54 protein-coding genes (2 of these 54 only partly in view) are annotated in these 54,927 nt (G+C 69.2%); 23 read left to right on the forward strand and 31 right to left on the reverse strand.

All coding sequences use genetic code 11. The features are described from left to right. Positions 1–333, forward strand: the 3' portion of a protein-coding gene (locus FN976_RS08910) for a nuclear transport factor 2 family protein (RefSeq protein ID WP_145892661.1). Its footprint begins 138 nt before the window's first position; the window shows 333 of its 471 coding nt (coding positions 139–471); the start codon falls outside the window, past its left edge; its stop codon occupies positions 331–333. Between the two features lie 165 nt (positions 334–498). On the opposite strand, the gene FN976_RS08915 is transcribed toward FN976_RS08910, so the two are convergent. Continuing rightward, the gene (locus tag FN976_RS08915) at positions 499–1,518 is read right to left on the reverse strand and encodes an Ldh family oxidoreductase (protein ID WP_349291356.1); all 1,020 of its coding nucleotides are present in this window, start codon (positions 1,516–1,518) and stop codon (positions 499–501) included. Positions 1,519–1,663: 145 nt separating this feature from the next. On the opposite strand from FN976_RS08915, the gene FN976_RS08920 reads away from it, so the two are divergent. Continuing rightward, positions 1,664–1,885 carry a DUF3606 domain-containing protein gene (locus FN976_RS08920; RefSeq protein ID WP_145892663.1) on the forward strand — a complete coding sequence of 74 codons (222 nt, stop codon included), beginning with the start codon at positions 1,664–1,666 and terminating at the stop codon, positions 1,883–1,885. Here the strand turns inward: FN976_RS08920 and FN976_RS08925 are convergent. Genes FN976_RS08925 through FN976_RS08935 form a run of 3 tightly spaced genes read right to left on the reverse strand, consistent with a single transcriptional unit; the run spans position 1,882 to position 4,139 of the window. Further along, positions 1,882–2,421, reverse strand: a complete 540-nt coding sequence (locus FN976_RS08925; RefSeq protein ID WP_145892664.1) for an NYN domain-containing protein — start codon at positions 2,419–2,421, stop codon at positions 1,882–1,884. The two genes, FN976_RS08920 and FN976_RS08925, sit on opposite strands and share 4 nt — an antisense overlap. Beyond that, positions 2,418–3,263: an ABC transporter substrate-binding protein gene (locus tag FN976_RS08930; RefSeq protein ID WP_145892665.1), complete on the reverse strand. Its 846-nt coding sequence runs from the start codon at positions 3,261–3,263 to the stop codon at positions 2,418–2,420. The genes FN976_RS08925 and FN976_RS08930 overlap by 4 nt, the downstream gene beginning before the upstream one ends. 9 nt (positions 3,264–3,272) lie before the next feature. Continuing rightward, a complete protein-coding gene (locus FN976_RS08935) occupies positions 3,273–4,139 on the reverse strand; it encodes a phytanoyl-CoA dioxygenase family protein (protein ID WP_145892666.1) in 867 nt (288 codons plus the stop codon). Between the two features lie 62 nt (positions 4,140–4,201). On the opposite strand from FN976_RS08935, the gene FN976_RS08940 reads away from it, so the two are divergent. Together FN976_RS08940 and FN976_RS08945 are read left to right on the forward strand one after the other, a co-directional pair. After that, a complete protein-coding gene (locus FN976_RS08940) occupies positions 4,202–5,476 on the forward strand; it encodes a DEAD/DEAH box helicase (RefSeq protein WP_186510797.1) in 1,275 nt (424 codons plus the stop codon). Beyond that, a complete protein-coding gene (locus FN976_RS08945) occupies positions 5,473–6,924 on the forward strand; it encodes an RNB domain-containing ribonuclease (RefSeq protein ID WP_145892668.1) in 1,452 nt (483 codons plus the stop codon). The genes FN976_RS08940 and FN976_RS08945 overlap by 4 nt, the downstream gene beginning before the upstream one ends. Here the strand turns inward: FN976_RS08945 and FN976_RS08950 are convergent. Further along, positions 6,902–8,686 (reverse strand): HD domain-containing phosphohydrolase, encoded by a 1,785-nt coding sequence (locus tag FN976_RS08950; RefSeq protein ID WP_145892669.1) that lies wholly within the window; start codon positions 8,684–8,686, stop codon positions 6,902–6,904. The two genes, FN976_RS08945 and FN976_RS08950, sit on opposite strands and share 23 nt — an antisense overlap. Positions 8,687–8,777: 91 nt before the next feature. Then, on the reverse strand, positions 8,778–8,990 hold the full coding sequence (locus tag FN976_RS08955; protein ID WP_145892670.1) for a DUF3820 family protein: 213 nt from the start codon (positions 8,988–8,990) through the stop codon (positions 8,778–8,780). 57 nt (positions 8,991–9,047) lie between these two features. On the opposite strand from FN976_RS08955, the gene FN976_RS08960 reads away from it, so the two are divergent. The 4 genes from FN976_RS08960 (at position 9,048) to FN976_RS08975 (ending at position 12,014) form a co-directional block, all read left to right on the forward strand. Further along, complete coding sequence (locus FN976_RS08960) at positions 9,048–9,923, forward strand: RNA polymerase sigma-70 factor (protein ID WP_145892671.1); 876 nt, start codon at positions 9,048–9,050, stop codon at positions 9,921–9,923. 142 nt (positions 9,924–10,065) lie between these two features. Continuing rightward, a complete protein-coding gene (locus FN976_RS08965) occupies positions 10,066–10,524 on the forward strand; it encodes a carboxymuconolactone decarboxylase family protein (RefSeq protein WP_145892672.1) in 459 nt (152 codons plus the stop codon). Between the two features lie 58 nt (positions 10,525–10,582). After that, the gene (locus FN976_RS08970) at positions 10,583–11,590 is read left to right on the forward strand and encodes an NAD(P)H-dependent flavin oxidoreductase (protein WP_145892673.1); all 1,008 of its coding nucleotides are present in this window, start codon (positions 10,583–10,585) and stop codon (positions 11,588–11,590) included. Next, positions 11,550–12,014 (forward strand): hypothetical protein, encoded by a 465-nt coding sequence (locus FN976_RS08975; RefSeq protein ID WP_145892674.1) that lies wholly within the window; start codon positions 11,550–11,552, stop codon positions 12,012–12,014. The genes FN976_RS08970 and FN976_RS08975 overlap by 41 nt, the downstream gene beginning before the upstream one ends. Positions 12,015–12,038: 24 nt before the next feature. Here FN976_RS08975 and FN976_RS08980 read toward each other — a convergent pair whose 3' ends face one another. Genes FN976_RS08980 through FN976_RS08990 form a run of 3 tightly spaced genes read right to left on the reverse strand, consistent with a single transcriptional unit; the run spans position 12,039 to position 14,335 of the window. Then, entirely contained in the window at positions 12,039–13,625 is a 1,587-nt protein-coding gene (locus tag FN976_RS08980; RefSeq protein WP_145892675.1) for an MFS transporter, read from the reverse strand. After that, on the reverse strand, positions 13,622–14,053 hold the full coding sequence (locus FN976_RS08985; RefSeq protein ID WP_145892676.1) for a putative toxin-antitoxin system toxin component, PIN family: 432 nt from the start codon (positions 14,051–14,053) through the stop codon (positions 13,622–13,624). The genes FN976_RS08980 and FN976_RS08985 overlap by 4 nt, the downstream gene beginning before the upstream one ends. Positions 14,054–14,059: 6 nt before the next feature. Beyond that, on the reverse strand, positions 14,060–14,335 hold the full coding sequence (locus FN976_RS08990; protein WP_145892677.1) for a type II toxin-antitoxin system Phd/YefM family antitoxin: 276 nt from the start codon (positions 14,333–14,335) through the stop codon (positions 14,060–14,062). A 108-nt stretch (positions 14,336–14,443) separates the two neighbouring features. Between FN976_RS08990 and FN976_RS08995 the strand changes: the two genes are divergently transcribed. After that, on the forward strand, positions 14,444–14,788 hold the full coding sequence (locus FN976_RS08995; protein WP_145892678.1) for a RidA family protein: 345 nt from the start codon (positions 14,444–14,446) through the stop codon (positions 14,786–14,788). 173 nt (positions 14,789–14,961) lie between these two features. Here FN976_RS08995 and FN976_RS09000 read toward each other — a convergent pair whose 3' ends face one another. Continuing rightward, positions 14,962–15,384 carry a hypothetical protein gene (locus FN976_RS09000; RefSeq protein WP_145892679.1) on the reverse strand — a complete coding sequence of 141 codons (423 nt, stop codon included), beginning with the start codon at positions 15,382–15,384 and terminating at the stop codon, positions 14,962–14,964. A gap of 81 nt (positions 15,385–15,465) precedes the next feature. Here FN976_RS09000 and FN976_RS09005 point away from each other — a divergent pair, with 81 nt between their 5' ends. Further along, the gene (locus FN976_RS09005; RefSeq protein WP_145892680.1) at positions 15,466–17,070 is read left to right on the forward strand and encodes an alkaline phosphatase D family protein; all 1,605 of its coding nucleotides are present in this window, start codon (positions 15,466–15,468) and stop codon (positions 17,068–17,070) included. Positions 17,071–17,088: 18 nt separating this feature from the next. Here FN976_RS09005 and FN976_RS09010 read toward each other — a convergent pair whose 3' ends face one another. After that, a complete protein-coding gene (locus FN976_RS09010) occupies positions 17,089–17,964 on the reverse strand; it encodes a LysR family transcriptional regulator (RefSeq protein ID WP_145892681.1) in 876 nt (291 codons plus the stop codon). A 108-nt stretch (positions 17,965–18,072) separates the two neighbouring features. Here FN976_RS09010 and FN976_RS09015 point away from each other — a divergent pair, with 108 nt between their 5' ends. After that, positions 18,073–18,963 carry an NAD(P)H-binding protein gene (locus tag FN976_RS09015; protein ID WP_186510798.1) on the forward strand — a complete coding sequence of 297 codons (891 nt, stop codon included), beginning with the start codon at positions 18,073–18,075 and terminating at the stop codon, positions 18,961–18,963. Between the two features lie 246 nt (positions 18,964–19,209). On the opposite strand, the gene FN976_RS09020 is transcribed toward FN976_RS09015, so the two are convergent. The 3 genes from FN976_RS09020 to FN976_RS29765 all read right to left on the reverse strand — a co-directional run bounded on the left by FN976_RS09020 (position 19,210) and on the right by FN976_RS29765 (position 23,944). Beyond that, positions 19,210–20,253 carry a serine hydrolase domain-containing protein gene (locus FN976_RS09020; protein ID WP_145892683.1) on the reverse strand — a complete coding sequence of 348 codons (1,044 nt, stop codon included), beginning with the start codon at positions 20,251–20,253 and terminating at the stop codon, positions 19,210–19,212. Positions 20,254–20,335: 82 nt separating this feature from the next. Continuing rightward, positions 20,336–23,212: an ATP-binding protein gene (locus FN976_RS09025; protein WP_145892684.1), complete on the reverse strand. Its 2,877-nt coding sequence runs from the start codon at positions 23,210–23,212 to the stop codon at positions 20,336–20,338. Positions 23,213–23,293: 81 nt separating this feature from the next. Further along, the gene (locus FN976_RS29765; protein WP_145892685.1) at positions 23,294–23,944 is read right to left on the reverse strand and encodes a putative quinol monooxygenase; all 651 of its coding nucleotides are present in this window, start codon (positions 23,942–23,944) and stop codon (positions 23,294–23,296) included. A gap of 214 nt (positions 23,945–24,158) precedes the next feature. On the opposite strand from FN976_RS29765, the gene FN976_RS09035 reads away from it, so the two are divergent. Then, the gene (locus tag FN976_RS09035) at positions 24,159–25,502 is read left to right on the forward strand and encodes an erythromycin esterase family protein (protein WP_145892686.1); all 1,344 of its coding nucleotides are present in this window, start codon (positions 24,159–24,161) and stop codon (positions 25,500–25,502) included. 45 nt (positions 25,503–25,547) lie between these two features. Here FN976_RS09035 and FN976_RS09040 read toward each other — a convergent pair whose 3' ends face one another. Genes FN976_RS09040 through FN976_RS09075 form a run of 8 tightly spaced genes read right to left on the reverse strand, consistent with a single transcriptional unit; the run spans position 25,548 to position 34,518 of the window. Then, positions 25,548–26,999 carry an N-acyl-D-amino-acid deacylase family protein gene (locus tag FN976_RS09040; RefSeq protein WP_145892687.1) on the reverse strand — a complete coding sequence of 484 codons (1,452 nt, stop codon included), beginning with the start codon at positions 26,997–26,999 and terminating at the stop codon, positions 25,548–25,550. After that, entirely contained in the window at positions 26,996–27,907 is a 912-nt protein-coding gene (locus FN976_RS09045) for a MurR/RpiR family transcriptional regulator (RefSeq protein WP_145892688.1), read from the reverse strand. The genes FN976_RS09040 and FN976_RS09045 overlap by 4 nt, the downstream gene beginning before the upstream one ends. Positions 27,908–27,921: 14 nt before the next feature. Then, positions 27,922–29,205, reverse strand: coding sequence for an amino acid deaminase (locus FN976_RS09050; protein WP_145892689.1), 1,284 nt, complete (start codon positions 29,203–29,205; stop codon positions 27,922–27,924). Further along, the gene (locus FN976_RS09055) at positions 29,202–30,179 is read right to left on the reverse strand and encodes an ABC transporter ATP-binding protein (RefSeq protein ID WP_145892690.1); all 978 of its coding nucleotides are present in this window, start codon (positions 30,177–30,179) and stop codon (positions 29,202–29,204) included. The genes FN976_RS09050 and FN976_RS09055 overlap by 4 nt, the downstream gene beginning before the upstream one ends. After that, positions 30,176–31,183, reverse strand: coding sequence for an ABC transporter ATP-binding protein (locus FN976_RS09060; RefSeq protein ID WP_145892691.1), 1,008 nt, complete (start codon positions 31,181–31,183; stop codon positions 30,176–30,178). The genes FN976_RS09055 and FN976_RS09060 overlap by 4 nt, the downstream gene beginning before the upstream one ends. Next, positions 31,180–32,019, reverse strand: coding sequence for an ABC transporter permease (locus FN976_RS09065; RefSeq protein ID WP_145892692.1), 840 nt, complete (start codon positions 32,017–32,019; stop codon positions 31,180–31,182). The genes FN976_RS09060 and FN976_RS09065 overlap by 4 nt, the downstream gene beginning before the upstream one ends. Positions 32,020–32,023: 4 nt before the next feature. Continuing rightward, positions 32,024–32,965, reverse strand: a complete 942-nt coding sequence (locus tag FN976_RS09070) for an ABC transporter permease (RefSeq protein WP_145892693.1) — start codon at positions 32,963–32,965, stop codon at positions 32,024–32,026. Then, positions 32,962–34,518 (reverse strand): ABC transporter substrate-binding protein, encoded by a 1,557-nt coding sequence (locus FN976_RS09075; RefSeq protein WP_145892694.1) that lies wholly within the window; start codon positions 34,516–34,518, stop codon positions 32,962–32,964. Before FN976_RS09075 ends, FN976_RS09070 begins: the two co-directional genes overlap by 4 nt. Positions 34,519–34,667: 149 nt before the next feature. Here FN976_RS09075 and FN976_RS09080 point away from each other — a divergent pair, with 149 nt between their 5' ends. Next, positions 34,668–35,057 (forward strand): RidA family protein, encoded by a 390-nt coding sequence (locus FN976_RS09080; protein WP_145892695.1) that lies wholly within the window; start codon positions 34,668–34,670, stop codon positions 35,055–35,057. A gap of 12 nt (positions 35,058–35,069) precedes the next feature. Here FN976_RS09080 and FN976_RS09085 read toward each other — a convergent pair whose 3' ends face one another. Together FN976_RS09085 and FN976_RS09090 are read right to left on the reverse strand one after the other, a co-directional pair. Further along, entirely contained in the window at positions 35,070–35,711 is a 642-nt protein-coding gene (locus FN976_RS09085) for a DUF1109 domain-containing protein (protein ID WP_145892696.1), read from the reverse strand. Next, complete coding sequence (locus tag FN976_RS09090) at positions 35,708–36,271, reverse strand: sigma-70 family RNA polymerase sigma factor (RefSeq protein ID WP_145892697.1); 564 nt, start codon at positions 36,269–36,271, stop codon at positions 35,708–35,710. The genes FN976_RS09085 and FN976_RS09090 overlap by 4 nt, the downstream gene beginning before the upstream one ends. A gap of 116 nt (positions 36,272–36,387) precedes the next feature. Here FN976_RS09090 and FN976_RS09095 point away from each other — a divergent pair, with 116 nt between their 5' ends. From FN976_RS09095 to FN976_RS09105, 3 genes are read left to right on the forward strand one after another with little or no spacing between them, the layout of a single operon-like run. Then, the gene (locus FN976_RS09095) at positions 36,388–37,602 is read left to right on the forward strand and encodes an ABC transporter substrate-binding protein (RefSeq protein ID WP_145892698.1); all 1,215 of its coding nucleotides are present in this window, start codon (positions 36,388–36,390) and stop codon (positions 37,600–37,602) included. An 8-nt stretch (positions 37,603–37,610) separates the two neighbouring features. Continuing rightward, the gene (locus FN976_RS09100) at positions 37,611–39,239 is read left to right on the forward strand and encodes an ABC transporter permease (protein WP_255440253.1); all 1,629 of its coding nucleotides are present in this window, start codon (positions 37,611–37,613) and stop codon (positions 39,237–39,239) included. Then, positions 39,236–39,892, forward strand: coding sequence for an ATP-binding cassette domain-containing protein (locus tag FN976_RS09105; RefSeq protein ID WP_145892699.1), 657 nt, complete (start codon positions 39,236–39,238; stop codon positions 39,890–39,892). Before FN976_RS09100 ends, FN976_RS09105 begins: the two co-directional genes overlap by 4 nt. On the opposite strand, the gene FN976_RS09110 is transcribed toward FN976_RS09105, so the two are convergent. The 3 genes from FN976_RS09110 to FN976_RS09125 are packed head-to-tail and all read right to left on the reverse strand — an operon-like array spanning position 39,804 to position 43,203. Beyond that, complete coding sequence (locus tag FN976_RS09110) at positions 39,804–40,847, reverse strand: nucleoside hydrolase (protein ID WP_145892700.1); 1,044 nt, start codon at positions 40,845–40,847, stop codon at positions 39,804–39,806. The genes FN976_RS09105 and FN976_RS09110 overlap by 89 nt on opposite strands. Next, positions 40,844–42,172 (reverse strand): TIGR04283 family arsenosugar biosynthesis glycosyltransferase, encoded by a 1,329-nt coding sequence (locus FN976_RS29400; protein ID WP_255440254.1) that lies wholly within the window; start codon positions 42,170–42,172, stop codon positions 40,844–40,846. Before FN976_RS29400 ends, FN976_RS09110 begins: the two co-directional genes overlap by 4 nt. Beyond that, on the reverse strand, positions 42,160–43,203 hold the full coding sequence (locus FN976_RS09125; protein WP_145892701.1) for an aminoglycoside phosphotransferase family protein: 1,044 nt from the start codon (positions 43,201–43,203) through the stop codon (positions 42,160–42,162). The genes FN976_RS29400 and FN976_RS09125 overlap by 13 nt, the downstream gene beginning before the upstream one ends. Positions 43,204–43,310: 107 nt before the next feature. Between FN976_RS09125 and FN976_RS09130 the strand changes: the two genes are divergently transcribed. Genes FN976_RS09130 through FN976_RS09140 form a run of 3 tightly spaced genes read left to right on the forward strand, consistent with a single transcriptional unit; the run spans position 43,311 to position 47,342 of the window. Beyond that, entirely contained in the window at positions 43,311–45,473 is a 2,163-nt protein-coding gene (locus tag FN976_RS09130; protein ID WP_145892702.1) for a dihydrolipoyl dehydrogenase family protein, read from the forward strand. A 10-nt stretch (positions 45,474–45,483) separates the two neighbouring features. Further along, entirely contained in the window at positions 45,484–46,221 is a 738-nt protein-coding gene (locus tag FN976_RS09135) for a DUF3047 domain-containing protein (RefSeq protein WP_432417857.1), read from the forward strand. Beyond that, positions 46,218–47,342, forward strand: a complete 1,125-nt coding sequence (locus FN976_RS09140; RefSeq protein WP_145892704.1) for an FAD-dependent oxidoreductase — start codon at positions 46,218–46,220, stop codon at positions 47,340–47,342. The genes FN976_RS09135 and FN976_RS09140 overlap by 4 nt, the downstream gene beginning before the upstream one ends. Before the next feature lie 27 nt (positions 47,343–47,369). Here the strand turns inward: FN976_RS09140 and FN976_RS09145 are convergent, their stop codons facing one another. Beyond that, positions 47,370–48,911 carry an acetolactate synthase large subunit gene (locus FN976_RS09145; protein WP_145892705.1) on the reverse strand — a complete coding sequence of 514 codons (1,542 nt, stop codon included), beginning with the start codon at positions 48,909–48,911 and terminating at the stop codon, positions 47,370–47,372. 154 nt (positions 48,912–49,065) lie between these two features. Here FN976_RS09145 and FN976_RS09150 point away from each other — a divergent pair, with 154 nt between their 5' ends. Beyond that, positions 49,066–49,557 (forward strand): hypothetical protein, encoded by a 492-nt coding sequence (locus FN976_RS09150; protein ID WP_145892706.1) that lies wholly within the window; start codon positions 49,066–49,068, stop codon positions 49,555–49,557. Positions 49,558–49,559: 2 nt separating this feature from the next. Here FN976_RS09150 and FN976_RS09155 read toward each other — a convergent pair whose 3' ends face one another. Beyond that, positions 49,560–50,009, reverse strand: coding sequence for a hypothetical protein (locus FN976_RS09155; protein ID WP_145892707.1), 450 nt, complete (start codon positions 50,007–50,009; stop codon positions 49,560–49,562). Positions 50,010–50,104: 95 nt separating this feature from the next. Here FN976_RS09155 and FN976_RS09160 point away from each other — a divergent pair, with 95 nt between their 5' ends. From FN976_RS09160 to msrA, 3 genes are all read left to right on the forward strand, one after another. After that, complete coding sequence (locus FN976_RS09160) at positions 50,105–51,211, forward strand: S-(hydroxymethyl)glutathione dehydrogenase/class III alcohol dehydrogenase (protein ID WP_145892708.1); 1,107 nt, start codon at positions 50,105–50,107, stop codon at positions 51,209–51,211. Between the two features lie 72 nt (positions 51,212–51,283). Continuing rightward, a complete protein-coding gene (locus FN976_RS09165; protein WP_145892709.1) occupies positions 51,284–52,861 on the forward strand; it encodes a toll/interleukin-1 receptor domain-containing protein in 1,578 nt (525 codons plus the stop codon). A 71-nt stretch (positions 52,862–52,932) separates the two neighbouring features. Next, entirely contained in the window at positions 52,933–53,628 is a 696-nt protein-coding gene (gene msrA / locus FN976_RS09170) for a peptide-methionine (S)-S-oxide reductase MsrA (RefSeq protein WP_145892710.1), read from the forward strand. A 57-nt stretch (positions 53,629–53,685) separates the two neighbouring features. Here the strand turns inward: msrA and FN976_RS09175 are convergent, their stop codons facing one another. Next, a complete protein-coding gene (locus FN976_RS09175; RefSeq protein ID WP_145892711.1) occupies positions 53,686–54,009 on the reverse strand; it encodes a thrombospondin type 3 repeat-containing protein in 324 nt (107 codons plus the stop codon). 113 nt (positions 54,010–54,122) lie between these two features. Then, positions 54,123–54,927, reverse strand: partial view of an aminotransferase-like domain-containing protein gene (locus FN976_RS09180; RefSeq protein ID WP_145892712.1) — the 3' portion only. 392 nt of this gene lie beyond the right edge of the window; 805 of the gene's 1,197 nt are visible here — the last part of the coding sequence; its start codon lies off the right edge, out of view; the stop codon is at positions 54,123–54,125.

The following is a 54,927-nucleotide window of genomic DNA, read 5'->3' on the forward strand; positions in this document are numbered from 1 at the left end:
CCAGGCGGCGTGCACATCGACCGGCAGGCGTACTTGAGGTCGTGGAGGACTGGCTTCGATCCGGCCGCCATTCCGTACTGGGACATGCGCGACCAACGCATCACGGTGGCGGGGGACACCGCGCTGGTGGGTGCGACCAACAAGTGGATTCGCGTACGTGACGGCATCGAATCGACCGGCATGACGTGCTACACCGATACCTACATCCGCACGCCGCATGGCTGGCTGTGCGTGCTCGCGCAGCTCACCCCCGTGACACCGGAGAACCACCCGGGTGACGACACCATCGTCGTCAAATACTTGCGAGGCGTCCTCCAGGACGCATCAGCCTAGGAGCCTGGGCGGCAGAGAAACGGGCCTGCGCCGGCACCTGAATCAGCGCCAGGCCAGGCGCGGCTGACGCGGTGTGCTTCCGCACATCAGGAGGCCGTAACGACGCCTGGCGCCGATTCAGGTACCGGCCCGGAGGGTTGGGCCGTTTCTCTGCCGCCCAGGCTCCTAGCCAGGCAATGCCACGTCCAGCTTCTCCGCCCACGGCTTGAGCGCGGGCAGGATGCTCGCATGCAGCACCACGCCCTGCTCGCGCTGCTCCCGCGCCAGCGCATCGCCCTTCTCGCCCGGCAGGCGCACCGCCTGGCCGGTACGTGCGGGCCGCGAGGCATGACACAGGTCGACCACGGCCCCCGTCTGCCGTTCGAAAGCAGCCAGCCCCGCGAAGCGCGCCGGGTCGATGACCTGGAGGAACACGGTCGCGCCCCAGCCCTCGCGTGCATCGGCGCGGCCATGGCCGGTGAGCCCGCCGGTCAACGCCTCCACCAGCAACGACAGCCCATAGCCCTTGTGGCCGGAGTCCAGCCCGCCCAGCGGCAGGATGGTGCCCTTGGGATCGGCGAACAGCACCGCCGGATCGTCCGAGGGCTGGCCATGGCCGTCGATCACCCAGGGCGCCGGCAAGCGGCCCTTCTCCTGGTGCACGCGGTTCGTCAGGCCGTTGGTGGTGGCGGAGGTGGAGATGTCCACGACCACCGGCGCCGCGCCCGTGGGCCAGCCCGCCGAGATGGGGTTGGGCGTGAACACCGGGTCCAGCCCGCCGAAGGGGGCGACGCTGGCGTTGTTGGGATCGGAGCAGGCCAGCAACAGCACCAGGCCTTCGCGGGCGGCGCGGGCGTGATAGCTCGCGAGGCTGGCGATGTGGTGGCTGCGCCGGATCACCACCGTGCCGGTGCCGAGAGTTCGCGCTCGTTCCGTGGCCGCGGCCATGGCCTGCAGCACCAGCCACGGGCCCGGCAGGCGCCGGCCGTCCCAGGTCAGCGCCGCGGGCGCATCGTTGACGACTTCGGGATCGCCTTCGACCCGCATGGAGCCGGACTCGATCTCCTTCAGGTAGCCCGGCAGCTGCGCCAGCCCGTGGGTGGTGTGGCCTTGCAGGTCCCCTTCGACGAGGATGTCGGCGACAGCAGCGGCCTTGTCCGCGGGCATCCGGGCCGCCACCAGCAACTGCTGGGCGAAATCGATCAAGGAGGCTGCGGAATGGCGAGGCGGCTGTGTCATGGCCGCAATATATGACACCCGGCACCGCTCAGGATTTCGGGTTCAGGCCTACACACGGCTGTCGCAGCGCGCCCTACCCTTGCTGATCCAACAGCAGCATGGAGAGACAAGCATGGCCCAACCCTCTCAGGACCAACCCGACCGCATCGATACGAACGACAAGGCGAAGTGCGAATCGTGGGCGCGCAAGCTCAACGTGACGCAGGAACAGCTGCGCGAAGCGATCGGCGCGGTGGGCGACAACGCCAGCGACGTCGAGCTGCATCTCAAGGGCACGCGCAGCACCACCAACGACGACAAGATGGAGAAGGCGACCGGCTCGAAGGAACGCTAATCGGCCGCGGGTTCGGCGGCCGCGCTGCCGAGCAGGCTCTCGTAGTACCGGAACTCGTGGCAGCTCTTCGCCCAGTGCCGGTTGGTCGACTTGCGCGTGCCGACACCGACCAGCATGCGGCCGGCGGCCCGGATCTTGTGCGCCACCGGCATGAAGTCGCTGTCCCCCGCGACGATGACGACCGTGGCGATGTGGGGATGCCGCGCGATGTCCTCGGCGGCGTCGAGCGCGAGCCGGATGTCGGCGCCGTTCTTGGCGGCGGCTCCCGGTGGGAACAGCTGGAGCAGCTCCATGCTGTTCTGCAGCAGGGCGTCGCGGTAGCGCCCGAAGAACTGCCAGTTGCAATACGCCCGGTTGATGGCGATGGACCCGAAGGTGGCCGCCAGGTCGACGATGGCCTGCACGTCGACCAGCGGCTCCTGCAGCTTGAAGCGGCGGTCCGCCAGCCCGTACGAGCCCGGCTCCTTCTCCTCGCAGAGCGCGGCGTGCAGGTTCTCGAAGTCCCAATAGACGGCGACGGTTCCGGCCACCGTCACGGCTTCCCCGCCTTCGGATAGAAGAGCTGGTTGCCGGCCACCCGGTGCGCCGCGATCGCGGCCTGGGCCGGCGCGCTGAGCAACCACTGGGTGAATTTCTGCAGGTCGCGTGCGCGCTGGGCCTCTTCGGCCTTTTGCGCGTCGGTCTTCGCGCGAGTCGACTTGGGCAGCGTGACCGGCACCACGGAAAACCCGACGACCAGTTGCGGATCCCCCTCGACCAGCGGCACCAGCTCGCCCCGGCTGCGGAAAGCGGCCCAGGTGGCCTTGTCGGTCAAGGTGTAGCCGAAGGCCGTGGCGGCGATGTCGAGCGCGCGAGTCATACCGCAGCCGCAGTCGCGGTGGCTGCCGCCCTTGGGCCGCTTCATGCCGGCGCGCAGCCACAGGCGCTGCTCGAACAGGTGGGTGAGGCTCTGGTCGCCGCGCGAGATGAAGAGCGCGCCCGCCGTGTCCAGCTTCTTGAAGCCGGCCACGGCGTCCTTGCCACGCGCGCCCGTGGCGTCCGACTTCGGCCCGACCAGCAGGAACTCGCTGAACATCAGCGGGACGCGCTTGCCCGCAGTGCCTTGCGCGTTCAGCTTGTCCAGTTCCGGCCAGTCGTCTTCGACGAGCAGCATGTCCGCTTCGCCGCGCCGGGCCAGGTCCAGCACTTGGGCGGCCGTGCCCGCCGCGATCTGCACGTCGATCCCGCTGGCCTGCTTGAACCGGGGCAGCAGCTGGGCGAGCACGCCCGAGTTCTCGATGGCCGCCGTGGTTGCCAGGTGGATGACCCGGGCGGACGCCGGCGCGGCCAGCACCAGGGCCAGCAGCCCGGCGGCCAGGACGCGCAATGCGATGCTCATGCCCGCATCTTAGGCCCGCGGGCCGCTGCCGACCACGTTCACGTAGCCCTCGCGCAGCACCTTGGTCGGGTGCGACGCCGTCACATGGCCCATGAAGGGCGGCATGATCTCGTAGCCCAGCAGGGTCTGCAGCCGCGGCGACATCTGCCGAACGATCGCCGGCGGCACGCCGTGGTAGAAATTCTCCTGGGTCCGGGCCCAGGGCTCGCAGTACTGGTTGGAGAAGGCCAGCCGGGGCGCCTGGCTGCGGTTGGCGCCCCCGCGGTGCATCAGCGTGCCGTGGAAGACGATGCAGGCGCCGGCCGGCATGATCACCGGCTGCAATTGGCTTTCCAGCTCACGCGGCATGTCGGCATCATGGTCGCGGCCGTCGTATCCGCCGGCGATGCGCTCGTCGCTCCAGCGGTGGCTGCCGGGGATCACTTCCGTGCAGCCGTTCTCGGCAGTGAAGGCATCCACCGCCACGATGGTGCTGATGCTGATCGAGGGCCGCGGACGCGGGATGGGATAGAACGAGTCGTCGTAGTGGATGGGCTGCGGCGTCTCCCCAGGATGGATGCAGATGGCCTGGCTGGCAGTCAGCAGGTAGCCAGGGCGCAGCAGCGTGTCGAGGATGGCCATGACCCGCGCGTCCTCGGCGATCTCCTCGAACACCCGGCCCCGCCCCACCAGCGTGTAGACGCGCTCGGTCTTGAAGCCCTCGAAGTTGTTGCGGCCGGCATGCGTGTCCAGGTGCGGCGCCAGGCCCGCGCGCACGCGGGCCAGCATGGACGCATCGAGGAAGTCCGGAATGATGGCGTAGCCATCCGCCTCCAGCGCCTGGAGGTAGGGGGCCACGCCGGGAGCCGCCGGCTTGGCTGCGGTGTCTGCTTGCATGGCGCGAGTTTACGCAGCCTGCGCAGCCATGGCACATGGCTGCGCGTGCTAGCCTCCCGCTCGTGCCATTCACCCGTCTCGGACTTTCCCCCCCGCTTGCGCTCGCCGCGCAGCAGCTCGGCTTTGCCGCCCCCACCCCGGTGCAGCAGGAAGCCATCCCGCCCATCCTGCGTGGCGCCGACCTGCTGGGCGAGGCGCCCACCGGTTCCGGCAAGACGGCCGCCTACGCCCTCCCCCTGCTGCAGCGGCTGCAGGAAGGCCGTCAGTTCACACCGCGCCGGGTGCGCGCGCTGCTGCTCGTGCCCACCCGCGAACTCGCCGCCCAGGTGGGTGAAGTGCTGCGCAGCCTGGCGGAAGGCCTGCACCCATCGCTGAAGACGGCCATCGTCTTCGGTGGCGTCTCCATCAACCCGCAGATGCTGGCGCTGCGCGGCGGCGCCGACGTGGTGGTGGCCACGCCCGGCCGGCTGCTCGACCTGGTGGACAGCAACGCGCTGCGCCTGGGCGCTGTGGCCACGCTGGTGCTGGACGAAGCCGACCGCCTGCTCGACCTGGGTTTCGCCGACGAGCTGCGCCGTGTGCTGGCATTGCTGCCCGCGGAGCGCCAGAACCTGTTCTTCTCCGCCACCTTCCCGCCGGATGTCCAGGCGCTGGCCGACACCCTGCTGCGGGACCCGGTGCGCGTCCAGATCGCCGCCGCAGAAGGGAACGCGCCCGTCATCGCGCAACAGGCCATCGCCGTCGATCCGGCCCGGCGCACCGAGCTCCTGCGTCACCTGATCAAGACGAACGGCTGGCGCCAGACGCTGGTGTTCGTGGCCACGCAGTACGCGGCCGAACACGTGGCCGAAAAGCTCTACAAGAAGGGGCTCTACGCCACCGCGTTCCACGGCGACCTGAGTCAGGGCGCGCGCAAGACCGTGCTGGCCGAATTCAAGGCGAAGCGCTGGGACGTGCTGGTCACCACCGACCTGGCCGCCCGCGGCATCGACATCCCGCAGATGCCGGTGGTGGTGAACTACGACCTGCCCCGCTCCGCCGTCCAGTACGTGCACCGCATCGGCCGCACCGGCCGCGCCGGTGCCAGCGGGGTGGCCGTGAGTTTCGTGAGCGCGGAGACGGAGGCGCATTTCCGGCTGATCGAGAAGCGGCAGGGGCTCAGCCTGCCGCGCGAGGAAGTGCCCGGCTTCGAACCCGCGCAGCGCCCGGAAGGCGAAGCGCTTCGCACGCCGCCCGGAGCGACCGACGGCAGCGGCGGCATCAAGGGCAAGCGGCCAAGCAAGAAGGACAAGCTGCGGGCGGCCGCGGCGCGCAACGCCACTGGTGCCAAGCCATGACCGCCGACGAGCTGTACCTGTATGCGGTGGAGGCGATGCGAACGCGCGGCCTGCTGCCCGTGTTCGCGCCGCCCGCGCTGCAGGAGGCCGAAGCCGCGCGGCACGCGGGGCTGGAGCGCGGCCCCGCGATCCGCGACCTGCGTCACCTCGCCTGGTTCTCCATCGACAACGACGACACGCAGGACCTCGACCAGTTGAGCGTGGCCGAGACGCTGCCCGGCGGCGCGGCCCGGCTGATGGTGGCCGTTGCCGATGTCGACGCGAAGGTCCGCACTGGCGGTGCCGTGGACGCGCACGCGGGGACCAACACAACTTCGGTGTACACCGCGGCCGGCGTGTTTCCGATGCTGCCGGAGACCCTGTCCACCGACGCCACATCGCTGCACGAGGGGCAGGAGCGCCTGGCGGTCGTGGTCGACATGCGGGTGCAGGCCGACGGCACGGTCTCCGAATCGGAGGTGTACCGCGCCACCGTGCTTAATCGCGCCAAGCTCACCTACGCCGCCGTCGCCGCCTGGCTGGACGGCGCCGGCACGGCCCCGCCCCAACTCACCGCCGTGGCCGGCCTCGAAGACCAGCTGCGCCTGCACGACCTGCTGGCCGGCCGCCTGCGCCAATGGCGCAACGGCCGCGGCGCGCTGAACGTGCAAACCGTCTCGGCGCGGCCGGTCTTCCAGGACGGGCAACTGGTCGACCTGCGCTCCGACACGAAGAACCGCGCCAAGGACCTGATCGCCGACCTGATGATCGCGGCGAACGGCGCGACGGCGCGCTACCTGGTGCAGCAGGGCTTTCCGTCGCTGCGCCGCTTCCTGCAGGCGCCGCGCCGCTGGGACCGGATCGTCGCGCTGGCGGCGAGCCACCGCGTCCAACTCCCCGCAGCGCCCGACGCGCTGGCGCTCGACCGCTTCCTGCGCGAACGGCGGCAAGCTGACCCCTCGGGCTTCGCCGACCTGTCGCTCGCGGTCGTGAAGATGCTGGGCGCAGGCGAGTACTCGGCTGCAGCCGCCGGCGCGTCGGGCCTGCCGCACTTCGGGCTGGCCGTGAACGACTACGCCCACTCCACGGCACCGAACCGGCGTTTCCCGGACCTCGTCACGCAGCGCCTGCTGAAGGCGGCCATCGCCGGCAACGCAGCACCCTATTCCGCCGAAGAGCTGACTGCGATCGCGAAGCACTGCACGCTGCAGGAAGACAACGCCAACAAGGTCGAGCGCCAGGTGCTGAAAGCGGCCGGCGCCTACCTGCTGCACCACCGCATCGGCGAGCGGTTCGACGCGCTGGTCACCGGGGCCGCGCCCAAGGGCACCTTCGTCCGCATTCACAGCCCTTTGCTGGAAGGACGCGTCGTGCGCGGTTTCGAGGGCCTGGATGTGGGGGACGCGGTCAACGTGCGCCTGGTGGCTGTCGACGCCGCCCAGGGCTTCATCGACTTCGAGCGGGCCTGAGCGCCTCGGCTTCGACGTCTACCTCGTCGATCTGTTCCGGCTTGAGGTGCTGGGCGGCGTATTCCTTGTACACGCCCGACTCCAGGAACAGCTTGAAGAGATCCGGGTCGATGTGGTTGTCCTTGACCATGAACTGCATGATCCGGATCGATTCCGACAAAGTCTTGGGCGGCTTGTAGGGCCGGTCGGCCGCCGTCAGCGCCTCGAAGATGTCGGCGATGGCCATCACGCGCGCCGGCACCGACATCTCTTCGCGCTTCAGCCCGCGCGGGTAGCCGGTGCCATCCATCTTCTCGTGGTGCCCGCCTGCGTATTCGGGCACGCGGCGCAGGTGGCGCGGCCAGGGCAGCGATTCCAGCATCACGATGGTCTGCGCCATGTGCTCGTTGATCTTGTAGCGGTCCTCCTCGGTCAGCGTGCCGCGGCCGATCGACAGGTTGTAGACCTCGCCCAGGTTGAACTCGCGCTCCGGCGCCTTCAGGTTGAAGCCCCACAGGTTGCCTGGCGCGGAGAGCCGCAGGCCCTCGCGCGGGCTCACGTGGTCGTAGCGGTCTTCCAGCAGCTTTTCTTCCACCGGCAGCGGCCGCTCGGGAATCTCGTCGCGCCGCCTCTGCTCGGCGTACGAGATGCCGATGCGGTTGGACAGCGTTCGCGTCCAGGTGCGCTCGGCGATCTGCTGGAGCCGCTCGATCTTGGCCGGCGCCATGAACTCTCCGCCGACGTTGCACTCCCCGACGAAAGCGAACTCCTCGTCGAGCGTCGCGATCTCGGCTTCGTAGGCCGCCTGCAGTTCGGCCGAGTCGCCGCCCGCCAGCTTGCCCTTCAGCAGCTTGATCTCCGCGTCGCGCTTGAGCACCTCGAAACGCATCCGCACCTCATGGATGCGGTCGTAGATGGCCTCCAGCTTGGTCGCCTTGTCGACGATGTGCTCGGGCGTGGTGATCTTGCCGCAGTCGTGCAACCAGCACGCCACGCGCAATTCGTACCACTCGGCCTCGGTGAGGTTGAAGTCCTTGAACGGCCCGTCCTCGGCCTCGCACGCTGCGCGCACCAGCATCTCGGTGAGCAAAGGCACGCGCTGGCAGTGGCCGCCGGTGTAGGGGGACTTGGTGTCGATCGCCGCGGCGATCAGCGAGATGAAGGAATCGAGCAGCAGCTTCAGCTCTTCGATCAGCAGCCGGTTGTCGATGGACACGGCGGCTTGCGAGGCCAACGCCTGCACCATCGGCAGGATGCCTGCGGCGAACGGCACCACGTGGCCGGAGGCATCCTTGGCGTTGATCAACTGCAGCACGCCGATGACGAAGCCGTTGTGGTTCATCAGCGGTACCGTCAGGAACGAGCGGCAGCGGTAGCCGGTACGCCGGTCGAATTCCTGCGTGCCCGAGAAGTCGAATTCGTCCGTTTCCGAATAGGCGTCGGCAACGTTGATCAATTCGCCGGTATGCGCGCAGTGCGAGGCCACGTTGCGCATGTTCGGCTCGCCCTTCTCGGTGAAGAGCTGCACCGGCGGAAAGCTGATCTCCACGCCGCTGGTGCCTCCCATCGCCAGGCCCAGCGTGTCGTTGCGCAGGATCTGGAACTGCAGTTCCTTGCCCTTGCTCTTCAGGTAGAGCGTGCCCGCGTCGGCGTTGGTGAACGCCTTGGCTTCGAGCAGGATGCGCTCGCGCAGGCGAGCCGGGTCGCGCTCGGCCGACAAGGCGATGCCGATGTCGATCAGCTGCCGGTAGGCGTCGGCGGGCCGGTCCTGCGCAGTCTCCATGCGTTCATGCTACCTCTGCCGGACGCCGAGCGGGCCCGCGTGTAACGGCCGAGTCGGCACAGACGGGCTGAGCCGCGATGACAGGCGATGGTCAACGCTGCCGCAAGGGCTCCAACAGGTGCTTCAACCCGTTGTGGTCGATCTCCAGCATCAAGGCCAGCAACTGGCCCAGTTCACCACGCGGAAAGCCTTCCCGCGCGAACCAGGCCAGGTAGTTGCCCGGCAGGTCCGCCAGCACGCGGCCCTTGTACTTGCCATACGGCATCTCACGGGTGACGAGCAGTTGCAGGAGCTGGGGGTCCATGGCGAAATCTTCCCCTATTCTGGTCACAAACCCCCGGCCTCGCCCGTCTAGTCATTCATGAGCCCGATCGCCGCCCCCACCGAGCCCTTCCGCAGTCTCCGCCCGCGCCTGTTCGGCATCGCCTACCGCATGCTGGGCGTGCGCGCCGATGCCGAGGACGTGCTGCAGGACGCCTGGCTGCGCTGGAGCGCGGCCGAACACGCCGCCTTGCAGTCCGCCGAAGCCTGGCTGGTCACGGTGGTGACGCGGCTGGCGATCGACCGGCTGCGCGCCGCCAAGACCGAGCGCGAGGCCTACATCGGCTGGTGGCTGCCCGAGCCGATCGTCGAGGTGGACGAGCGCACGCCGGAAACGGCGGCCGAGCTGGCCAGCGACCTCTCGGTCGCCTTCCTGCACATGCTGGAGCGCCTGGGGCCGGAGGAGCGCGCGGCCTTCCTGCTGCGCCAGGTGTTCGACTATGACTATGGCGAGATCGCCGCCATCATGGACAAGAGCGAAGCCGCGGTGCGGCAAATGGTGCACCGGGCGCAGGAACGCGTGCGCGCGGAGCGGCCGCGCTTCGAAGTCCCGCGCGAGACGCACCGGCAGTTGCTGGAGAAGTTCATGCGCGCCGCGCAGAGCGGTCAGCGGGAAGCGATTCGAGCCCTGCTCGCCGAGAATGCCGAGGCCATCGGCGATGGCGGAGGCAAGGTGGCCTCGGTGCTCACCGGCCTGCACGGCGCGGAGCGCGTGACCAACCTGTATTGGGCGAATCACCTGAACCTGGGCGACCGCCTCACCTACCGCATGGCGACCATCAACGGCGAGCCGGGCTTGCTGCGCTATGTGGATGGCCAGCTCGAGTCCGCGCAAACCATGGTGACGGATGGGGAGCGCATCGTGAGCATCTACGTGGTCAGGAATCCGGACAAGCTGGCGAATATCGGCACGTAGTCGTCATCCCCGCGAAGGCGGGGATCCAGGGCGCCCTGGATTGCCGCCTTCGCGGGAATGACAAACCAGCTGTCACAAACGCGCCAGCTGCCCCGTCTTGAAGAGGAAGAATCCCCCACTCCTCAAGAAAAGGAAATTTGCCGTGAGCCAGAAGCCCCGCCTCAACTACCACGCCCTCGCCCCCAAGGCCTCCAAGGCCCTGGCCCAGCTCTCCTACGCCACGACCATCGACCGGCGCCTGAAGGAACTGGTGAACCTGCGCATCAGCCAGATCAACGGCTGCGCCTTCTGCATCGACATGCACTGGGCCGACCTGGTCAAGCAGGGCATGGACCCGCGGCACCTGAACGCCATCGCAGGCTGGCGCGAGGCGCACCGCTTCTTCGGCGAGAAGGAACGCGCCGCGCTGAACTGGGCCGAGGCCGTCAACGCCCTGCCGCACCGCGTGCCTAGCGATGCCGACTTCGAAGAGATGCAGAAGCACTTCAGCGACACCGAGATCGCCGAGATCACCTTCATCGTGGGCGCGATCCGCGCCTGGAACATGCTGAACGCCAGCTTCCACATGCCCGTGCCCGAGGCGCCGTTCTCGGCGGGCTGACCCGCCCCAGGGAAAAAGCCCTGGACAGCGCCGGGGAGTTGCGACCCAATCGGGCCGAATGACGCAACCGGTGATTCCCAGCCGCCTGTCCGACCTGTTCGGCCTGCAGGTCCCCATCATCCTGGCGCCCATGGCCTACGTGGCGGGCGGCGCCCTGGTGTCCGCCTGCGCCCGCGCCGGCGCGCTCGGCCTGGTGGGCGGCGGCTACGGCGAGCTCGACTGGCTGCGGCGCGAGTTCGCCCTGGCCACTGCCGCCGGGCCGCGCGAGCGCATCGGCTGCGGCTTCATCACCTGGAAGCTGGCCGACGACGCCTCCGCGCTCGATTGGGTGCTGGAGCACCGCCCTGCGGCGGTGATGCTCTCGTTCGGCGACCCCGCGCCCTACGCGCAACGCATCCGCGCCGCCAAGGTCCCTCTCATCTGCCAGGTGCAGCGGCTGGAACAGGTGCCCATGTGCCTGGAAGCCGGCGCCCGGGTGATCGTGGCGCAAGGCAGCGAAGCCGGCGGCCACGGCATGAACACGCTGCATGGCCGCGCGTCGATGGCTTTCGTGCCCGAACTCAGTGACTGGTTGCGCCAGCACGCGCCCGACACCGTGCTGGTGGCCGCCGGTGGCATTGCCGATGGCCGCACCATGCTGGCCGCGCGGGTACTCGGCGCCGACGGAGTGCTCATGGGCTCGCGCTTCTGGGCCACGCAGGAATGCCTGGCCCCGGCGGCCGCCAAGGATGTCGCGGTGCAAGCCAGCGGCGACAGCACGGCCCGCAGCCCGGTCTTCGACATCCTGCGCCAGAAGGACTGGCCCGCGCCGTACGACTTCCGCGTGATCCGCAACGACTTGCACCGCGCCTGGGAGGACCGCATCGGTGACCTGCGGCGGGCGCCTGAGCGGGTTCGCGCGGACTTCGAAGCCGGCGTGCGCGCGCTCGACTACGCGCGTGCGAACGTCACCGTGGGCGAGGCGGTCGGCCTGATTGCCGACTACCCGCCGGCCGAGCAACTCATCGCACGACTGAAAGACGACTATGAAGCACAGCTCCAACGCCTGGGCACCCTGGCACCGTAGCGCCACCCTCGGGGCCACCCTGGCCTTGCTGCTCGCCGGCGGCGCGGCCACGGCGGCCACCACGCAGATCAAGGGAGCCGAGATCCTGGCACATGCCTGCGGCAAGGTCGGGGTGAAGCAGATGGGCCTGCTGAATCAGGGCAAGATGGACGAAGCCAACGCCCTGGTCACCCCCGAGCTGCGCCCCCAATGGGAAAAAGCGTCCGCGGCCGAGCGGGCCATGGTGGGCACCATGGTCAAAGCCGTGTCGCCCACCGAGGCGGACTACTCGGCATCGATCAGGACGCATGGCGTGCTGACCATCGACGGGACCGCGGCAACGCTGAAGGTGGAGAAGAAGACCACCAGCGGCTCCGGCAGCAGCACGACGACCATGACGCAGAAGTTCCGGATCACCGGCGCGGATTGCCTAGTGGACCGCTAGCGGCTTCGGAGCAGCCGGGCCACATCACCGCTCGGTGATGTAGTGCTGCATGGTCACCGTCTCGCCCTCGCGCAGGAACTCCCGCAGCCGCGCCTCCAGCTCCTGGTCAGCCAGCGTGGAGCGCGCCCGCTGGTGCAGGTAGTCGGCCCACGACGCGACGATGAAGCGCTCGACGAAACGCGACGAATCGCCCAGGTCGCGATAGAGCCGCCAGATGGTCGCGCCGTCGCGCCGGCGGGAGGCGCGCAGTTGGGCCGCCGCGTGGACGAACTCCTCGGCCTCGCCGTCACGGATGCGATAGCCGAGCTCCACGGCCACTGGCCCGTCGTCCGGATGCGGTTCATCCTTGATGAACAACTCCTCCCACACCGCGCCCGGCGTCACCTCGGGCGCGTCGCCCATGCGCAGTGGAAACGAGCGAGCCAGGAAAATGCCGCCGACCATGACCACCGCCGCCATCGACAAGGTGATGGGGACGCCCGCGACACCCGAAACCGCGCCCCAGAACGCCGAGCCGATGGCGAACGAGCCCAGCGCGCTCACCGTGTGCAGCGCCACCGCGCGCGAGCGCACCCAGGGCGGCGCGCTCGATTGCGTGGCCGTGTTGAAGGTGGCCATGACCGACATCCAGGCCGCTCCGCCAATGGCGAGCACCGTGAAGACGATGATCGGCAGGCGGACGAACGCCGCGACCAGCATGGCAGCGGCAAACAGCAGGCAGCCGATCGCCACCAGGCGCTCCAGGCCCAGGCGCGCACGCACCTTGCCCAGCACCAGGCCGGCTGCCACGGCGCCCGCCCCCAGGCAGCCCATGAGGAAGCCGAAGCCCGCGGCGCCCATCTGCAACTGCTGGGAAGCGATGGCGGGCAACAGCGCCCACAGCGCCGAGCCGGTGCCCGCATAGGCGATCGTGCGGAGCAACTGCGCCAGGATCATGGGTGAGTGCCGCGCGTAGCGCAGGCCGGCCACCGTGCCGCTCCACAGGCGCTCCACCGGCAGGCGCGATTCGGCGTGCGGCTTCGGTGGCCAGCGGCGGATCACCTGCAGCATCACCACGGCCGCGGCCACGGCGATGGCGAAGACCCAGCCCGCGCCGGCCCACGCGAAGAGAAAGCCGGCGATCGATGGCCCGATCGCGCGGGCACTGTTCCAGGCGATCGACATCGCCGTGATGGCCTGCGGCATGTCTTCGCGCGGCACGGTGTCGGCCACGCTGGTGTTCCAGGCGGGCGACAGCAGCGCGGTGCAGCAACCGGCGCAGAACGTGAAGATCAGGAGCAAGGCGGGCCCGGCCCAGCCGGCGAACGCCAGCGCCGCCAGCAGCACCGTGAAGCCGATCTGCACGCTGAGCGCCAGCACGATGAGTTTGCGGCGGTCCGTGGTGTCGGCCAGCACACCCGCCGGCAGTGCCAGCAGGAACATGGGCAGGAACACCGCCGTCTGCACCAGCGCGGCCAGGAACGACGAACCGGTGAGCTCGACCATCAGCCAGGACGCCGCCATCACCTGCATGGCGTTGCCGGTGAAGTAGATGGCGCTGCCGGTCCAGAGCCCGCGGAACGCGGGCAGGCGCAGGGGGGACCAGAGGGAGTGGGAGGCGGTCGTGCTCATGGTGTCGGCGCGTACTCCGCAAGGTACCGCGCGGGTTTCATGATTCGAACACCGTTCCAGGGATCCAGGGTGAGCAGGTCGAGGTCGCTGCTGATGATCACCTGCGCCTCGGCCGCCGCGGCGAGTGCGAGGAACTTGTTGTCCTCGGCGTCGCGGCAGGCGGGGCGGAGCAGCGACTCTTCATCGACAGCCACTTCCACAATGACCGCCGCTCGCGCGACGATGTCGAAGAATTCGCGACGCATGGCCATCGGCAGGTAAGCGTCGAACTTCGGGCGCCGAAGGACGCGCTGCAGTTCGTCGAGCGTGCGCGCGGAAGCCAGCAGCACGGCATTGGCCAGCGCATGATGCAACGCCGCGTGCGGCACCGAGCCCACCTGCAGCGCGGCGCCCACAAGGCTGCTGGTATCGAACACGACGCGCTGCACGCGCGGCTACCGGCTTTCCTTGACCAGGCGAGCGACGTCGTCTTCCGTGAGGGCTTGCGCCGCGGCCGTGGAGCTCTTTTGCGCACGGACCGACCAGGCCGCGAACTCGGCCACGGCCTTGCTGCGCTTGACGCGGGCATCCATCAGCTCGCTCATGTCCTGCGGAGACACGATGAAGGCGGCCGGCCTCCCGTGGCGGGTGACCACCACCGGCTCGCGTTGCGCCTGGTCGAGCAACTTGCCGAAGCTGTTCTGCGCTTCAACGGAAGTGACGGTGATCATGGCGGGCGGCTCCTGAAAATAGCTACTTTGTACAGTATAGCCAGACTGGCTGTTTTGGCGTCACCGGCCTGCCAAGCTCGCTAAAGTACGACCCATGAAGGAGCCCTCATGATTCAAAGATTCGACGTCGGTCCCCGCCTGTCCGAGATGGCCGTCCACAACGGCACGGCCTATCTGGCGGGCCAGGTCCCCAACGATGCCTCGCTCGACATTCGCGGCCAGACCCGCGAGGTGCTGGCGGCCATCGATGCCTTGCTCGCCCGCGCCGGCACGGACAAGTCGAAGATCCTGATGACGCAAATCTTCCTGACCGATCTGGCGGATTTCGAGGGCATGAACGAGGTGTGGGACGCCTGGGTGACCCCAGGCCACACGCCACCGCGCGCCACGGTGCAGGCCCGGTTGGCCAGGCCGGGCTGGCGGATCGAGGTTGTCGTCACCGCCGCCTGCTGAGACAGGCAACCTGACTTTGTGCTGGGGGCTTGACCCGCAATCCATGGTGGCCTCGCACTGCCTCGTCTTGTGCCGCATGGATCCCGGATCAAGTCCGGGATGACAGATCCTTTGTAATTGCGGGCTTGACCCGCAATCCATGGTGGCGTGGCACTGCCTCGTCCAGCGAGGCCCTACAGCTTCAGCTTGGTCAACGACCAGGCCAAGGTGCCCAGCTGCACCACATTGAGCAACATCCCACCGATGTGCAGCAGGCGAAACCGCAGGATGCCGACCCGGTCGGTCGCGGTCATCGTGGCGCGCAGGGCGTCCATGCGCGGAATGATGAACCAGCGGCGCAGCGAGAACGCCAGGGCCGCGATGCAGCCCGTGCCGATGGCGAAGCCCGGCATGCCCGCCCACACGTAGGCCAGCGACGCCGCAAAGCCCGTGAACGTGGCGGCGAGGTAGTAGACGTTGAACAGGCCGCGGATGAAGCGAGCGTCCAGCGGGGTATCGTGATTGAGGACCAGCAGCGGCAGCGATCCGAGCGCGAAAAAACCCATCCACACCATCAGCAGCACGGTCGCCAGCAGCGAAAGCGCGATCGCTGTCATATTCTTGTGTCTCCTCGGCGGGCATGCTGCGCGGCCGACCTTTCACCAGATTGACGGAGCAGCCCGATCCTAGAATGCCCCATGCAACGCCGCGCGCTCTTTCGCCTGGCCGCCGCGGCGGCTGCAGCAACGTCGTTGCCATCCTGGAGCCAGCCGGCGGCGCTCCGGCAGCGCGACTTGTTCCCCCTGGGCGTCGCCAGCGGCTCGCCCTCCCCGGACGGCTTCGTGCTCTGGACCCGGCTGCTCGAGCGGCCGGTGCCCGGCACGGTGCCGGCGGACTCACCGCGGTCGGCGTTGCCCGACGCAATGACCGTCCACTGGGAAGTCGCCGAGGACGAGCATTTCCGCCGCATCGTTGCCAAGGGGACAGCGCCGGCTTTGGCCGCCCTGGGGCACGCCGTCCACGTCGAAGTGTCGGCACTGAAGCCGGGCCACTGGTACTTCTACCGCTTCATGCACGGTGACGCCACCACCCGCATCGCACGCACCCGCACGGCCCCGCCTGCGGATGCGATGCCGGCCAAGACGCGTTTCGCGTTCGCCTCCTGCCAGCGCTGGGAGCAAGGCCACTACGCGGCCTACCGCCACATGCTCGATGAAGACCTGGACCTGGTCGTGTTCCTGGGCGACTACATCTACGAGTACGCGATGCCGATCCGGCCACCGGCTTCTCCACTCGTGCGGACCCACACGCTGCCCGCAGCCAGCACGCTCGGCGACTACCGCGACCGCTACGCCCTGTACCGCACCGACCCGCAGCTGCAGGCCGCGCATCGCGCCTTCCCCTGGCTCGTCACCTGGGACGACCACGAGGTGCAGAACGACTACGCAGCCCTGGCGGGCGCGGGCGCGGATGACGCCTTCCTGCAGCAACGCAACGCCGCCTACCAGGCCTTCTACGAGAACATGCCGCTGCGCGCGTCCGTGCTCGCGCGCGGACTCGAAGGACTGGGCACGCAGGAGTCCGTCCGCATCCACGACCGGCATGCGTGGGGCCGGCTGCTGCGCTTCCACGTGCTGGACACGCGGCAGTACCGCGACCGGCAGGCGTGCCGCCCGCAAGGCACCGATGCACGCGGCGCCCTCTCAGCGACTCAGTGCCCCGAGCTGATGGAACCGGCGCGTTCGCTGCTTGGCGCACCCCAGGAGCGCTGGCTCGGACAGGGGTTGGCGCAGGACGCCACCATCGGCGCGCGCTGGAGCGTCATCGCACAGCAGACCATCTTCTCGCGCCGGAACTACGCCCCGCTGCCGCAGGAGAGCTACCACGGCGACGCCTGGGACGGCTACCCGGCCGGGCGCCAGCGTCTGCTCGACGCGATCCGTGGCGCGGGGCCGCGCAACACGGTCTTCATCGGCGGCGACATCCACCAGAACTACGTGAGCCGCGTGCTGGCTGATTTCTACAAACCGCAGTCCGCCGTCATCGCCAGCGAGTTCTGCGGGACGTCGATCTCGTCGGTCAGCAACGTCTCCCCGGCCCAGACACAGAGGATCGTGGGTAATAACCCGCACCTCCTGCTGGCGCGGGCGGACAAGCGCGGCTACGCGGTGGCGGAGGTCACGCCCACACGTTGGACCACGACACTGCGGGTGGTCGACGATGCCGCGCGGGCTGACGCAGCGATCTCGACACAAGCGCGCTTCGTGGTGGAAGACAGGGTACCAGGGCCGCAGCCTTCATAGCGGCGGCCACGCGCCAGGTCAGGCCTCCCGCAGCCGTGCCTTCGCCAGCTCGATGAACTCCCGCGTCTTGGCGGGCGGCTCGCGCCCGCCGGGCCAGGCGGCGTAGAGGGTGACCTGCGGCAACTTGACCGTGGACAGCACGCGCACCAAGCGGCCGGCCGCGACCTCCACCTCCAGCACGAATTGCGGTGCCCCGAAGATGCCCGCATCGGCCAGCGCCAGGGCGCGCCCGCCGGTGGTGCTGGACGTGCTCAGAGAACGCTGCACGCGCACCGACTGCTTGCCGTCCCGCGCGCGCAGGGTCCAGGGTGTGGGGATGGGCGTGAATGCGATCCACGAATGCGAAGCCAGGTCGGCCAGCCGCCGCGGCGTGCCGCGCTCGGCCAGGTAGCGCGGCGAAGCGGCGCACCAGATGTCGAAAGTTGCGAGGTGCGCGGCCATCAAGCTCGAATCGCGCCGGCCGGTCGTGCGCAGGCTCAAGTCCAGGCCTTCACCCACCAAGTCGAGCAACCTGTCGCTGGGGCGGTACTCGACCTGCATGCCTGGATGCAGCCGCACGTATTCGGCGATCACCGGCGCGACCCAGCTCGCCATCTCTTCCGCCGAGGTGAGGCGCAACACCCCCGTCAGCTGGGCGGCCTGCCGCCGCGTGCGTTCGGCCAGGCCCTGCGCCTGGTGCAGCAAGGCCCTGCCCTCCTCGAGCAGCGCGGCGCCAGCGTCCGTGAGCGTGAGGCTGCGTGTGGAGCGCAGCAGCAGTTGCACGCCCAGTTCGCGCTCCAGCGTGGCCACCTGCTGGCTCGCCGCGGACTTGGTGATGGCCAGATGCTCCGCGGCACGCGTGAAGCTGCCCGTGGTGCACACGGTGACGTAGATCTCCAGCCGCATCAGGTTCATTTGTCCAGTATCCCTGAACAATGGATTCCTGAAAAGTCTCTTTTTCCGGACGATGGATGCGAGCACGATGCAGGCTCTCAACCACCTCGTCCCTCGAAAGGAACCACCATGTTCGTCCTGCTCGGCTCCAACGGCCAGATCACTTCCAAGCTCGCCCGCCTGTTGCTGGCCGCCGGCCACCCCGTGCGCGTCGTGGGGCGGAATGCGGCTGCGCTCGCCCCTCTCGCTAGTGCGGGCGCCGAAATCGCCGCTGGCGACCCGGCCGATGCGGCCTTCCTGGCCCGCGCCTTCGCCGGCGCCACGGCCGTCTACACGATGATCCCGCCCTGCTACGCCGAGCCCGACATGCGCGCGGCCCAGGACCGGATCGGCACCGCCATCGCCAGCGCGCTGCGCCAGGCGCGCGTGCCGCGTGTGGTGAACCTCTCCAGCATCGGCGCGGAGCTTTCGCAGGGCACCGGACCCATCGAGGCGCTGCACGCGCAGGAGCAGCGGCTGGATGCGATCCCGGGCCTCGACCTCTTGCACCTGCGGCCCGGCTCGTTCATGGAAAACCTGCTGCCTGGGGCAGCCGTGGTGGCCGCGGCTGGCGTGCTGCCCGGCATGGAGGCGCCGGATGCGGCGATCCCGATGGTGGCCACGCGCGACATCGCGGCCGTTGCGGCGCGCGAGCTGACCGCGCCGCAACACCGCGGCATCCTGCTGCTGCATGCGCCGCGGCACATCACGATGCGTGAAGCGGCCGCGGCCCTGGGGGCTGCCATTCGTCAGCCGGGGCTGCCCTACGTCCAAGCGGCGCCCGCGGAGGCGAAGGCGGAGCTGCAGGCCGTGGGGTTCTCGGCCAATGCGGCCGATCAGTTGGAGACGCTGGCCGGCTGGCTGTCGACGTCGCCGCTGGCGTCCGTGGCGGCAGGCCCCGTCGCTATCCAGCAGACGACGATCGAACAATTCGCCCGCGACGAATTCGCGCCGGCGTATGCGCAGGCCAAGGCTGCCTGAAATTGGACCTGGCCCGGTGTCCTCGTCTGTCATTGCGGACTCGACTCGCAATCCATCGAGGCGCTGTGCAACGCATCACAAACGCCAACAGCGAATTCGCCGAGCGCCTGGGCATCCCCCACCGTCAGCCGCCTGTGCCACACCCTGCAGGCGCTGGGGCCGCGGAAGCTGCTGTTCAATTGTTCATTGCCGAACGCAGGCTGCATCCAGCGGCATTGCGCGCTGACTGTCGACAATGTTCGATCTTCAGCGCGCCGCCGACAGCGCTGTTTCGCGAATGATCGTCGCGGTCTGGATCGCCACCGCGCGGGAAATCGCATCTGTGAGCGTCACCACGACCACCTCGAGCGCCGGCACGATGTAGATGAACTGCCCGCCGAAACCTGACGCGTTGTATGCCGGCGATTCGTCGCCGGGGATGGACGACAGCCACCACAGGTAACCGTAGCCCCACAGCTCCGGGCGGCCGCGCGGCGGGATGTCAGTCGCGATCTTGCGTGCGGTCGCTTCGCGCACGAACGCCGCCGGCACCACCTGGCGACCCTGCCAGCTGCCGCCGGCGCGCATCATCTGGCCGATCCGCAGCATCTCCGGCGCGGTCAAGCGCAACTCCGCCGCACCGATCGGAACGCCGTCGTGCCCCGCCGGCCATTCCGCGCCGTCGATGCCCAGCGGACGGAATAGCGCTTCCTGCGCGAACTCCATCAGCGGCACCTTGAGGCGGCGCGCGAGCGCCAGCGCGAGCAGGTGCGTATCGGTGCTGTCGTACTGGAAGCGGCTGCCGGGCTCGTACGCGAGTGGCCGGGCGAGTGCATACGCCAGAAAGCCAGGCGCATACAGCCGGCGCGAGAGGTCGATGTAGTCGTCGTACGTGGTTGCACGGCCGAATCCCGAGGACATGATGAGCAGATGCCGCAGCGTGACGCGTTGCATCGCCGCGGCGCCCGGGCCTTGCGCGTGCTCGGGAAAGAAAGCGGCCAGAGGTTCCTCAACGCTCGCGATCGCCCCGCGCTCCATGGCGATGCCGACCAGCAGCGACACGACCGATTTCGTCACCGATGCGACGTTCATGCGGCTCGAGCCGGAGAAGCCCTGCTTGTAGTAATCGAAGGTGGCGCCGCGGCGCTCCATCAGCAGGGCGCGCACATAGGGAGCGGCGCGCAACTGCGCTTCCAGGGCCTGGATGCGTTCGGTGTTCCAAGCGGGCTGGCTTCGTACGCCGGGGACCAGAAAAGTGCCGGCGAGGGACGCGAGCGCGGCGCGCCGGGTGGTGCAAGGGATGTCTGCCATGGCGTCCGCTCCTCGAGTCGCGATTATGCAACTCCCCCCCGTCAACGTCCCCGCCACCTGCGGCGCAAACCCTCGATGCGCTTCAGCCGCCGCCCGCGAGTTGCAATAGTCTTTCGAGTTCACCCAGGTCCGCCGGCTTCACCAGGTAGTGATCGAAGCCGGCTTCATCGCCGCGTTGCTTGTCCTGTGCGCCGCCGTACCCGGTGAGCGCGATGTAGGTGGCGGCGCTGCCGTGCGGATGCGCCCGCAACCGGCGCGCCAGCTCGTAGCCATCCACGCCGGGCAGGCCGATGTCCAGGATGAAGACGTCGCGGGCGCCGCCCTCCACCGCCTTCAGCGCCTGAGTGGCGTCGTGAGCGACCCGCACGTCGTGGCCCAGGGTCTCCAGCAACACGCCCAGCGTTTCAGCCGCGTCCTGGTTGTCGTCCACCACCATCACGCGCAGCGCCTGTGAATCGTCGGCCAGGGCTGCTCCCGGCGTCGCACTTTGGGCGTCGGGCAAATCGCCGGCCAGCTCCGGCAGGGTCACCGTGAAGACGCTGCCCTTGCCCCGCCCTTCGCTTTGCGCGGAGACCCGGCCGCCATGCAGTTCCACCAGGCTCCTGACCAGCGCCAGCCCCAGGCCCAGGCCGCCCTGCGCCCGGTCGGGCGTGCGTTCGCCCTGGGTGAAGAGGTCGAACACGTGGGGCAGCAGGTTGGCGTCGATGCCCGAACCGTTGTCGGCGACTCGGACTTCGACGTTCCTATCGACGACCACCAGCGTCATGGACAGCGCGCCGCCCGGCGGCGTGTACTTCGCCGCGTTGTTCAGCAGGTTGGACATCACCTGCACCAGGCGTGTGCGGTCGCCGAGCACGGCCACGTCGCCGGCAGCCATGCGGGTGGTCAGCTCGTGCCCGCGTGCCTCGATCATGGGGCGCACCTGTTCGATGGCGTTGCCGAGCACGGCCTTCAGGTCCACGGGGACGCGTTCCAGCTCGACGAGTCCGCGCGTCACGCGCGAGACGTCCAGCAAGTCGTCCACCAGTTCCGTCATGTGCAGCACCTGCCGGCTGATGATGCCGGCCGACCGTTCGACGTAGGCCGCATCGGAGGGAGCCGATTTCAGCAGGTGCGCGGCCATGCTGATGGGCGCCAACGGGTTGCGCAACTCGTGGGCGAGCATCGCCAGGAATTCGTCCTTGCGGCGGTTGTTGGCCAGGAGCTCCTCGCGCGCGGTTTTCTGTTCGTGGATGTCGGTGCAGGTGCCCATCCAGCGCACAATCTCGCCCGCCTCGCTCCGGACGGGCAGCGCCCGGCCCAGGACCCAGCGGTATTGGCCCGAACGGTGCCGCAACCGGTACTCGATCTCGTAGGTTGCACCCGTGGCCAGGCTGTGCCGCCAGACCTCCCAGGCGTGCGGCTGGTCGTCCGGATGGAACATGCCGTTCCAGGACTCGCCATCGGTCGTGCCCGGCGCGGCGCCGGTGAAGTCGTACCACTGCTGGTTGTAGTAGTCGTGGTAGCCGTCGGGCAGCGTCGACCACACCATCTGCGGCATCGCGTCGGCGATGGTCCGGAAACGCGCCTCGCTGTCGCGCAGCGCCTTTTCGGCGCGAGAGCGTTGCGTCGCGATGCGCGTGCGCTCCGCCACGTCGCGGATGAAAGCGTGCTCCTCCGCCGTCCACTCCCGCAATTCCGCATGGTTGACGAAGAGGACAGCGACCAGCCGGCCCTGCTCCAGGACGGGCACGTTGACGAAAGAGCGTGCACTCCGCCCCTCGAGCGCGGCAGCCGCGGGAGCCGTGCGCGGATCGGTGCGGACATCCGCGATGCTGATGAATTCGCCTTGTTTCAGGCTGTCGATGAAGGAGCCGTAGTCACGCAGGTGCGTCACACCGGCCAGGGTGTCCACGCCGGCGGCCGTCCAGTCGCGCTCGACATGCAGGGTTTCGGCGTCGGGGTCGATGGTGCCGTAACCCACCCGGCTCACACCCAGCGCGCGCCCCAGGATCTCGGAGGCGGCGTATTGCACCGCCTGCCAGTCCTCCAGGGCGCGAAAGCGCTCCGAGAGCTCGTTCAAGGCCCTGGTGCGCCGCTCCGCCGTGACCCGGTGGGTGACGTCCACGCCCTGCACGAAGATGCCGCTGACCGCGCCGGTCTCGCCGCGGATCGGCTGGAACAGGAAATCGACGAAGCGCTCGACCGCCGGCACGTCCGGGCTGGGCTGGATCCGGTAGCGGGCATCGAAGGCGGAGTACGGCTGGCCGCTTTGGTAGACCCTGTCCAGGAGCTCGACGTAGCCCTGGGCGGCGGCGTCCGGCAGGGCATCGGCCACGGTGGCACCGGCGACATCGCGTCCCACCAACTGCACATAACGGGGGTTGGCCAGCACGAAGCGGTGCTGGGGGCCGTCGAGCAGCGCCATGAAGCTCGGCGCCTGCTCGAAAAGCCTTGCCAGCCGTTCCCGCTCGCCCTGGACGACGTGGCGGGCCCGGACTTTGTCCGTGGTCTCGATCACCACCGCCATCACACCCACCGGCTGGCCGGTGTCGTCGACCAGCGGGGAGTAATCCAGGTCCATCCAGACCTGCTCCGCCACGCCGTTGCGAAACAGCACGAGCTCCTGGTCCTTGTAGCTGAGGTTCCCGCCCGCCAGCCCCACCTTCATCACATGGTCGTTGAAGTCGGCGACCTCCTCCCAGCCCCGGCGCACTTCCGAGCCCAGGAGCCCTGGGTGCCTGCCGCCCGCGACGTGGGCATAGGCATCGTTGTAGATCATGCGGCCGCTCTCGCCCCACAGCATCACCAGCGGGACTTGCGAGCGCAGCATCAGCGCGGTGGCGGTCTTGATGTGTGCCGGCCACGACTGCAGGGGGCCCAGTTCCGTGGCGGCCCAGTCATGCGTGGCGATCAGCCTGGAAAGCTCGCCGCCGCCTGCGAGGAAGGCGGGGACGGAGGGAGAGGGGGGACCAGACATCACGGCAAGCCAGCCCCGCAGTCTACCTGCGCCGTGCAGCCCAGCGAGAGGCCCGGAGCCCAGCCCGGCTCCGGAGGCGTGTCAGTCCACGCCCAGACCCACCAGTGTTTCTCGCTCCGCGAAGTTCACGGCGACCACTTCCAGCATGGTCATGGCCGGCAAGCCGCCCAGCAGCGACAGCGCATGCCGGGTCAACTCGCGCGGCGCATGGCCCGCCAGGTGCGCCAGGCGGGCCGCATTGTCGGCGAACGCGGCAAAGACACCGAAGTCACCCCCGGCCAGCCGCAGGCCGAACCACGCGGTGGTGCGTGCTTCCGCGTCGACGACGCCCTTGGCGCAACGCAGGATGTTTTCGACCTGCGCTTCCTGGCCATGCCTGGCCCGGAACGTGAACAGGAGCGCGCACGTGGTGTCCGGCACGGGCGCTGCCACCGCCGGCAGCTTGCAAGCCACGATGGAGGCCTTCTCGATGCCGGGCGGCTTCGCCAACAGGGCGCCGCCCTGCAGCGTCAATGCCGCCGCGGCCTCGCCCGCCAGGTGCATGTCGCGTCCGGCTTCGTTGAGGAAGACGTCGAAGATGCCGTACTCGCCGCGTCCGGACTTCACGGCGAACCAGGCGGTGGTGGCAGCCTCGTCGCGTACCAGCGGTTTCAGGGTCAGCAGCAGCCGTTGCAGTTCGGCGTCGCGGCCGGGCTGCGCCTGCAGGCGCACGAGCAATCCGTTTGAGACCATTTCTTTTGCTCCTTCTTTCGTGCAAGGTCGATTTCCACCATAGTCGGCGGAAGCTGACTTGTGTGTCCGAGAAGGCCGCGCGGGGGGTAGGAATCGGTGAAGCTCAGGCACGTCCCTGCACGACGTCGGACCAACCGGGATTCAAGCGCTGGCGCGCACCGACGCACAGCTGGCGGGCGACTGCGTGGAATGCCTGGTGAAGGGCACGACTCCCATGTTCAAGCAACACACAGATGCCGAGCTGGACCGCGCGTTGCAAGCCAGCCTCCGCCCCCTGACCGGCGGACCACGCGACTACGACGGACTGCTGTCACTCATCGGAACCGCCCGCTTCGCGCTGCTGGGCGAAGCCTCGCACGGCACGGCGGAGTTCTACCGCGAGCGCAGCCGCATCACGCAGCGCCTCATCACCGAGAAGGGGTTCACCGCCGTCGCCGTCGAGGCCGATTGGCCTGATGCCTGGCGCGTCAACCGGTATGTGCGGGGCTCGTCCGACGACGGCGATGCGTCGGAGGCGCTCTCCGGCTTCCAGCGCTTCCCCGCCTGGATGTGGCGCAACACCGAGGTGCGCGACTTCGTGGAGTGGCTGCGCGACTACAACCGTGGCCGTGCGCGATCGGAGCAGGTCGGCTTCTACGGCATCGATCTCTACAGCATGTTCACCTCGATCCAGGCGGTGCTCACCTACCTGGATCAGACGGACCCCGAGGGCGCCAGGCGCGCACGCGCGCTCTATGCCTGCTTCGACCATGCGCGGGAAGACAGCCAGATGGACGGCTACCGCGCCGGACTGGGCCTCACGCCCAGCTGCGAGGACGAAGCCACCGCCATGCTGCGCGAGCTGAACGGGCGGGCCGCCAACCTGCCGCCCACGCCCGGCCTGGAGCGTGACGAGACCTTCTTCGCGCAGCAGAACGCCCGGCTGGTGCGCAACGCCGAGGAGTACTACCGCTCGATGTTCGGCAGCCGGGTCTCGTCCTGGAATCTGCGGGACAGCCACATGGTGGAGACGCTGCAGGCGCTGGACAAGCACCTGCGCATGGGTGGCGCTGCGCCACGCATCGCCGTGTGGGCGCACAACTCGCACCTGGGCGACGCGAGCGCCACCGAGATGGGTGACCAGGGCGAATGGAACGTGGGCCAATTGGTCCGCGACCGGTTCCCTGGGGAGGCCACGCTGGTCGGCTTCAGCACGCACCACGGCTGGGTGACGGCGGCCACGGAATGGGACGAGCCGCCGCAGCGCAAGCGCGTGCGGGAAGGCTTGGCTGGCAGTTGGGAGGCGGCCTTCCATCGCGCGGGTGGCGAACGTTGCTGGCTGCCGCTGCGGGGTGAGGCCAGGTCGCGCGAGGTGTTTCTGAAGCGGCGGCTGCAGCGGGCGATCGGGGTGATCTACCGACCAGGGACGGAACGGCAAAGCCACTACTTCCACACCCGGCTGGCCGACCAGTTCGACGCGATGATCCACATCGACGAGACGCATGCGCTGGAGCCGCTGGACAAGGAAGAGCGGTGGGTGACGGGGGAGGCGCCGGAGACTTATCCCTCCGGGATGTGACGCGGCTGCATGGATGCCGGGCCGGGGCCCGGCATGACAGGTTTCCTAGTTCGCTTTGAGCAGCACCCTGCCCGCGCGAGTGGACGTTGCATTGCCGGCGTCGAAACTCAGTGCCCCATTGACGAACACCATCGCCACGCCTTCGCTCTGCTCCAGCGGCTTCTCGTAGGTCGCCACGTCGCGGATCCGCGCGGGATCGAAGACCACGAGATCGGCGAACCAGCCGGCACGCACCTGCCCGCGCTCCTTCAACCGGAAGTTGCGGGCGGACAGGCCCGTCATCTTGTGCACCGCCTGCTCCATGCTGAACAGCTTCTGCTCGCGCCAATAGCGAGCCAGGACACGCGGGAACGCACCCCACAACCGCGGATGCGGATGCCGGTCGTGTGGCAGGCCGTCGGAGCCGATCATGCTGCGCGGGTGCCGGATGACACGCTGCACGTCGTCTTCGTGCATCTGGAAATAGCACGCACCTCCCGGCTTGAGCCGGATGCAGGCCTCGCGCTGCGTGGTCCCCCACTCTTCGGCGATCGAAGCCAGCATCCGGCCCATCATCTCCGGGTGCGGCGCCGACCAGCTCACCATCACATCGATGACTTCATCCACCAGGTCTTCGCGCAGCACCGTGGAGCCGGCCACATAGGGGTAGACGTCCATCGCGATGTCCTGGCGCTCGGCCAGCACGTCGATCAGCGGCAAAGTCTCCTGCGTGCGCCCCCAGTTGGCCGGGCCAGCGCATTTGTGGTGCGAGATGATCAGCGGCACGCCCGCCTCGAAGGCGCAGTCGCTGGCTTCGTGCATGGCATCGAGGATGTCGGCCATCTCGGAGCGCATGTGGGTGGCGTAGACGCCGCCGTGGCGGGCCACCACCTTGGCGAGCTCCGTGACTTCGGAAGCCGGGGCTGGCATCGCCTCGGCATAGAACAGGCCGGAAGACATGCCGATCGCGCCGTCGGCCATGCACCGCTCCAGCAGCTCGCACATGGCCTGCGTCTCTCCCGCCGTGGCGGCCCGGGTGAGATCGTCCATGCACGCCGAGCGCAGCGTGGTGTGGCCGATCAGCGGCGCCACGTTGACGGCGGGCTGCGCCAGCGCGACCGCCTGCGCGTAGGCTTTGACGGAGGCGTACTTGAAGGAGTTGCCCAGCAGCGTCAAGGCGCCTTGCGGCTGGTCCACCACATACGGCGCCACCGAGAGACCGCAGTTGCCCGTGACGACCGTGGTCACGCCCTGCGAGAGCTTGGGGAACATCCCCGGCGCATCGAGAACGATGGCATCGTCGTGCGTGTGCACGTCGATGAAGCCGGGCGCGATGGCGAGGCCGGTGCAGTCGTGCACTTGCACTTCGCTCAGCGAAACTCCAGCGGGCAGGTTCGCGCGCAGCCCGGCACCAACAGCCAGGATGCGGTCGCCCTGCAGCAGCACGTCACCGGCGATCCCAGGTGCGCCGGTGCCGTCCACGATGAAACCGTTCTCCAGCAGGATGGCATTCGTCATTCGGGCGTCCCGGTGGTGCCGTTGGCGGCATCGCCCCAGTCGAGCTTCATGTGGTGCTGCATGTCCACCCCTCGCGTCTCCAGCGTGTGCTGGATCTTGACCAGCCGGTCCACCGCCTTGTCGCCCAGGCGCTGTGCCACCAGCACGGTCAGGATCTCGATCACCGCCAGGTGGGCCAGGTAAGCCTCGGGGCCGACCGGCATCACCGGGTCGGGTGCCACTTCGACCCCCAGCACGATGTGCGCGAGCGACGACAAGGGCGAACCGGGCTGGGTGAGCGCGATCACCGTGGCGCCCTGCGAACGCGCCACGTCCACCGCTTCCAGCAGCGACGGCATGCCGCCCACGTGGGTGATGGCCATCACCACGCCGCCCGGCGGGATGGTGGCGGCGGAGATCAGTTGCAGGTGCGGGTCGAGGTAGCTGTTGGTGGCCAGGCCCATGCGGTACAGGCGAGCCTGCAGGTCCGAGGCCATGAAGTTCGACGTGACGCCCACGCCATAGCAGTCGATGCGCTTGCTCCCGGCGATCGCGTCGGCCGCGGCCTCGACGGCCTTCACGTCGAGCTGGGCCTGCACGTTGTTGATCACCGCGACGGCGCCGCGCGTGACCTTGGCGATCACCTGCACCGCGCCGTCATCGATGCGCACGCGGCGGTTCAGCGGCGAGCCGCCCACCGCCAGCTCCTGCGCCAGCGCCAGCTTGAACTCGCGCAGCCCTGGATAGCCCAGGTCGCGGCAGGTGCGCATGATGGTGGGAACCGAGCTGTTGGCCCGCCGGGCCAGCATCTCGAAAGTTTCGTCCAGCACGCGCTGCGGGTCTTCCAGGATCAGCGCCAGCACGGTGCGCCGCGCCGTCGGGGCGCGGTCCATGATCTCGGCGATTTTTTCGAGGACGCGGGGGGTCATCTGCAAGCAGTCATCTAAAAACAGGTGACGATGGCGTCACGCACGTTGTATTGGTCGTCCACCACGGGCATCCAGCGCCATTTGTCGAAGGTGGTGCAGGGGTGGGAGATGCCGAGCGCGACGAGATCGCCGACGCGCAGGGCCTGGTGTTCGGGGCCGGTGCCGCGCAGGTAGGCGTGCTGGTCGTTGAGGCCGCCGATCGTCCAGTCGGTCGGTGCGGGGGTGAGGTTCTCGCTGCCCGGCTTGACGAACGCGATGGGGAGCGGCAGTTCGAGGTCGTAGGAGATGTCGCGCTTGCCCACGGTCAGGATCGCCAGGCCCGGTTCGGGACAGGACTGCACAGCGGCCCAGACCTCCATGGCCGCGTGCAACCCATGGCCGCAGCCCATGCGCGTGGCCACCGCGTTCATGAAGCGGTGGTAGGTGCCGTGGTCATGCGTCACATAGCAGCCCGAGCGCAGCAACCCCTGGACCGGGCGGGACAGCTGGAGCTTCAGGTGGTCCGCCACCAGGTCGAAGATCGCGGAGCCGCCGGCGGTGAGCAGGATCTCACCGGTTTCGAAGAGTTGCTGCTCATCGCAGGCTTTGGCAATGTCGCGCACGCGCTGCATCAGCGCATCGGCGTACGCCGTGTCCTTGCCGGAATCGCCCGTGGCACCCAGGCCTTCGTAGCATTCGATGCCCACCAGCTTCGTGGCTTTGCCGGAACGCAGGCGCTGTGCCAGCGCCAGAGCCTGCTCGTGTGTTCGGCACCCGGTGCGCCCGCCGTCCAGGCCGAGTTCGAGCAACACCTCGAAGGGCTCCACGCCCTGCTGCGCCACGTGCCAGCCTTCGATCAGTTCCAGCTGGGCCAGCGAGTCCACCAGGAAGGCGATGCGCAAGCCGCCATGCGCCCGCTTCAGGTCGGCGATGCCTTGCAGATCTACTGACCGGAACACCTGGTTGGCGATGAGGCAGCGCTTCGCGCCGGCGGTGACGCCGGCCCGCAGCTGTCCCACGGTGGCGAAGGTCAGGCCCCAGGCGCCCGCGTCCAACTGCTTGCGGAACAGCTGTGGCGACATGGTGGTCTTGCCATGCGGGGCCAGGCCCACACCGCGTCCGGCGGCGAACTCCTGCATCCACTTCAGGTTGCCCGCCAGCGCATCGCGCCGGATCACCGCCACCGGCAGCGGCAGATCGCCCCGCAGCACGTTCCAGCCTTGCGCACCAATCTCCGAGCGGCGCATGGGCTGTGCGTGGTGCGGATAGCCCTTGGACGAAGCGTCGAGCGTGGGGTCGAGGAGGTCTTGAAGGATCATGGGATCGTGGGCAATTCGATGTCGTCGCGGATGCATGCCCTGAAGCGGCCGCCGCCCACGTCGCGCGGCTCGGGCCGGACTTCGGCACAGGCGGGCAATGCGTAAGGGCAGCGCGTGCGGAAGACGCAGCCCGAAGGCGGGTTCACCGGGCTGGGCATGTCGCCCTTCAGCGGCACGTGCACCATCTTCACCATGGGGTCCGGCCGCGGCGACGCGGCCAGCAGCGCATGCGTGTAGGGATGCAGCGGGCGGGCGAAGAGCTGCGCCGTCGGTGCCACCTCCATCACGCGGCCCAGGTACAGGACCACCACGCGGTCGCACAGGTACTCCACGACATCCAGGTCGTGCGAGATGAACAGCATCGTCAGCGACAGCTGGTCGCGCAGGTCGCACAGCAGGTTCACCACCTGCGACTGGATGGAGACGTCCAGCGCCGACAGCGGCTCGTCGGCCACGATGAACTCGGGCTGCACCGACAGCGCCCGCGCCACGCCGATGCGCTGACGCTGGCCGCCGGAGAATTCATGCGGATAGCGGGCGGCGTGCTCCGGCGGCAGGCCCACGAGCTGCAGCAGTTCGGCGATGCGGGCGGCCGTGGCTTCCTTGCCCGGCGAGAGGCCGTGGGTGCGAAGTGCCTCGCCCAGGATGTCGCGGACTCGCATCTTCGGATTCAGGCTGGCGTACGGGTCCTGGAAGATCATCTGCAGCTTGCTGCGCAACGCGCGCATGCGGCTGCCGCTGGCGGTGACGAGGTTCTCGCCGCGGTAGCTCACGCTGCCGGAGGTGCTGTCGATCAGGCGCAGCAGCGCCCGGCCGATCGTGCTCTTGCCGGAACCCGACTCGCCCACCAGGCCCAGCGTCTCGCCGGCCTGGATGCTGAAGGAGACGTCGTCCACCGCGCGCACCTGGCGGGAGGCCGGACCGAAGAATTTCTGGAGGTTGCGGACCTCGATCAGGGGGAGGACGGCGCTCATCGGGTCGCCTCCGGCACCAGGATGCAGCGGGCGCTGCCCGCTTCGCTGGCGCGCAGGGCCGGCATGGCATCGCGGCAGGCGGGCACAGCCTGGTCGCAGCGCGGCTCGAAGGCGCAGCCGGGTGGTGGTGACAGCGGGCTGGAGACCTGGCCGCGGATCGCATACAGCCGTCGCCTTCCTTCCCCCGTGTCGGCCCGCCGGCGCTGCTGTGCCGGCAGGCAGGCCAGCAGGCCTTGCGTGTACGGGTGCTGCGGCCGCGCAAACAAGTCGTTCACAGCAGCCGCTTCCACGATGCGCCCGGCATACATCACGGCCACATCATCCGCGTGATGCGCCACCACCCCCAGGTTGTGCGTGATGAACAGGATGCTCATGCCCGTCTCGGTCTGCAGCCGGCGCATCAGCGCCAGGATCTGCGCCTGGATGGTCACATCCAGCGCCGTGGTGGGCTCGTCGGCGATCAGCAGCGTCGGGTCGCAGGCCATGGCCAGGGCGATCATCACGCGCTGCCGCATGCCGCCGGAAAGCTGGTGCGGGTACTCCCGCAGGCGCTGGGCCGCCGCCGGGATCTCCACCAGCTCCAGCATGCGCAACGCCTGCGCCGTCGCGGCCGCGCCGCTCAGACCCTTGTGCAGGCGAAGCGATTCGGCAATCTGCTCGCCGACGCTGAACACCGGGTTCAGGCTGGTCATCGGCTCCTGGAAGATCATCGCCACCTCGTTGCCGCGGATGGCGCGCATGCGCGGCTCGGGCAGCGTGAGGAGGTCCAGCGTTTCGCCGGCGCGGTTGACGAACAGCGCCTGCCCTTTCACCTGCGTTGCCGCGTCCCGTGGCAACAGCCGCATCAGCGTGAGGCTGGTGACCGACTTGCCGGACCCCGATTCCCCGACGATGGCGGTCGTCTTGCCGGCGCGAATGTCGAAGCTCACGTCGGCCACGGAACGGATCAGCCCTTCGTCGGTGTCGAAGAAGGTGCTGAGGCCGCGGACTTCGAGCCGGTTCACATCGATTTCCTCAGGCGCGGATCCAGCAGGTCGCGGATGCCGTCCCCCAGCAACTGCAGGGAAAGCGCGGTGAGGATGATCGCCAGGCCGGGGAACAACACGATCCACAGCGCCTGATGCGCGTACTGCTGGCTGCCCGCCACCATGGTGCCCCAGGTGGGGATCTCGGGCGGCACGCCGACACCGAGGAACGACAGCGCGGCCTCGGCCAGGATCGCGTAGGCGAAGATGAAGGATGCCTGCACGAAGATGGGCGACAGCAGGTTGGGCAGGATGTGCCGCCAGAGAATGCGAGCGGTCGAGACGCCCACGGCGCGCGCCGCCTCCACGAACAGCAGCTCGCGCACCACCAGCGTGGAGGCGCGCACCACGCGGGCCACGCGCGGCGTGTAGACCAGCACCAGCGCGAACACCACGTTCAGCATCGAAGGGCCCAGGATGCCCACCAGCGCGATGGCGAGAAGGATGTCGGGGAAGGACATCATCGCATCGACCACGCGCGACACCGGCGCGTCGAGCCGGCGGAAGAAGCCGGCCACGAGGCCGATCAGCGTGCCGAACACCGTGGAACCGATGGCGGTGAGCAAGGCGATGGTCAGCGAATAGCGGCCGCCAAACGCGATGCGCGCGAACAGATCGCGGCCCAGTTCGTCGGTGCCGAAGAGGTGCGCGGACGAGGGTTTGGAAAGACGCTCTCGCACTGCCGTTTCGTTCGGGTCGAACCCGGTGAGCCAACCCGCGAACAGCGAGATGAACACGACGACCAGCAACGCGATGGCGGCGCCCAGCACGATCCGGCGGCGGAACAGCTTGCGAAGGATCAGGGGCAGTCGCATGAGCTCAGTACTTCACCCGTGGATCGACCACGGTGTACAGCAAATCGATCAGGAAATTGATCACCACGTAGATCACCGCCACGACCAGCAGCGCGCCCTGGATCACCGGGTAGTCGCGCCGGAGCACCGCACTCACGACCAGGTTGCCCACGCCGGGCAGGCCGAACACGGTCTCAGTGACCACCGCGCCGCCGATCATCAGCGCGACGGTCAGCCCGATCACGGTGACGATGGGGACCAGCGCATTGCGCAGCGCGTGCTTGAGCACCACGCGGTTCTCCGGCAAACCCTTGGCCCGGGCGGTGCGCACGTAGTCTTCCCCCAGCACGTCGAGCATCGAGGCCCGGGTAAAGCGGATGATCAGCGCCGAATTGAGCACCCCCAGGACGGTGCCCGGCAGCACCAGGCAATGCAGCCGCTCGGCCAGCGAAGCGCCGGGCGGCCCATAGCCCGACACGGGAAACCAGCCCAGGGACACCGCGAAGATCTGCATCAGCACCAGCCCGAACCAGAAGCTGGGCACGCTCGCCCCCAGCATCGCGAACCCGGTGAATACCTGGTCAATCCACCTGCCCCGGTACACCGCCGACACGATGCCGCAGGGCACGCCGATCAGCGCCGCGATGGCGATCGCCATCAGCGACAGCAGCGTGGTCGGCTCGGCGCGCTCCCACAGCGCCTGGGTCACCGGCCGCTGCAGGAAGATCGACTCGCCCAGGTTGCCGTGCGCCAGCTCCTTCAGCCACAAACCGAACTGCACCGGCAGCGGCTTGTCCAGGCCGTAGACCTTCTGCACCCGCGCGATGTCCTCCGCCGTCGCCTGGTCCCCGAGCAGCACCGCGATGGGGTCGCCCGATGCCGCGCGCGTGAGGATGAACACCAGCACGGCCACGATGGCCATGACCACCAGCATCCCCCCCAGCCGCGACAACAGATACCGAGTCACCCCTTCAGGCTCGTGTTCCAGAAGAAGGGATAGGTGAAGGGTGTGTAGTTCTGCAGCGAGGGCGCGCGCGCCGACAGGCTGGCGAACTTGCCCACGTTGATGTACGGCACTTCGTCATACACCACCTGCTGCACCTTGCCCCACAGCGGCCCGCGCTTGGCGGGGTTGGGCTCCTGGTTCAGCGCGGAGAGCGCTTCCTGCTTGGCAGGCGAAGTCCACCAGCCGGGCGCGCCATCGCCCAGTTGCGGCGGGGACAGCATCGGCTCGGGAAACTGGCCGGAATGCGTGATGTAGATGTCCCACAGCTTCGGGTCGGCCCGGCGCTGCAGCAGCGTGGCCCACTCGACGACATTCAGCTCCGCCTTGAAGCCGGCGCGCTTGAGCTGCTCGGCCATGATCAGCGCCATGTTGTAGTGGAAGTCGTACTGGCGGCTGGTGAGGATGCGCACCGGCTCGCCCTTGTAGCCGGCCTGGTCGGCCTGGCTCTTGGCCTTCTTGGCGTCGCGCTCGTTGTACAGGTCCGTACCCACCGCCGAATAGAACGGCGTGCCCTTGGGGAAGTGGTTGCCTTCGGCGATGAAAAAGCGCGTGTCGCCGAAGCCGGCGGCGAGCATCTCGCCCTGGCCGATCGCCGTGCGCACCGCTTGGCGCACGGCCTTTTGCGCCATCGAGCCATCCCGCGTGTTGAACACCAGGTAGGGGAAGCCGAAGGACGGCGTCATGATCGGCACCACCTTGTCCTTGGCCTTCTCCAGGCGGCCCAGCGCCTCAATGGGCAGCAGGTCGGCGTAGTGGAACTGGCCCGCCAGCGCGCCTTCGACGCGCGTGTTGGCATTGGGCACCGGCACGAAGCGCAGTTCTTCCACCACCGCCGTGCGCTTGCCGCCGTAGCCACTGGGCGCTTCGCTTCGGGCCGAATAGGCGTCGAAGCGGGTCAGCAGCACGTACTGGTCGGGGCGGCGCTCCTTGAAGCGGTACGGGCCGGTGCCGACGTATTCGCGCAGCGGCGTCGCCAGCGACTCCTTGGCCATGATGCCGGCCATGCCCGAGGCCATGGCCAGTTGCGAAAGCAGCGGCGCATAGGCGTTCTTCATGCTGATGTCGACCTGGTTCGGCCCCTTGGCGGCAATGCTGTCCACCTGCGCGGCCACCGACTTGCCGCGCGGCGACACCTCCATCCAGCGCTTCAGGCTCGCCACCACGTCTTCCGCGTCGAGGTCGCGGCCGCTGTGCAGCTTCACGCCCTTGCGCAGGGTGATGTTGTAGAGCTTGCCGTCGGCCGAGATCTTCGGCATGGACTCGGCCAGCATGGGAACGATGGCCGCCTTCGCGTCGAAGGTGAACAGCGGCTCGTACACGTGCTGCATGATGATGCAGACCAGGTCGGCCGGCGTGGACATGATGTCCAGCGTGGGCGGCTCGGCGACCATGGCGAGGTTCAGCGCCGACTTGCCGGCTTGGGCGTGTGCCGTGCCCAGCCCCGCTCCTGCCGCGCCCAGGGCGGCGAGCGTGGCCAGGGCGGTGCGGCGATGAATGGAAGGTCCACGCGTCATGTGAGCTCCAGAAGTGAAGGTGAATTTCAGCCGTGAAGGATAAATCGGTGATAAACCCCTCTTTTCAGGAAAAACCCGAATGAAATCCTGAAATTCTGAAAATACATTTCAACCTCCCGGCCAAAACTCATCTTTAGAAGGACTTCGTCATGCCTCTGGAACATTTGGGCAACCCGCCCGTGGCCTCCGACCGCCAGCCCCGCCCGTTCTCGCCCGCCGTCCGTGCTGGCGATTTCGTTTACGTCTCGGGCCAAGTGCCAGCCGACGAGAACGGCGAGATCGTGGCCGGCGGGATCGAGGCCCAGACCCGCCAGGTGATGAAGAACCTGAGCACGGTGCTGGCACTGGCCGGCTGCACGCTCGACGATGTGTGCAAGACCACCGTGTGGCTGGAGGACGCCCGCGACTTCGGCAGCTTCAACCGTGTCTACATGAGCTTCTTCGGCGAGAAGAGGCCGGCCCGCTCCACGACCGAGGCGCGGCTGATGGTCGATGCGAAAGTGGAGATCGACGTGGTCGCGTACAAGCCGAAGGCCTGAGCGGGGCTGCTGCTACCAGCGCAGCAGCCACCGGCCCAGGCCGGCCCCCACCATCGAAGGCACGAGCATCCCCACGGCATACCAGAAGGCGAGATAAGGCACCTGCATCTCGGTGCAGGCCAGCGCATAGGCGCAGGCCGCCGCGCCCCCGGCGAACAGTCCGGCCACGGCGCCGGCCGCTGTCAGCCGCGTCGGGGCCAATCCGCGCAGCGCTCGCAAGGCGCACCACATCGCGGGGATCGCCAGCAGCGCGATGAGCACCGGGCACAACCATCCGGCGCTTCCCATCAGGAGGCCCAGGCGGCTTTCCTCCGGTGCCCGGGCCAGTACCGCCAACCCCAGTGCCCAGGCCAGGATGAAAGGCAGCACCACGGCGCCCCAGGCTCGCCCGGGCCGCAGTCCCGGATAGGCGAGGCGATGCAGCACCACGAGGGCGGCAGCCGCCACCACTGCGGGAAAGCCGAGTTTCATCCAGAACATGGGCAGTTGCAGCGCGCCGCGCCAGTCCGCCCTCGGGCCCAGCAGCAGAAGCACGGCCAGGAGCGGGAGCAGGACCGCCGCCCCGAGCGTCAGGCCGAAGCGCCTGCGCACGCCGCGCGGGTCCACCGGCGCCAGATCGTTCGCCAGGGCCAGTGCCAGTTGATCGGTTTTCATTCGCTGCTCCGCGCGCGGGCCATCAGCGCTTTCAACCCGCGATGGACCGTGACCTTCACCGCGGTTTCCGTCATGCCCATCGCCGTGGCCGCTTCGGCCATCGAGGCGCCGTCCACCTTGACGCGATAGAGCGCCTCGCGCTGCCGGGCCGGCAGGTGGGCGGTGAGTGTGCCCAGGTCGCGCCTGGCTTCCAGCGCGTCCAGGTCGGCGCTGGCGAAGAACGCCGCGCCGTCGTCCAGCGGGTCGTGCAGGGCCTCGCGCCTCGAGCGGGCGCGCAGCAGGTCCACCAGCCGGTAGCGGGCGATGGTGTGCACCCAGGCGGTCAGCGGGAGCTCGGTCCGGTAGGTGTGCCGGTGGGTGTGAATCGACAGCAGCGTTTCCTGCACCAGGTCCTCCACGTCGTCGGGCAAGTCGAACAGGCGCTTGCGGAAATAGGCCCGCAGGTGTGCGCCCAGCGCGGACAGGAATGTCCGGTACGCCCGGGCGTCACCCTCCAGCGCTGCCAGCAGCTGGCCGCGCAACCGGGCTTCCGTGGCATTCGCCTGTTCCTGCCAGTCCATTCGTTGGCCATCCGTGGGGGGTTACCGCCGTTGCAAGAAAAACGCGCCATTGTGCCCGGCGTGTAACCGCGCGCAGGCGCGCGCCGAATGACAATCGACGCAACAATCCACCTCCCATGCCCACGTCCACCCTGACCCGCCGACACGCCTTGCGCGCCACCCTGGCCGCGGGCATGCCCCTCCTGCTGCCGGGCCTGGCGCGCGCCGCCACCGATTGGAACGCGGTCACCGCGCGCGCGCGGGGCCAGAAGGTCTTCTTCAACGCCTGGGGCGGCAGCGAACGCACCAATGCGTACCTGCAGTGGGCGGCCGGCGAGGTGTCTCGCCGGTTCGGCATCACGCTCGAGCACGTGAAGGTCACCGACACCGCCGAAGCGGTGAAGCGCGTGCGCAACGAGAAACAGGCCGGCCGCGCCGCGGGCGGCAGTGTCGACATGGTCTGGATCAACGGCGAGAACTTCCTGACGCTGAAGCGCGAAGGCCTGCTGTTCGGCCCGTTTTCCGAGCAGTTGCCCAGCTACCGGTGGGTGGACACGGAAGGCAAGCCGAGCACGAGGATGGATTTCTCCGAGCCGGTCGCCGGCATGGAGGCACCGTGGGGCATGGCGCAGTTCACTTTCTTCGCGGATCGCGCGCGGGTGCCGGAGCCGCCGCGCAGCATGGCCGCGCTGCTGGCTTTCGCGCGCGCTCAGCCGGGCCGCGTGACGTATCCACGCCCGCCCAACTTCCACGGCACCACCTTCCTCAAGCAGGCATTGCTGGAGGCCACGCCGGACCGCGCGCCGCTCTACCAGGCGTTCACGCCGGCGGCGATGGAACGCGTCACCGCGCCGTTGTGGACCTACCTCGATGCGCTGCGGCCCCATTTGTGGCGCGCGGGGCGGCAGCATCCGCAGAACGCCGCCGCCATCCGGCAGATGATGGCGGACGGCGAACTGCAGATCGCGCTGACCTTCAACCCCAATGAAGCCGCCAACGAGATCGCCGCGCGCCGCCTCCCGGCCACGGTGTTCAGCTGGCAGAACGAGAATGGCGCCGTGGGCAACACGCACTTCCTCGCCATCCCCGCGAACGCGAATGCGCCCGATGCCGCGCAGGTGGTCATCGACTTCATGCTGTCGCCGCTCGCGCAGGCGCGCAAGGCCGACATCGCGGTGTGGGGCGACGGCACCGTGCTGGCCGTGGACAAGCTGCCGCCGGCCGAACGTGAACTCTTCACTGTCCAGCGCTCGCCGGGCCAGGTGGAAAAGCCGGCCCCCGTGCTGCTGGAGCCGCACGGCAGCTGGGTCGATCCGCTGGAGCGCGAGTGGTTGCGGCGCTACGGCACCTGAGGTTCCCCGTGCTGCGCTGGGCCTGGCCGGCCGCGCTGGGCTTGCTGGCCGCCGTGCCGCTGCTCTGGGCCGCCGCCAGCGCGGCGATGGCCGCGTTCGACGCCGCGGCGTGGCGCGCCTTGCTGGCGGAGCCGCAACTGCCGCGGGCCTTGCTGTATTCGCTGGCCACGGGCCTGATCGCCACGGTGCTGTCGGTCGTCGCCACCGCCTGGATCCTCTCGCACAGTTTCGGCACGCCGGGCTGGGGCCTGGTCACGCGCATGCTCGCGCCCATGCTCGCGATGCCGCACGCGGCTTTCGCCATCGGGCTGGCCTTCCTGCTTTCGCCCAGCGGCTGGATCCTGCGTGCGCTGTCGCCGTGGGCGACCGGCTTCACGCAGCCGCCGGATTGGCCGACCAGCCACGACCCCTGGGGCGTGGGCCTGGTGCTTGCCCTGGTCGGCAAGGAAATCCCCTTCCTGCTGTGGACGGCGGCCAGCCAGCTCCAGCGCGCGGACACCGGCGCGCATTGGGCGCGCGAGCTGGACCTGGCACGCACCATGGGCTACGCGCGGCGCACGGCGTGGTGGCGCGTGGTGTGGCCGCAGCTGTGGCCGCGCCTCGCCGCGCCGGTGCTCGCGGTGGGGGCGTACAGCATGACGGTGGTGGATGTGGCGCTGGTCATCGGGCCGGCTTCGCCCCCCACCGCCGCCGTCCTGGCGTGGCAGTGGCTGCTGGATGCCGACCCGGCCGTGAACGCCCAAGGCGCGGCCGGCGCCTGGCTGCTGGCCTTGATGGCTGCGGTGGCCGCGGGCGCCGCCTGGGCGTCGCGCAACTGGCCGCGCCGGCGCAGCACGTGGACCGATGGCCGCCGTGGCGCGCCCGATGGCCGTCTGGCGATCGCCCTGCTGCCTGTGGCCGCGCTGGTCCTGGCCTATGCGCTGTCGATGGCCGTGCTGACCGTCGGCAGCGTCGCGGGTGTGTGGCCCTTTCCCCGCTTGTGGCCGCAGCTGCTGAGCCTGGAAGGCTGGCGCTCCGTGTTCGCGAGCACCTCGACGCTGACCACCACGCTGGGCCTGGCTGCCGCGAGCAGCCTGGCCGCGATGGCCTGGGGCGTGGCCTGGCTGGAGACCGCGCCTCCTGCGTGGGACGCGCGGCTGCGCCGGATCGCCTACCTGCCGCTGCTCCTTCCTTCCGTCCTGTGGGTCGTCGGCATGCACCGGCTCGCCCTGGCCTGGCACATCGACGGCCGGTGGCTGGGCCTCTGGCTCGCCCACACGCTGGCCGCCCTGCCCTATGTGCTGATCGCGCTCAGCCCTTCGTACCTCGGATTCGATGTCCGCTACGCGCAATTGGCTGCGACGTTCGGGCGGGGGCGCTTCGCGTTTCTGCTGCGCGTGAAATGGCCGCTGCTGCGGGCGGGGCTGGCCTCGGCGCTTGCCGTGGCTTTCGCGGTCAGCGTGGCGCAATACCTGCCCACCAGTTTCATCGGCGCGGGCCGCTACGCGACCGTCACGACCGAAGCCGTCACGTTGTCGAGCGGCGGACAGCGCTCATTGGTCGCGGCCTACGCGTGGTTGCAGTGGCTGCTGCCGGCGCTGATGTTCGCGGGTGCGGCCTGGCTGGGCCGGCCGCGGCGGTTCCGGGAGCGTACGTGAGCCTCGAAGTCGACGTTCGCTCCTTGGTGGTGGCCGGCCGCCGGCTGGTGCACGACCTGCGCCTGTCGGTGCCACCGGGCGCCGTGCACACGCTGATGGGCGACAGCGGGTGCGGCAAGTCGAGCCTGCTGGCCGCGCTATGCGGCATCGCGCCGCCCGCGGTGGCGTTCGAGGGCGAAGTCCGGCTGGCCGGAGCACGCGTCGACCAGCTGCCCACGCGGCAGCGCGGCTTCGCCATCCTGTTCCAGGACGACCTGCTGTTCGCCCACATGACGGTACGGCAGAACCTGCTCTTCGCCGTGCCGGCCGGCCCCAAGGCCCAGCGCGAGGCCGCGGTCGCGCAGGCGCTGCAGGACCTCGAGCTGCCCGGCATGGCCGACGCGGACCCCCGCACTCTCTCCGGCGGCCAGCGCTCGCGCGTGGCGCTGGTGCGCGCGCTGCTGGCACAGCCGCGCGCCCTGCTGCTGGACGAGCCCTTCGCGCGGCTGGACGCCGGGCTGCGCGGTCGCATGCGCGAGTTCGTGTTCGCGACGGTGCGGGAGCGAGGGATTCCGGCGTTGCTGGTCACGCACGACGCGGGGGATGTGGCGGATCCGTCCCGGCTGACGCGGTTGACGCCCGAAGCTTCTCCAGGCGCGCGAACAGGTCATTGAAGATCGCATCGCGGTCCACCGCATGCGCCTCGCGCATCAGCGGGCGTCCGGGCTCGGCCAGCCAGCGCCGTTGCGCATCCAGCCGCGGTGTCGGCACCAGGCGGCTGGGCACCCAGGCCGGGCGCAACAGCCAGGCCACGCAGATGAGGTCCCAGATCACCCAGCTGTAGGGGCGCGAGGTGTCCACGGGGTGGATGGTCCACAGCGGGTTGTGGGTGAAGAGGCGATGCAACTCGTCGCCGATCGCACCGCGGCCGCGCACGTGCTGCTCGACTTCGGCCAGCGAGAGGCGCAGCTGCGCACCGACGTGGAAGCCAGGCAGGTAGACGAGGGGCACGCCGCTGTCCAGCACGCATTCGGCGGCGGCGACGTCCTGCACCAGGTTGAAGGAATCGTCGTTCGAGAGCGTGGCCGTGCTCGGATAGCCGCTGGTCCAGACGACCACGATGCGCTCCACGATGTCGGGCGCCATCAGCAAGGCGCTGGCGATGTTGGTGACGCAGCCCAGGGCCAGGACGTAGAGCGGTTCGTCCGCCGGCGCCGCGCGCGCGGTGGCCACCAGGTGGTCCGCCGCGGCGCTGGGCACGGCCTGGCCCGGCCCCGGCAGGTAGCGCGGGCTGCCGGCCAACACCCGGCCTTGGGTGGGCAGGCCCAGCAGCGCGTACACGCGCAGGATCTCCTGCAGGCTGCGGCGCATGCCCTCGTCCGGCGGATTGAACGGCGGCGCATCGGGCGGCGCATGCGGCAAGCGGGCCCGGCGGTGCGCAAAAGAGAATGGCTCCGCGTACACCGCTTCCACCTGCAAAGCCTCGGGCGCGAGCAACGCCCAGGCCAACGCAAACTGGTCGTCGATCTCGTTGGCGGTGTCGGTGTCGATGACGACCCGTGGGCGGGCCCGTGGGTCGGCCAGGCGTGCGCGATACCACGCATCGTCGTGGCGGGGAAAGCTGGTCATGGCGGGATGCTACGTGCGTTCAGGGACTGCAGGCGGCGCAGGTCGGCGGGCTCGTCGACGTCCCACAAGGGCGCGAGTTCGCACCAGCGCAGGCCCACCGCGCGCAGGCGCTCGCGGGTCTGGTCCAGCACTTGCGGCGTGCTCCAGTCGATGCCTTCGAACACGCCGGGCAGATGGCGCGCGAGGCCCAGCAGCACGTAGCCGCCATCTTCGGCCGGAATGAGGACGGCGTCGTGCGTGGCCAGCGCGCGCGCCGCCACATGCAGGTGGCCGGGCGCGAGCAACGGGCAATCGGTTCCGATGATCAGCAGTGGGAGGCCTGGGTTCGCATGGAAGTGCGCAGCGGACGCGGCCGCCATGCGAGCGCCCAGGCCACCGTTCGACTGTGGTGCCATCTCCAGGCCGCAGCGCGCCCGCAGTGCGCGGAAGAAGCGGTGCCCCGCATCGGGCGCGCACCAGAGGCGCACCGGTCCCATCGCGGCCGCCCGCGCCGCAGCCAGCGCTTCGAGCGTGAACCGGCGCTGCAGGCGCGCCGCCGCGGCCGCGCCGATGGCAGGGATGAGCCGCGTCTTCGCCAGACCGGCCACCGGCGCTTTGGCCATCACCGCCATGGCCGCCGCAGGCTGGGGCAACCGGCGGGCATAACCGTAGCGATCGGCCAGCGCCTGCGCGTCCGCGCCGAAGAAGTAGCGCAGGCGCAGACCCCACATCAGGCCGATGGTGCGCGGCACGCCATGCTTCTCCCAGCGCCGCGCCGACGTTTCCACGCGCGCGCGCAGGCACGCCGGCGGCCCGTGCCGGCGCAGCACGGCGGTGAGCGCGATGTCCTCCATCAGCGGTTGGTCGGCGAAGCCGCCGACAGCGGCGAACACGTCCGAGCGCACGAAGATCGCCTGGTCCCCGGTGGCGATGCCGGTCCAGCGCGAGCGCAGGTTCATCAGCGTCCCCACCAGCCGCAACATGGGCCGGCGGCTGGCGATGCGCACGTCGAACCGGCCCCAGCTGGCGCCCTGTTCGAGCGCTTGCAGCACCAGCCGATCGGCATCGGGCGGCAGCGCCGTGTCGGCATGCAGGAACAGCAACGCCCCGGCCTGCGCGGCGCGGGCCCCGGCGTTCATCTGCGCGGCGCGGCCGCGGGGCGCCATGACCACGTGGTCAGCGCCTTGCGACGCCAGCCGCCAGGTGGCGTCGGTGCTGCCACCGTCGGCCACCACCACGCGCACGCCCCGTGCACGCAGCGGCTGAAGCGCCGCGAGCGCGGCGGGCAACCCCTCTTCCTCGTCGATGACCGGGATGACGATGGCCAGCGGCGTCACGCGGACCACGCTCGCGCGAGCGCCTGGAATTCGTCGCGCACCCGCGCCACCGCTGCCGGCGAGAGGTAGTGGTCCACCCGCTCGCGCACATGCGCCACCAGCGCGTCATCGCTGTGGGCGGACGACCAGTCCTCGCCCGCGCCCGGGCCGCCCGGCGGTCGCCCCGACAGCACCCGCCACTTGCAGCACCAGGTGATGGACCACAGCCACATCGCCCGGCGCAGGTGCAAATGCCAGGGCCGCGCCGCCTCCGCCATCACCGGCCCCACCGCCTCGTCCCACGCCGCGTGGAACGCCAGCACGTCATCCGCTGACAGCACCGCCTGCGTGGCGGCGTCCCAGGTGGTGGACGTGTAGAGCGTCGCATGCGCGAGGTCGAGCCCGGGATACCCATAGCGGCATTTCTCCAGGTCCACCAGCACCGCTCGGCCGTCGGCGTGCAGCAGAAAGTTGCCGGGGTGGGCGTCGAAGGCGATGAGGTGCCGTGTGGGGCGATCCGGGGCCTGGATGAGCGCGCGCAGCGCGCGCAGTTCGTCTTCCACGGCTGCGGCCACGCTGTGCACGAGGCACGCTTGCGGCACGTGACGCGCTTGCGCCGTCACTTCCGCCAGGAGATCCTGCAGGGGATCGTGCACATGGGCCAACGGGGAACGGCCCGACGCCGGAGGAAGCGGCAGCGCGTGCAGCGCCGCGAGCGCGCGCGCGATCGAAGGCAGGTCGTCCGGCAGCACGGGCGGGCGGCCGACGATTTCTTCCACCAGCAGGCCGCCGCGCGGCAGGTCTCTGCTGACTGGGAACCAGCCCAGCAAACGCGGCGTGTGGCCGCTGGGCGCGGCGCGTTCGAAACAGGCCCGCTCGTGCGCGAGATTGGCCTCGGGCGCCAGGCCCAGCTGGCTTTGCTTGGGCAGGCGCGCCAACACCCCCGTTCCCGCCAGGCGCACGTGCAGGTGCGCCAGGCCGCGATCGGGCAATGGCTGCAGCGCGGTTTCGGCCCAGGCCGGATGGCTGGCCGCGAGCGCGGCGCGCAAGCCGTCGTGCATCAAGCGGTCCTGGTGTTCGTGGGCATGGGGTTCATTCGACGGTCGGCTGCCGCAGGTTACACGGCCGGAACCTGTAACCTCCGGCACCAGTTCCACGAATGGCCTCCATGAATCCGAGAAGAGCCGCCCTCGCCCTCACGGTGGCCGCCGCCGTCGCGCTCTTCCTCGCCTTCGACCTGGGCCGATTCCTGAGCCTGGAAGCCCTGCAGCAAAGCCAGGCCGCGCTGGGCCGCTTGCGCGAGACGCATCCGGTGGCAGTGCCCGCCGGTTACTTCGCGCTCTACGTCGTGGCGACCGCATTGTCGGTGCCGGGCGCCACCGTCCTCACGCTCGCGGCCGGCGCGCTGTTCGGCCTGGGCTGGGGCCTGCTGCTGGTGTCGTTCGCCTCCAGCCTGGGCGCCCTGCTCGCTTTTCTGGGTGCGCGCTTCCTGCTGCGGGATGCGGTGCGGGCGCGCTTCGGCCAGCGGCTGGCGGAGATCGACCGCGGCCTGCGGCGCGACGGCGCGCTCTACCTCTTCACGCTGCGGCTGGTGCCGCTGGTGCCCTTCTTCGTGATCAACCTGGCGATGGGCCTCACGGCCATCCGCGCGTGGACGTTCTACTGGGTCAGCCAGCTGGGCATGCTGGCGGGGACGGTGGTCTACGTGAACGCCGGCACGCAACTGGGGCAGCTGCAATCGCTGGGCGGCATCCTCAGCCCAGGGCTGCTGGGCTCGTTCGTGCTGCTGGCGGTTTTCCCCTGGATCGGCCGGGCCATTGCGCGCCTGGTGGCGCGACGCAAGGTGTATGCGCGCTGGCGCGGCCAGCGGCCGGCGACGTTCGACCGCAACCTGGTGGTGATCGGCGCGGGCGCCGCGGGCCTGGTCTCTGCCTACATCGCTTCGGCGGTCAAGGCTTCAGTCACGCTGGTGGAGACGCACCGCATGGGCGGCGACTGCCTGAACTACGGCTGCGTGCCCAGCAAGGCCCTGATCCGCAGCGCGCGGCTGGCCCACCAGATGCGGCATGGCGGCACCTGGGGGCTGCAGGACGTGCCGCCCGAATTCAGCTTCGCGGCCGTGATGGCGCGGGTGCGCGCCGTGGTGCGGGACGTGGAGCCGCACGACAGCGTCGAGCGCTACCGCGGACTCGGCGTCGACGTGGTGGCGGGCCACGCACGCATCGTGAATCCCTGGACGGTGGAGATCACTCCGCCGGGTGGCGCGCCTCGGCGCCTGACCACGCGCAGCATCGTCATCGCCACCGGCGCGCGGCCCGTGGTGCCGCCGCTGCCCGGCCTGGACGACGCCGGCTACGTGACCAGCGACACCTTGTGGGAAAAGTTCGGCGCGCTCGAGCAGCCGCCGCGCCGGCTGGTGGTGCTGGGCGGCGGGCCCATCGGCTGCGAGCTGTCGCAGGCTTTCGCGCGGCTGGGCAGCGCAGTGACGCAGGTGGAGCTGGCCCCGCGCCTGCTGGCCCGCGAAGACGACGACGTGGCCGAGGCCGTGCGCGAAGCGCTGCTCGCGGACGGCGTGCGGGTGCTGACCGGCCATCGGGCCCTGCGCTGCGAACGGGCCGAAGGCGAAAAGCTGCTGGTCGCCTCCGACGGCAGCGCCGAGGTCCGGCTGCCGTTCGACGCCCTCCTGGTCGCCGTGGGCCGCCAGGCCCGCCTGGAGGGTTACGGGCTGGAGGAGCTGGGCATCCCCGCGCAGAAGACCGTGGAAACCGACGAGTACCTGCAGACGCTCTACCCCAACATCTACGCCGCGGGCGACGTGGCCGGCCCCTACCAGCTGACCCACGTGGCCGCGCACCAGGCCTGGTATGCCACGGTGAACGCGTTGTTCGGCGGCGTGAAGCGTTTCCGCGCCGACTACCGCGTGATTCCCGCGGCCACCTTCACCGACCCCGAAGTCGCCCGCGTGGGCCTGAACGAGAAAGAGGCGCGCGAGCAGGGCGTGGCCCATGAAGTCACGCGCTACAGCCTGGAGGATCTCGACCGCGCCATCGCCGACGGCGAAGCCCGCGGCTTCGTGAAAGTGCTGACGCCGCCGGGCAAGGACACCATCCTCGGCGCGACCATCGTCGGCTCGCATGCGGCGGAACTGCTGGCCGAATTCGTGCTGGCGATGAAGCACGGCCTGGGGCTGAACAAGGTGCTGGGCACGATCCACACCTACCCCACCTGGTCGGAAGCCGGCAAGTACGCCGCCGGCGAATGGCGGCGCGCGCACCAGCCGGCCGCGGCCCTGCGCATGCTGGCCAGGTACCACGCCTGGCGCAGGGGCTGACATGCGGCCGGTGACCCGCCGCCAAGTCGTGCTCGGCGCTGCCGCGCTGGCGCTTCCCCCCTGGAGGGCGGCGCAGGCGCAGGCCGGCGCCGGCGTCCCGCGCTTCTCCGCTTCGGCGCCCGGCGGGGCACTGCCGGCAGGTTGGGCGCACGAGACCTTGCCCAAGGTGGAACGCGCCAACCAGTTCGCACTGGTCGCGGATGGCGGCGTGACGGTGTTGCACGTGCGGTCGCAGGCTGCGGCCTCCTCGCTCGTGGCCACGCTGCCGACCGGCGGCGGCAGCGTCGCTCGCGCGCAGTGGCGCTGGAAGGTCTCCCGGGCGTTGGCCGGCTCCGACTTCCGGGTGAAGCCCGGCGATGACTATGCGGCGCGCCTCTACGTGCTGTTCGATCTGCCGCTGGATCGCCTGGCCTTCGCCGACCGGCTCCGCATCCAGGCGACGCGCAGCCTGTCGGGCCGCGACATCCCCACCGCCGCCATCTGCTATGTGTGGGGCCAGGCGCAGCCCGTGGGCAGCACCGGCTGGAACCCCTACACCGACCGCGTGCGCATGGTGGTGGTGGACAGCGGCCAGGAGTTCGCGGGCCAGTGGCGCAGCATCGAGCGCGATCTGGCGCGCGACTGGCAGGAAGCCTTTCCCGGCCCCATGCCGCCCGTGCGTGCGGTGGCCGTTGGCGCGGACACCGACAACACCAGCGACCAGGTCGACACCTGGTTCGGCGACGTGCGGCTGCCCGGCACCGCATGAAGCGGCTGCTGCTGCTCGGCGGCGGCCATGCCCACTTGCGGGTGCTGGCAGACCTGGCGCGCGCGCGGCTGCCGGGCTGGGAGGTGGTGCTGGTGACGCCCACGCCGCGCCAGATCTATTCGGGCATGCTGCCCGGCTGGGTGGCCGGCCACTACGCGCTGGAACAGTGCGGCATCGACGTGGCGCGGCTGGCGGCGGCCGCCGGCGTCCGGCTGCTGCTGGACAGCGCCCACGCGCTGGACGCGGACGGCCGCCGCGTGGAGACCGGGGCGCACGGATCCCTGGACTTCGATGTCCTGTCGCTCGACGTGGGCTCGGGCAGCCCCGCGCATGCGATCCCCGGCGCGCACGGGCACGCCACGCCCATCCGGCCCATCGAATCCTTCGTCGCCGGGTGGGTCGAGACGCAGGCGAAGCTGCGGCCAGGCCGTCCCTTCGACCTGGTCGTGCTCGGCGCCGGCCTGGGCGGTGTGGAACTCGCCTTCGCGGCGCACCATCGCGGGCAGCGCGAGGGCTGGTCGCACCTGCGCGTGCACCTGGCCGGATCCGGCGCGACCCCGCTCGAGGCGTCGCCCCCGTCGACGCGGGGCCGGGTCCTGGAACTGATGCGCCAGAAGGGCATGCCCTGGCATGGCGGCCGGCGTGCCGCAGCGGTGGAAGCCGGCCAGGTGCTGCTGGAAGATGGGGCCGCGCTGCCCGCCGACGCGTGCTGGTTGGCGACGGGCTCCGCGCCCCATCCGTGGCTGGCCGACTCGGGGCTCGCCACGGACGCGGTGGGTTACGTGCGCGTGCATGACACCCTGCAATGCGAGAGCCACCCCGCGATCTTCGCGGCCGGTGACGTGGCCAGCCTGCGGGCCGCGCTGCCGAAGTCCGGCGTCTATGCCGTGCGGGCAGGCGAGCCGCTGTCGCGCAACCTGCAGGCCGCTTGCCGCGGCCTGCCGCTCGCCAGCTGGCAGCCCCAGGCGCGCGCGCTGTACCTGGTGAGCACGGGCAGCCGGCACGCGCTCGCGGTGTGGGGTGGCTCCAGCTGGGAAGGCCGCTGGGTCTGGCGCTGGAAGGACTGGATCGACCGGAAGTTCGTGCAACGGTTCAACGCCGGCGCAGGCGCCCGGCCCTGACGCGCCAACCGCGGTGCGCGCCCGGGACTAGACCAGCAGCTCGATCAGGAAAGGCCCGTCCCGCCGGAAGCTCGCCGCCATCAGCGCCGCGCATTCCTCGAGCGTGCTCGCCCGCGCGGCTTCCACGCCCATGCCCTGCGCCAGCTGGACCCAGTCCAGATTGGGGTTGCCCAGGTCGAGCATGCGCATCGCGCTGGGGCCCGGCGTCGCGCCCACGGCCTGGTATTCGTTGATCAGGATCGCGTATTTGCGGTTGCTGAGGATCACCGTGGTGACGGGCAGGCGCTCGCGCGCCTGCGTCCACAGCGACTGCAAGGAATACATCGCCGAGCCGTCCGCCTGCAGGCTCAGCACGCGCCGCTCTCCGCCGGCCCCGATGGCCGCGCCGGTCGCCACGGGCATGCCGTCGCCGATGGCCCCGCCGGACAGGTGCAGCCACTCGTGCGGTGCTGCGGCGTGCGTGTGCTTGTAAAAGCCGCGACCGTAGGAAACGCTTTCGTCGGACACGATGGCCTGGTCCGGCAGCAAGGCGGCGACGGTCTGTGCCAGCTTCTCCGGGGTGGGCGCGCCGCTGGCGGGTTCGGGCCGCGGACCGGGATCGGGGATGGCCAGTGGCGGAGCGCGCAGCGCGTCGGCCAGATCGCGCAGTGCCGCGACCGCATCCTGGTCCGGCCGTGACAGCACATGGAACTGGGCGCCCGGCGCGTGCTGCTGCGAGGGCTTGCCGGGATAAGCGAAGAAGCCGACCGGGGGCTTGGCGTTGACCAGCACGATGTGCTCGTAGGACGCCAGCGCTGCGACGGCGAGATCCGTGCTGTAGGGCACGCGCTCCAGCTGCAGCCGGCCGCGGCCGCGCGAGACCCGGGCGTTCAGGTAGTCGGCCATGAGGCCCGCGCCGGTCGCCTGCGCGATGCGCCAGGCCAGCGCCTGGCCCTGCTCCTGGACGGCGGCGCCTGCCAGCAGCAACAAGGTCTTGCCGCCGGACCGCAGCACGCGCGCCACGGCGTCGACGGCCGACCCGTCGACCGGCGGCGCTGGGAGCACGCTCAGGGGCTTGGCGACCTCGCCTCCGTCGTCCCACGACGCGTCGGAGGGCAGCACCAGCGTGGCCACCTGCCCCTGCAGCGCCCGCGCCGCCTGGACCGCGGCGGCGGCATCCCGCCCGACATCGGCGGCGCGAGCGCTGGTGCGGACCCACGCGGAGACGCCGCGCGCGAATCCCTCGGTGTCGGCGGTCAGCGGCGGATCGTGCGGCCGGTGCCAGGTGGCCTGGTCGCCCACGATGTTGACGATGCCGCTGCGTGCGCGGCGGGCGTTGTGCAGGTTGGCCAGGCCGTTGGCGAGGCCCGGGCCGCAGTGGAGCAAGGTGCAGGCCGGCTTGCCGGCGAGGCGCCAGTACCCGTCGGCCATGCCGGTCACCACGTTTTCCTGCAGGCCCAGCACGCAACGCATGCCCGCGGCCTGGTCGAGCGCCGCGACGAAATGCATCTCGCTGGTGCCGGGGTTGGCGAAACAGGTGTCGACCCCGGCGGCGAGCAAGGTCTCCACCAGGCTTCTGGCGCCATTCATGCGGCCTCCTTCTTGGGTGTGCCTGATGCTAGCGCAGCCCCCTCTGCCGCTGCTGTCGCGCTGGAGCGCACCGCGCAACCCGGCCGTCGACGATTGCCACCCGCGCCGGGCGCAATCGCCGTACCATTCCGGCTTCGTTGGGTTCCAGAAAAACATGAACAAGCCTGTGCCACCCCCCGGCCGACCGCCGGGCCGGGGCGTTTTCGCCGACACCAACCTGCCGCAGGCGGACGAGTCGAACACCGACTCCGCCTGGCAGCAGTTCCAGGATCTGGAAAACCGGGGGAACGCCCGCTTCGCCGACACCCAGCCGGCGGACAAGACGATCCTGCCCGGGATGATGACTCGCAAGCCAGCCACCCCGGGCACGAGCATCGATGACGTGTTGGTCGAGGCACGGCGCAACAATCGCGTGTGCCCCCAGCCGGTCTTCTGGTTCCAGCTCTACGACCTGCTGCCGGAGGGGGTGCGCAAGCCGCCGGCCCCGCCGGACGGGCCCGCGTGGCGCACGGCATCATCACTGGCCAAGCGCATGGCGCTCCGGGACCACCTGGAGTTCGCCGACCGCTCCGGCGCGCTGGCCGCCGTCATGGCCTACCTGCGCAAGCTGCGCGAGCAGGACTGGCTGCACATGGGCGAGGACTAGCCTCAGCCGGCGAACGGCCGCGTGCCGAAACGCGACGCCAGCCGCTGCAGTTCGTTCAGGGTGTCCCCGCGCACCGCCTCCTGCCCGTTGGCGCCCTGGAAGTTGGCCGCGACCATCTTGGGAAAGTGCTTGCCGATCCAGAGGGTGGTCTCCTTGATGGCGGCTTCGCTGTCGCTCTCCTCGAACAGCACGGACTTCGCGTCGTTCGGGTCGTAGTGCATGTACGCGTGGCCGGGCTCCGGCTTGAGCGTCACGGCGGACTTGTCGGCCCATCTCAGCCGTGCGAGAAGCTGCACTTCCCCCGGCCGGCCGGCCGGCGTCTTGAAGACCCAGAGAAAGTCCGGGAACCCCGCGGTGAACGCGGAGAGCTTGTCGGGGGTGGACTTGAAGTGGCCGATGCGGCCTGCCTTCATGTCGGCCTGGTGGTTCTTCCAGTGGTAGATGACATCCATGCGAATCGTTTTCCCTTCAAGCCAGCTGCACGGGGTGTGCATGGGCCGAGTTTAGGGCCTGCGCGGCCCGGGCCCGGTGCGGTAGGCTCTGGCCCATGAAAACCAAAGCCGCCATCGCCTGGAAAGCGGCAGCCCCGCTCACCATCGAAACCGTCGACCTCGAAGGCCCGCGCGCGGGCGAAGTGCTGGTGGAGATCAAGGCCACCGGCATCTGCCACACCGACTACTACACCCTCTCGGGCGCCGATCCGGAGGGCATCTTCCCGGCCATCCTGGGCCATGAAGGCGCGGGTGTGGTGGTGGACGTCGGCCCCGGCGTGACCACGCTCAAGAAGGGCGACCACGTCATCCCGCTGTACACGCCAGAGTGCCGGCAGTGCAAGTTCTGCCTCTCGCGCAAGACCAACCTGTGCCAGCTGATCCGCGGCACCCAGGGCAAGGGCCTCATGCCCGACGGCACCAGCCGCTTCAGCCTGGACGGGAAGCCGCTCCTGCATTACATGGGCACCAGCACCTTCAGCAACTACACGGTGGCGCCCGAGATCGCGATGGCGAAGATCCGGCCGGACGCGCCGTTCGACAAGGTCTGCTACATCGGCTGCGGCGTCACCACGGGGATCGGCGCGGTGATCTTCACGGCCAAGGTGGAGGCCGGCGCCAACGTGGTGGTGTTCGGCCTGGGCGGCATCGGGCTCAACGTGATCCAGGGCGCCCGCATGGTCGGCGCCGACAAGATCATCGGCGTCGACATCAATCCGGGCCGGCAGGAGATGGCACGCAAGTTCGGCATGACGCACTTCGTCAACCCCCAGGAAGTGCCGAACGTGGTGGACGCGATCGTTCAGCTGACCGACGGCGGCGCCGACTACAGCTTCGAATGCATCGGCAACACCACCACCATGCGCCAGGCGCTGGAGTGCACGCACAAGGGTTGGGGCCGCAGCATCATCATCGGCGTCGCGCCGGCCGGCGCGGAGATCAGCACCCGGCCCTTCCAGCTGGTGACCGGCCGAAAGTGGGAAGGCTCGGCCTTCGGCGGCGCGCGCGGCCGCACCGATGTGCCGAAGATCGTCGACTGGTACATGGAGGGCAAGATCAACATCGACGACCTGATCACCCACACCATGCCGCTGGAGAAGATCAATGAGGGGTTTGACCTGATGAAGCGGGGGGAGTCGATCCGGGGAGTCGTGGTGTATTGAGTCAATCCCCGGCATAAGAAGCTCTGGCGTAGCGCCGGCTGACATGTCTCGCCACAGGGACGCCGAGAGAACATGAGCAGCATCTTCATTTCTTATCGCTCGAGCGACTTCGATCGCGGCGTCCTGATGCTTTACGGTCGCCTGGCAGAGAGGTTCGGCGCGGAGCATCTGACACTGGACAGGTTGAGTTTTGCTCCAGGAGCGAACTGGTTGCCGCAGATCCGTTCGCGCGTAGCCATGGCGGATATCGTCGTTTGCGCGATGGGCCCCGGCTGGACCGGCGACGCTGCCGCGCCGGCCTTTGGGGTCACCGACTACGTGCTGGAAGAACTGGCGCTGGCAAGGAAGCTCGGGAAGCCCGTATTGCCCGTCGCGCTCGCGGTGGATCCTTTGGCGATCACAAGATCGCTGCCAGCTGGCCTGGAGTGGGTCTCCGATCTCCATTTCGTCCGCTTTGACCCAATGTCGGGCGACGCGAAGGCCCTTTGCGAGGCGCTGGACACGCTCGGCGGACCAACCGTGGTCCGCGATGCCTCAAATGGGCAGGCCTTTGGTTTCGGGACCAAGCTGGTTCTGGACGTGTCGCGCAGCGTTCTCGGCAGCATCTTCCGCCCAATTGGGCATGCTGCCGCGGCACTGCAGCCGGTAGCCGGACTTCGCCGAAGCTTCCTCCTGGCGGGTGCGGCCCTGACCGTCCTTTGCTTGAGCGGCCTGCTTGTGGCCGGTGAAATCAATCCTTTCATGGTGGCCAAATTCCTGGCGGCAATGGCTTTCTCCGCCCTCGTGGCGTTTGCGGCGTTCGGAATTCTTTCCTGGCCGGTCAAAGGCAGGCCATCCTCCGGATCAATAGCCAGCTTCACTCTGCATTGCACAGCAGCGCTCTATATCGCTCTGGCGGCATGGTTGCTGGTCTTCTGGCTCGTGCTGCCGGATGCCGTCCATCACAGGTTCGCGGCCATTGGCGATTCAGATCTGCCGCTGATGCAACAACTCGAGTCCCTGGATACTTCCCTGACGACAGGCGCAAAGTGGCGACTGGGAATCGTCCAGGCCTGCGGGCTGCTTCACTTGCTCATTCTCGTGAACGCCTTTTCACGCGCCGCTGCGATCGCCCTCGGTTGGAAACGATGGGTATTCCTGTTGCCGGCATCGGCCGTCGGGGTGGGATTTGTGGCCATCCTGGTCGTGCTGCTGACATCCGGTGAGGGCCTGCGTGGCGCAAACCTGCCCATGGACGTCACGCTGACATCGGCCAAGGATGTGATGGAGCCGGGTGGGTTGAAGAAGACGGAACTTCTTCTTGAGGCTACCGGGCGGATCGAGAAGCGACCGAAATCGATCGCGTTTGTCGTCGACAGCTTCCGGGCCGAGAACCGGCAACTGCCTGCGAAGCCGATCCAGGCGCTGATGTGTGCTCTCCTGATTTCGAAGGGCGGGAGGTTCGACTGGCCCCCTGTGATGCATGAAGCTCGGGTACGCCTGGGCGAGGATCTCGCGCCGGGCCAAGGCTTGAGCCGTCGGAATCTTGTCGTCGACGTTCCTCTTGGCGAGAACTTTCAATCCGGTGCCACTGCGTTGGGCTGCTTTGTCGAGACAGGACCGGTCAGCTATCCGATCGGGAACGGGACCATGCTGGTCCTGAAGTGGTAGCGCCGCACCGGCGGGTCAGCCAAGTGTAAGAAGCGATGCCCGTCATCCGACATACGCTCGAAAGGTCTGCCATGAACAAAGTCCTGCTCACCACCGCCGCCGTGACCGCCGCCGCCTGGCTGTTCCTGGGGTCCAGCGGCATCGCCGCCGAGAAGGCGGTCAAGCTGCCGCCGCCCACCCAGGACGTCCCGGCCGCGGCCACGACCGAAACGGCGGTGTTCGCCGGCGGTTGCTTCTGGGGGGTGCAGGCCGTGTTCCAGCACACGCAGGGTGTGCTGAACGCGGTCTCGGGCTATGCGGGTGGGGACAAGTCCACCGCCCGCTACGAGCTGGTGACGACCGGCCGCACCGGCCACGCCGAATCGGTGCAGGTCACCTACGACCCGAAGAAGGTGTCTTACGGGACGCTGCTGCAGATCTTCTTCTCGGTGGCGCACGACCCCACGACACTCGACCGGCAGGGCCCCGACGTCGGGACGCACTACCGCTCCGCGATCTTCTACCGCAACCCGCAGCAGAAGCAGGTCGCCGAGAGCTACATCGCCCAGCTGGACGCTGCAAAGCTGTTTCCGGCGCCCATCGTGACCAAGGTGAACGCTCTGGCGACATTCCATCCCGCCGAGGCTTACCACCAGGATTACGCGACGCTGCACCCGAACCAGCCCTACATCGTGACCTACGACAAGCCGAAGATCGTGAACCTGAAGATGGTGATGCCGCAGGTGTACAGAGACAAACCCGTGCTGGTGTCTGCGCAGGCCAAGTAGAAGCGAGCGATGAAAGAAGGGCCTCACTCGAGGCCCTTTTTTCGTCCTGAGTCCGCTTCAGGAATACCGCCGGTTGTCCGGGTACCGGTCGCGCGCGTTCGCGATGCCGTCGCCATCCCGGTCACGGTCATGGCGGTTCCGGATGCCGTCGCGGTCCAGGTCGCCGTTGGGTCCGTTGCGCTGGACCCGGGCGATGTTGGGCACGTTCGGGTTGGGATCCTGCGCATTGCGGATGCCATCACCGTCGCGGTCGCGGTCCTGGCTGTTGCGGATGCCGTCGCGGTCCAGGTCATGATGCGGCGCGTACTGGGCCTGCGCCAGCGACCCCAGGGTCAGCAGGGAGCCGGCCACCAGGGCCGCGAAGAGGGGTTTGCGTTGCATGGGATGCTCCTGTGAGTTGGATTGGCATCCACGATGCAACACAGGCGCACGGCCGGGCATCGGCGCGCGGCTGTCAAGATGGTCGGCGCGGTCCTGCTCCGAAAGTTTGACGCTCAGAGCGCCCGGCCCAGCCGCCCCACCCCTTCCTCGATCTTCTCCACATTGGCCGTCGCGAAACTCAGGCGCAAGGTCGAAGGGTCCGGGTTGGCGGCATAGAACGGCGTGCCCGGGACGAAAGCCACACCTTGCTCGATGGCGCGCTTCGCGAACTCCGCAGCGTCCTGGATGCCGCCGCCGGCACCGGTGAGCCGCGCCCAGAAGAACAGACCGCCTTGCGGCTGCGTGAACTCGATCGCGCCGCCCAGGTGCTTCTTCAGCGCCTCGCCCATCGCATGAGCGCGCGCGCCATAGGCCTTGCGCACGATCTTCAGGGTCTCGGGCATGCGGCCGCTCTTCAGGTATCGCGCGGCGGTGGCCTGCGCGAAAGTGCTCGTGTGCGCATCGCTGAATTGCTTGCACATGGTCGCCTTGGCCAGCAGTTCAGGCTGCGCGATCAGCCAGCCCACCCGCAGCCCAGGCGACAGCACCTTGCTCATGCTGCCGCAGTGGGCGATCCACTCGCGCGCGGCGGGCATCTCCTTCGTCAGCGCCAGGATGCTGGGCGGCGGCGGCGCGCCGAAATACAGGTCGCCGTACGGGTCGTCTTCCACCACCAGCGTCTGGTACTTGACGGCCAGCTCCAGGATCTGCCGGCGCCGCTCCAGGCTCAGCAACGCGCCGCTCGGGTTGCCGAAGGTGGGGATGAGGTACACGAACTTCGGCTTGTGCTGCACGATCAGCTGCTCGAGCTGGTTCACCTGCACGCCGTCCGCGTCGATGGGCGCGCTGATCAGCTCGGCGCCATAGAGGCGAAAGCAC

It is taken from the genome of Caenimonas sedimenti, from assembly GCF_007833165.1.
GTDB lineage: Bacteria > Pseudomonadota > Gammaproteobacteria > Burkholderiales > Burkholderiaceae_C > Ramlibacter > Ramlibacter sedimenti.

Bases quoted from the DNA above. Each gene is read 5' to 3' on its own strand.
- FN976_RS08950 (WP_145892669.1), bottom strand. From the start codon at position 8,686: ATGGAGACTGCGCAGGACCGGCCCGCCGACGCCTACCGGCAGCTGATC.
- FN976_RS08970 (WP_145892673.1), top strand. From the start codon at position 10,583: ATGACGCAACCGGTGATTCCCAGCCGCCTGTCCGACCTGTTCGGCCTG.
- FN976_RS09075 (WP_145892694.1), bottom strand. From the start codon at position 34,518: ATGACGCGTGGACCTTCCATTCATCGCCGCACCGCCCTGGCCACGCTC.
- FN976_RS08990 (WP_145892677.1), bottom strand. From the start codon at position 14,335: ATGATCACCGTCACTTCCGTTGAAGCGCAGAACAGCTTCGGCAAGTTG.
- FN976_RS09175 (WP_145892711.1), bottom strand. From the start codon at position 54,009: ATGCAACGCAAACCCCTCTTCGCGGCCCTGGTGGCCGGCTCCCTGCTG.
- FN976_RS09000 (WP_145892679.1), bottom strand. From the start codon at position 15,384: ATGACAGCGATCGCGCTTTCGCTGCTGGCGACCGTGCTGCTGATGGTG.
- FN976_RS09065 (WP_145892692.1), bottom strand. From the start codon at position 32,019: ATGCGACTGCCCCTGATCCTTCGCAAGCTGTTCCGCCGCCGGATCGTG.
- FN976_RS08955 (WP_145892670.1), bottom strand. From the start codon at position 8,990: ATGGACCCCCAGCTCCTGCAACTGCTCGTCACCCGTGAGATGCCGTAT.
- FN976_RS08975 (WP_145892674.1), top strand. From the start codon at position 11,550: ATGAAGCACAGCTCCAACGCCTGGGCACCCTGGCACCGTAGCGCCACC.
- FN976_RS09020 (WP_145892683.1), bottom strand. From the start codon at position 20,253: ATGGCAGACATCCCTTGCACCACCCGGCGCGCCGCGCTCGCGTCCCTC.
- FN976_RS08980 (WP_145892675.1), bottom strand. From the start codon at position 13,625: ATGAGCACGACCGCCTCCCACTCCCTCTGGTCCCCCCTGCGCCTGCCC.
- FN976_RS09055 (WP_145892690.1), bottom strand. From the start codon at position 30,179: ATGAGCGCCGTCCTCCCCCTGATCGAGGTCCGCAACCTCCAGAAATTC.
- FN976_RS09150 (WP_145892706.1), top strand. From the start codon at position 49,066: ATGAACAAGCCTGTGCCACCCCCCGGCCGACCGCCGGGCCGGGGCGTT.
- FN976_RS09025 (WP_145892684.1), bottom strand. From the start codon at position 23,212: ATGTCTGGTCCCCCCTCTCCCTCCGTCCCCGCCTTCCTCGCAGGCGGC.
- FN976_RS09160 (WP_145892708.1), top strand. From the start codon at position 50,105: ATGAAAACCAAAGCCGCCATCGCCTGGAAAGCGGCAGCCCCGCTCACC.
- FN976_RS08920 (WP_145892663.1), top strand. From the start codon at position 1,664: ATGGCCCAACCCTCTCAGGACCAACCCGACCGCATCGATACGAACGAC.
- FN976_RS09165 (WP_145892709.1), top strand. From the start codon at position 51,284: ATGAGCAGCATCTTCATTTCTTATCGCTCGAGCGACTTCGATCGCGGC.
- FN976_RS29765 (WP_145892685.1), bottom strand. From the start codon at position 23,944: ATGGTCTCAAACGGATTGCTCGTGCGCCTGCAGGCGCAGCCCGGCCGC.
- FN976_RS09010 (WP_145892681.1), bottom strand. From the start codon at position 17,964: ATGAACCTGATGCGGCTGGAGATCTACGTCACCGTGTGCACCACGGGC.
- FN976_RS09095 (WP_145892698.1), top strand. From the start codon at position 36,388: ATGCCCACGTCCACCCTGACCCGCCGACACGCCTTGCGCGCCACCCTG.
- FN976_RS08935 (WP_145892666.1), bottom strand. From the start codon at position 4,139: ATGCAAGCAGACACCGCAGCCAAGCCGGCGGCTCCCGGCGTGGCCCCC.
- FN976_RS08930 (WP_145892665.1), bottom strand. From the start codon at position 3,263: ATGAGCATCGCATTGCGCGTCCTGGCCGCCGGGCTGCTGGCCCTGGTG.
- FN976_RS09035 (WP_145892686.1), top strand. From the start codon at position 24,159: ATGTTCAAGCAACACACAGATGCCGAGCTGGACCGCGCGTTGCAAGCC.
- FN976_RS09005 (WP_145892680.1), top strand. From the start codon at position 15,466: ATGCAACGCCGCGCGCTCTTTCGCCTGGCCGCCGCGGCGGCTGCAGCA.
- FN976_RS09085 (WP_145892696.1), bottom strand. From the start codon at position 35,711: ATGAAAACCGATCAACTGGCACTGGCCCTGGCGAACGATCTGGCGCCG.
- FN976_RS09080 (WP_145892695.1), top strand. From the start codon at position 34,668: ATGCCTCTGGAACATTTGGGCAACCCGCCCGTGGCCTCCGACCGCCAG.
- FN976_RS09090 (WP_145892697.1), bottom strand. From the start codon at position 36,271: ATGGACTGGCAGGAACAGGCGAATGCCACGGAAGCCCGGTTGCGCGGC.
- FN976_RS09015 (WP_186510798.1), top strand. From the start codon at position 18,073: ATGTTCGTCCTGCTCGGCTCCAACGGCCAGATCACTTCCAAGCTCGCC.
- FN976_RS09040 (WP_145892687.1), bottom strand. From the start codon at position 26,999: ATGACGAATGCCATCCTGCTGGAGAACGGTTTCATCGTGGACGGCACC.
- FN976_RS09045 (WP_145892688.1), bottom strand. From the start codon at position 27,907: ATGACCCCCCGCGTCCTCGAAAAAATCGCCGAGATCATGGACCGCGCC.
- FN976_RS09155 (WP_145892707.1), bottom strand. From the start codon at position 50,009: ATGGATGTCATCTACCACTGGAAGAACCACCAGGCCGACATGAAGGCA.
- FN976_RS09145 (WP_145892705.1), bottom strand. From the start codon at position 48,911: ATGAATGGCGCCAGAAGCCTGGTGGAGACCTTGCTCGCCGCCGGGGTC.
- FN976_RS09125 (WP_145892701.1), bottom strand. From the start codon at position 43,203: ATGCACGACGGCTTGCGCGCCGCGCTCGCGGCCAGCCATCCGGCCTGG.
- FN976_RS08960 (WP_145892671.1), top strand. From the start codon at position 9,048: ATGAGCCCGATCGCCGCCCCCACCGAGCCCTTCCGCAGTCTCCGCCCG.
- FN976_RS09130 (WP_145892702.1), top strand. From the start codon at position 43,311: ATGAATCCGAGAAGAGCCGCCCTCGCCCTCACGGTGGCCGCCGCCGTC.
- FN976_RS09050 (WP_145892689.1), bottom strand. From the start codon at position 29,205: ATGATCCTTCAAGACCTCCTCGACCCCACGCTCGACGCTTCGTCCAAG.
- FN976_RS08995 (WP_145892678.1), top strand. From the start codon at position 14,444: ATGATTCAAAGATTCGACGTCGGTCCCCGCCTGTCCGAGATGGCCGTC.
- FN976_RS09140 (WP_145892704.1), top strand. From the start codon at position 46,218: ATGAAGCGGCTGCTGCTGCTCGGCGGCGGCCATGCCCACTTGCGGGTG.
- msrA (WP_145892710.1), top strand. From the start codon at position 52,933: ATGAACAAAGTCCTGCTCACCACCGCCGCCGTGACCGCCGCCGCCTGG.
- FN976_RS08945 (WP_145892668.1), top strand. From the start codon at position 5,473: ATGACCGCCGACGAGCTGTACCTGTATGCGGTGGAGGCGATGCGAACG.
- FN976_RS09110 (WP_145892700.1), bottom strand. From the start codon at position 40,847: ATGACCAGCTTTCCCCGCCACGACGATGCGTGGTATCGCGCACGCCTG.